This is a genomic window from Gordonia sp. Swx-4 (assembly GCF_030316175.1).
Lineage (GTDB): Bacteria > Actinomycetota > Actinomycetes > Mycobacteriales > Mycobacteriaceae > Gordonia > Gordonia alkanivorans.
In genome coordinates this window covers 572,714-630,384 of the sequence record NZ_CP128197.1, presented here as the reverse complement: position 1 = coordinate 630,384, position 57,671 = coordinate 572,714, and the positions used below count along the sequence as shown (strand labels likewise).

49 protein-coding genes and 1 riboswitch (2 of these 50 running past the window's edge) are annotated in these 57,671 nt (G+C 67.4%); of the genes, 23 read left to right on the top strand and 26 right to left on the bottom strand.

Going from position 1 to position 57,671, the window contains the following annotated elements:
• On the top strand, positions 1-462 hold the 3' portion of the coding sequence (locus tag PWF70_RS02840; RefSeq protein ID WP_006358112.1) for an exodeoxyribonuclease III. Its footprint begins 324 nt before the window's first position; only the last 462 of its 786 coding nucleotides appear in the window; the start codon falls outside the window, past its left edge; it ends in the stop codon at positions 460-462.
• 40 nt (positions 463-502) lie between these two features.
• On the opposite strand, the gene PWF70_RS02835 is transcribed toward PWF70_RS02840, so the two are convergent.
• Together PWF70_RS02835 and mbtM are read right to left on the bottom strand one after the other, a co-directional pair.
• Positions 503-1,258: a siderophore-interacting protein gene (locus tag PWF70_RS02835; protein WP_006358113.1), complete on the bottom strand. Its 756-nt coding sequence runs from the start codon at positions 1,256-1,258 to the stop codon at positions 503-505.
• Positions 1,255-2,919, bottom strand: a complete 1,665-nt coding sequence (gene mbtM, locus PWF70_RS02830) for a long-chain-fatty acid--ACP ligase MbtM (protein WP_006358114.1) — start codon at positions 2,917-2,919, stop codon at positions 1,255-1,257. Before mbtM ends, PWF70_RS02835 begins: the two co-directional genes overlap by 4 nt.
• Positions 2,920-3,252: 333 nt before the next feature.
• Between mbtM and PWF70_RS02825 the strand changes: the two genes are divergently transcribed.
• The 7 genes from PWF70_RS02825 (at position 3,253) to PWF70_RS02795 (ending at position 15,925) form a co-directional block, all read left to right on the top strand.
• Complete coding sequence (locus PWF70_RS02825) at positions 3,253-6,708, top strand: non-ribosomal peptide synthetase (protein ID WP_006358115.1); 3,456 nt, start codon at positions 3,253-3,255, stop codon at positions 6,706-6,708.
• 49 nt (positions 6,709-6,757) lie between these two features.
• Complete coding sequence (locus PWF70_RS02820) at positions 6,758-7,366, top strand: GNAT family N-acetyltransferase (protein ID WP_006358116.1); 609 nt, start codon at positions 6,758-6,760, stop codon at positions 7,364-7,366.
• A 4-nt stretch (positions 7,367-7,370) separates the two neighbouring features.
• Positions 7,371-9,170, top strand: coding sequence for an IucA/IucC family protein (locus PWF70_RS02815; protein ID WP_006358117.1), 1,800 nt, complete (start codon positions 7,371-7,373; stop codon positions 9,168-9,170).
• Positions 9,167-11,527 (top strand): penicillin acylase family protein, encoded by a 2,361-nt coding sequence (locus PWF70_RS02810; protein ID WP_042377714.1) that lies wholly within the window; start codon positions 9,167-9,169, stop codon positions 11,525-11,527. Before PWF70_RS02815 ends, PWF70_RS02810 begins: the two co-directional genes overlap by 4 nt.
• Positions 11,515-12,999, top strand: coding sequence for a condensation domain-containing protein (locus tag PWF70_RS02805; RefSeq protein WP_006358119.1), 1,485 nt, complete (start codon positions 11,515-11,517; stop codon positions 12,997-12,999). Before PWF70_RS02810 ends, PWF70_RS02805 begins: the two co-directional genes overlap by 13 nt.
• 68 nt (positions 13,000-13,067) lie before the next feature.
• Positions 13,068-14,612: a pyridoxal phosphate-dependent decarboxylase family protein gene (locus tag PWF70_RS02800; RefSeq protein ID WP_006358120.1), complete on the top strand. Its 1,545-nt coding sequence runs from the start codon at positions 13,068-13,070 to the stop codon at positions 14,610-14,612.
• Positions 14,609-15,925 (top strand): lysine N(6)-hydroxylase/L-ornithine N(5)-oxygenase family protein, encoded by a 1,317-nt coding sequence (locus PWF70_RS02795; protein WP_006358121.1) that lies wholly within the window; start codon positions 14,609-14,611, stop codon positions 15,923-15,925. The genes PWF70_RS02800 and PWF70_RS02795 overlap by 4 nt, the downstream gene beginning before the upstream one ends.
• 282 nt (positions 15,926-16,207) lie before the next feature.
• On the opposite strand, the gene PWF70_RS02790 is transcribed toward PWF70_RS02795, so the two are convergent.
• The 8 genes from PWF70_RS02790 to PWF70_RS02755 form a co-directional block, all read right to left on the bottom strand.
• On the bottom strand, positions 16,208-17,182 hold the full coding sequence (locus tag PWF70_RS02790) for an oxygenase MpaB family protein (protein ID WP_157139139.1): 975 nt from the start codon (positions 17,180-17,182) through the stop codon (positions 16,208-16,210).
• A gap of 43 nt (positions 17,183-17,225) precedes the next feature.
• On the bottom strand, positions 17,226-17,843 hold the full coding sequence (locus PWF70_RS02785; RefSeq protein WP_035755234.1) for a TetR/AcrR family transcriptional regulator: 618 nt from the start codon (positions 17,841-17,843) through the stop codon (positions 17,226-17,228).
• Positions 17,844-18,151: 308 nt separating this feature from the next.
• The gene (locus PWF70_RS02780) at positions 18,152-19,123 is read right to left on the bottom strand and encodes an ABC transporter substrate-binding protein (protein WP_035755237.1); all 972 of its coding nucleotides are present in this window, start codon (positions 19,121-19,123) and stop codon (positions 18,152-18,154) included.
• Positions 19,124-19,148: 25 nt separating this feature from the next.
• A complete protein-coding gene (locus tag PWF70_RS02775) occupies positions 19,149-19,961 on the bottom strand; it encodes an MTB12 C-terminal domain-containing protein (protein WP_286352827.1) in 813 nt (270 codons plus the stop codon).
• 128 nt (positions 19,962-20,089) lie between these two features.
• Positions 20,090-21,394 carry a wax ester/triacylglycerol synthase domain-containing protein gene (locus PWF70_RS02770; protein ID WP_006356949.1) on the bottom strand — a complete coding sequence of 435 codons (1,305 nt, stop codon included), beginning with the start codon at positions 21,392-21,394 and terminating at the stop codon, positions 20,090-20,092.
• Positions 21,395-21,419: 25 nt separating this feature from the next.
• A complete protein-coding gene (locus PWF70_RS02765) occupies positions 21,420-22,598 on the bottom strand; it encodes an acyl-CoA dehydrogenase family protein (RefSeq protein WP_006356948.1) in 1,179 nt (392 codons plus the stop codon).
• Positions 22,599-22,627: 29 nt separating this feature from the next.
• Complete coding sequence (locus tag PWF70_RS02760) at positions 22,628-22,876, bottom strand: acyl carrier protein (RefSeq protein WP_006356947.1); 249 nt, start codon at positions 22,874-22,876, stop codon at positions 22,628-22,630.
• Positions 22,877-22,923: 47 nt separating this feature from the next.
• On the bottom strand, positions 22,924-24,294 hold the full coding sequence (locus tag PWF70_RS02755) for a salicylate synthase (protein WP_006356946.1): 1,371 nt from the start codon (positions 24,292-24,294) through the stop codon (positions 22,924-22,926).
• 151 nt (positions 24,295-24,445) lie between these two features.
• Between PWF70_RS02755 and PWF70_RS02750 the strand changes: the two genes are divergently transcribed.
• On the top strand, positions 24,446-26,110 hold the full coding sequence (locus PWF70_RS02750) for a (2,3-dihydroxybenzoyl)adenylate synthase (RefSeq protein ID WP_035755295.1): 1,665 nt from the start codon (positions 24,446-24,448) through the stop codon (positions 26,108-26,110).
• A gap of 85 nt (positions 26,111-26,195) precedes the next feature.
• On the top strand, positions 26,196-27,737 hold the full coding sequence (locus tag PWF70_RS02745) for a PucR family transcriptional regulator (RefSeq protein WP_006356944.1): 1,542 nt from the start codon (positions 26,196-26,198) through the stop codon (positions 27,735-27,737).
• 26 nt (positions 27,738-27,763) lie between these two features.
• On the opposite strand, the gene PWF70_RS02740 is transcribed toward PWF70_RS02745, so the two are convergent.
• A complete protein-coding gene (locus PWF70_RS02740) occupies positions 27,764-29,233 on the bottom strand; it encodes an aldehyde dehydrogenase family protein (RefSeq protein ID WP_042378233.1) in 1,470 nt (489 codons plus the stop codon).
• A gap of 181 nt (positions 29,234-29,414) precedes the next feature.
• A complete protein-coding gene (locus PWF70_RS02735) occupies positions 29,415-29,762 on the bottom strand; it encodes a GNAT family N-acetyltransferase (protein WP_006356940.1) in 348 nt (115 codons plus the stop codon).
• A gap of 194 nt (positions 29,763-29,956) precedes the next feature.
• A riboswitch (TPP riboswitch) is annotated at positions 29,957-30,071 on the top strand.
• Here PWF70_RS02735 and thiC point away from each other — a divergent pair.
• Together thiC and thiD are read left to right on the top strand one after the other, a co-directional pair.
• Positions 30,063-31,754 (top strand): phosphomethylpyrimidine synthase ThiC, encoded by a 1,692-nt coding sequence (gene thiC / locus PWF70_RS02730; RefSeq protein WP_006356939.1) that lies wholly within the window; start codon positions 30,063-30,065, stop codon positions 31,752-31,754. Its footprint overlaps the riboswitch before it by 9 nt.
• A complete protein-coding gene (thiD, locus tag PWF70_RS02725) occupies positions 31,751-32,608 on the top strand; it encodes a bifunctional hydroxymethylpyrimidine kinase/phosphomethylpyrimidine kinase (protein WP_006356938.1) in 858 nt (285 codons plus the stop codon). The genes thiC and thiD overlap by 4 nt, the downstream gene beginning before the upstream one ends.
• A 118-nt stretch (positions 32,609-32,726) precedes the next feature.
• On the opposite strand, the gene PWF70_RS02720 is transcribed toward thiD, so the two are convergent.
• From PWF70_RS02720 to PWF70_RS02705, 4 genes are read right to left on the bottom strand one after another with little or no spacing between them, the layout of a single operon-like run.
• The gene (locus PWF70_RS02720) at positions 32,727-34,379 is read right to left on the bottom strand and encodes an ABC transporter family substrate-binding protein (protein WP_035755246.1); all 1,653 of its coding nucleotides are present in this window, start codon (positions 34,377-34,379) and stop codon (positions 32,727-32,729) included.
• A complete protein-coding gene (locus PWF70_RS02715) occupies positions 34,376-37,444 on the bottom strand; it encodes a dipeptide ABC transporter ATP-binding protein (protein ID WP_286352826.1) in 3,069 nt (1,022 codons plus the stop codon). Before PWF70_RS02715 ends, PWF70_RS02720 begins: the two co-directional genes overlap by 4 nt.
• A 1-nt stretch (position 37,445) precedes the next feature.
• Positions 37,446-38,429 (bottom strand): ABC transporter permease, encoded by a 984-nt coding sequence (locus tag PWF70_RS02710; RefSeq protein WP_035755251.1) that lies wholly within the window; start codon positions 38,427-38,429, stop codon positions 37,446-37,448.
• 49 nt (positions 38,430-38,478) lie between these two features.
• Entirely contained in the window at positions 38,479-38,868 is a 390-nt protein-coding gene (locus PWF70_RS02705; RefSeq protein WP_035755254.1) for an SHOCT domain-containing protein, read from the bottom strand.
• Positions 38,869-39,083: 215 nt separating this feature from the next.
• Here PWF70_RS02705 and PWF70_RS02700 point away from each other — a divergent pair, with 215 nt between their 5' ends.
• Positions 39,084-40,139: an LLM class flavin-dependent oxidoreductase gene (locus PWF70_RS02700; protein ID WP_035755256.1), complete on the top strand. Its 1,056-nt coding sequence runs from the start codon at positions 39,084-39,086 to the stop codon at positions 40,137-40,139.
• A 6-nt stretch (positions 40,140-40,145) separates the two neighbouring features.
• On the opposite strand, the gene egtD is transcribed toward PWF70_RS02700, so the two are convergent.
• Positions 40,146-41,081, bottom strand: coding sequence for an L-histidine N(alpha)-methyltransferase (egtD, locus tag PWF70_RS02695; RefSeq protein ID WP_006356911.1), 936 nt, complete (start codon positions 41,079-41,081; stop codon positions 40,146-40,148).
• Positions 41,078-42,379, bottom strand: coding sequence for an ergothioneine biosynthesis protein EgtB (egtB, locus tag PWF70_RS02690; RefSeq protein ID WP_035755258.1), 1,302 nt, complete (start codon positions 42,377-42,379; stop codon positions 41,078-41,080). The genes egtD and egtB overlap by 4 nt, the downstream gene beginning before the upstream one ends.
• Before the next feature lie 178 nt (positions 42,380-42,557).
• Here egtB and PWF70_RS02685 point away from each other — a divergent pair, with 178 nt between their 5' ends.
• A complete protein-coding gene (locus PWF70_RS02685; RefSeq protein ID WP_035755261.1) occupies positions 42,558-43,307 on the top strand; it encodes a Clp protease N-terminal domain-containing protein in 750 nt (249 codons plus the stop codon).
• Here the strand turns inward: PWF70_RS02685 and PWF70_RS02680 are convergent, their stop codons facing one another.
• Positions 43,308-43,802 carry a DUF5709 domain-containing protein gene (locus tag PWF70_RS02680; protein WP_006356908.1) on the bottom strand — a complete coding sequence of 165 codons (495 nt, stop codon included), beginning with the start codon at positions 43,800-43,802 and terminating at the stop codon, positions 43,308-43,310.
• A gap of 109 nt (positions 43,803-43,911) precedes the next feature.
• Here PWF70_RS02680 and PWF70_RS02675 point away from each other — a divergent pair, with 109 nt between their 5' ends.
• Positions 43,912-44,484 (top strand): hypothetical protein, encoded by a 573-nt coding sequence (locus PWF70_RS02675; RefSeq protein WP_035755297.1) that lies wholly within the window; start codon positions 43,912-43,914, stop codon positions 44,482-44,484.
• A gap of 17 nt (positions 44,485-44,501) precedes the next feature.
• Here PWF70_RS02675 and PWF70_RS02670 read toward each other — a convergent pair whose 3' ends face one another.
• Positions 44,502-44,930, bottom strand: coding sequence for a DoxX family protein (locus PWF70_RS02670; protein WP_006356906.1), 429 nt, complete (start codon positions 44,928-44,930; stop codon positions 44,502-44,504).
• A gap of 217 nt (positions 44,931-45,147) precedes the next feature.
• On the opposite strand from PWF70_RS02670, the gene PWF70_RS02665 reads away from it, so the two are divergent.
• Entirely contained in the window at positions 45,148-46,515 is a 1,368-nt protein-coding gene (locus PWF70_RS02665) for a M1 family metallopeptidase (RefSeq protein ID WP_035755263.1), read from the top strand.
• Between the two features lie 8 nt (positions 46,516-46,523).
• Entirely contained in the window at positions 46,524-47,822 is a 1,299-nt protein-coding gene (locus tag PWF70_RS02660) for a polysaccharide biosynthesis protein (RefSeq protein WP_035755265.1), read from the top strand.
• Here PWF70_RS02660 and PWF70_RS02655 read toward each other — a convergent pair.
• On the bottom strand, positions 47,800-48,666 hold the full coding sequence (locus tag PWF70_RS02655; RefSeq protein ID WP_035755267.1) for a glycosyltransferase family 2 protein: 867 nt from the start codon (positions 48,664-48,666) through the stop codon (positions 47,800-47,802). The genes PWF70_RS02660 and PWF70_RS02655 overlap by 23 nt on opposite strands.
• A gap of 67 nt (positions 48,667-48,733) precedes the next feature.
• Here PWF70_RS02655 and ppgS point away from each other — a divergent pair, with 67 nt between their 5' ends.
• Together ppgS and PWF70_RS02645 are read left to right on the top strand one after the other, a co-directional pair.
• Positions 48,734-49,435 (top strand): polyprenyl-phospho-N-acetylgalactosaminyl synthase PpgS, encoded by a 702-nt coding sequence (gene ppgS / locus PWF70_RS02650; RefSeq protein ID WP_006356915.1) that lies wholly within the window; start codon positions 48,734-48,736, stop codon positions 49,433-49,435.
• A gap of 7 nt (positions 49,436-49,442) precedes the next feature.
• Positions 49,443-49,808, top strand: a complete 366-nt coding sequence (locus PWF70_RS02645; protein WP_006356916.1) for a DUF2304 domain-containing protein — start codon at positions 49,443-49,445, stop codon at positions 49,806-49,808.
• Between the two features lie 119 nt (positions 49,809-49,927).
• Here the strand turns inward: PWF70_RS02645 and PWF70_RS02640 are convergent, their stop codons facing one another.
• Together PWF70_RS02640 and PWF70_RS02635 are read right to left on the bottom strand one after the other, a co-directional pair.
• A complete protein-coding gene (locus tag PWF70_RS02640; protein ID WP_006356917.1) occupies positions 49,928-50,578 on the bottom strand; it encodes an MspA family porin in 651 nt (216 codons plus the stop codon).
• Between the two features lie 35 nt (positions 50,579-50,613).
• Positions 50,614-51,222 (bottom strand): MspA family porin, encoded by a 609-nt coding sequence (locus tag PWF70_RS02635; RefSeq protein WP_308218274.1) that lies wholly within the window; start codon positions 51,220-51,222, stop codon positions 50,614-50,616.
• 737 nt (positions 51,223-51,959) lie between these two features.
• On the opposite strand from PWF70_RS02635, the gene PWF70_RS02630 reads away from it, so the two are divergent.
• Positions 51,960-52,739, top strand: coding sequence for a GntR family transcriptional regulator (locus tag PWF70_RS02630; RefSeq protein WP_006356919.1), 780 nt, complete (start codon positions 51,960-51,962; stop codon positions 52,737-52,739).
• A gap of 39 nt (positions 52,740-52,778) precedes the next feature.
• Here PWF70_RS02630 and PWF70_RS02625 read toward each other — a convergent pair whose 3' ends face one another.
• Together PWF70_RS02625 and rfbA are read right to left on the bottom strand one after the other, a co-directional pair.
• Positions 52,779-53,405: a dTDP-4-dehydrorhamnose 3,5-epimerase family protein gene (locus tag PWF70_RS02625; RefSeq protein ID WP_035755269.1), complete on the bottom strand. Its 627-nt coding sequence runs from the start codon at positions 53,403-53,405 to the stop codon at positions 52,779-52,781.
• 28 nt (positions 53,406-53,433) lie between these two features.
• Positions 53,434-54,309, bottom strand: coding sequence for a glucose-1-phosphate thymidylyltransferase RfbA (gene rfbA, locus PWF70_RS02620; RefSeq protein ID WP_035755271.1), 876 nt, complete (start codon positions 54,307-54,309; stop codon positions 53,434-53,436).
• A gap of 97 nt (positions 54,310-54,406) precedes the next feature.
• On the opposite strand from rfbA, the gene rfbB reads away from it, so the two are divergent.
• Together rfbB and galE are read left to right on the top strand one after the other, a co-directional pair.
• On the top strand, positions 54,407-55,411 hold the full coding sequence (gene rfbB / locus PWF70_RS02615) for a dTDP-glucose 4,6-dehydratase (RefSeq protein ID WP_035755273.1): 1,005 nt from the start codon (positions 54,407-54,409) through the stop codon (positions 55,409-55,411).
• Between the two features lie 51 nt (positions 55,412-55,462).
• Positions 55,463-56,482 (top strand): UDP-glucose 4-epimerase GalE, encoded by a 1,020-nt coding sequence (galE, locus tag PWF70_RS02610; RefSeq protein WP_035755276.1) that lies wholly within the window; start codon positions 55,463-55,465, stop codon positions 56,480-56,482.
• A gap of 4 nt (positions 56,483-56,486) precedes the next feature.
• On the opposite strand, the gene PWF70_RS02605 is transcribed toward galE, so the two are convergent.
• Positions 56,487-57,323 carry an MBL fold metallo-hydrolase gene (locus PWF70_RS02605; protein ID WP_286352825.1) on the bottom strand — a complete coding sequence of 279 codons (837 nt, stop codon included), beginning with the start codon at positions 57,321-57,323 and terminating at the stop codon, positions 56,487-56,489.
• Between the two features lie 194 nt (positions 57,324-57,517).
• Here PWF70_RS02605 and PWF70_RS02600 point away from each other — a divergent pair, with 194 nt between their 5' ends.
• A protein-coding gene (locus PWF70_RS02600) for a DUF222 domain-containing protein (RefSeq protein ID WP_286352824.1) crosses the window boundary here: on the top strand, positions 57,518-57,671 show its start. The gene runs 1,436 nt beyond the window's last position; only the first 154 of its 1,590 coding nucleotides appear in the window; its start codon is at positions 57,518-57,520; the stop codon falls past the right edge of the window.

The window sequence follows — 57,671 nt, the reverse complement described above, 5'->3', positions numbered from 1 at the left end:
TGGAGCCTGTACGTGCCCAACGGGCGGACACCCGAGGACCCGCACTACGAGTACAAGCTCCGTTGGCTCGACGCCCTCGGTGACCACATCGCGTTGCGTCTGGCCCACGACCCCGCCGCCGAGATGATGCTGGCCGGCGACTGGAACGTCGCGCAGACCGACGACGACGTCTGGGATCGCACGTACTTCGAGGGACGCACCCACGTCACGCCACCGGAACGCGCTGCGGTGCAGCGGTTCCTGGACGGCGGCCTGGTCGACTCCGCCCTCCCCTATGCCCCGGGCTACACGTTCTGGGATTACACGCAGTTGCGGTTCCCCCGCAACGAGGGCATGCGCATCGACTACGCGTTCTGCTCACCTGCACTCGACACGCGTGTCATGGGCGCGCACATCGACCGCGAGGCGCGGAAACGCAAGGGCGCCAGCGATCACGCGCCGGTCGTCTTCGACCTCGGATAACCCGCTCCCTGAGGAGCGAGCTTGCGAGCGTCTCGAAGGGTCAGGCGAAGGACTTGCCCGGAATCCAGTAGGCCTGTGCCTTCACCGACTTCTTGGGGATGCCGTACTCGTCCTTCAGCGACGCCGCGACCGCACGGGTGCTCACCGAATCGAGTGCGACCCAACCGAAGTGGTCGCCCGCGGCGAATGCCGAGGACCGCACCGCGTCGACGAGGGCGACGCCGTCGTGTTCACGCGCGATCCAGTGGATGGTGTCATGTGCGCGGGCCCGCACCGGCAGGGCCTTGTCGCTCTCGTGCTGGTACTCCAACCACAACGTCGCGGGCGTCTCCGGTCTGCCGGAGGCACCGATCGCGTCGAGCAGCGAGTTGATCGCCGGGAGCGAGGCCGGGTCGCCGGCGATGATCCAGCCGCGGACCTCGTCGCCGGGCATCGTGAACTTGGAACCCATCACGGTGGCGGTGATCGTGTCCCCGACCCGCGCGTGCTGAGCCCAGCGGGCCGCGATGCCGTTGTGGAGGGCGAACTCGATGCCGAAGGTGTCGGCTGCGGGATCGGCGTCGACCAGGGTGTAGCCGCGCTGGTGGAGTTTGCCCGCGTCGTCGAACCACATCCGGATCCACATAGTGGGGTGCAGTGCCCGCTTCGCCAGAAGACCGCCGCCGGTGAACGTCAGGCGCACATAGTGATCGGTGACGACCTGGGTGCCGGTCACGGTCAGCTCGAAGTCGTCGCCGCCGAGGAGTTTGAGGACGGCGCCCTGCCAGCCGCGGCCCTTCGTCGCGACTTGACTCACTTCTGTCCGATGGTTTCGAACGCCCCGTCCTCGACCATCTGCCGGGTCTCGAGGCGACGGATCTTGCCCGACGTGGTGCGCGGAACCGCGTCGGGTGCCACGAAGATCACCTCGGCGGGCATGATCCCGCACGCCGACGCCACCTCCGAGTTGACCTCGGCGCGAGCCTTGTCCGGGTCCGAACCCTTGTACTCGGCGAGGATCACCAGACCCGGGCGCGACGAGCCCTCACCGCGGGCCATCGCGACCACACCGCCCCGGCGCACGCCCGCGACCTCCGCGGCGGCACGCTCGATCTCGATCGGGAACAGGTTGCGGCCGGCGACGATGATGACCTCTTTGGCGCGTCCACAGATGACCAGTCGGTCGTCGATCAGGTAACCGAGGTCTCCGGTGGCGAACCATTCCCCCGCACCGAGGTCGGGGCCGCCGAGATAACCGCGCATCATCGAGGTACCCCGGATCTCAACGTGCCCGACCGAACGCCCGTCGATGACCGGAACGTCCACATTCGGTTCGACGATCCGAACCTGCATGCCGCCCAGCGGCTTTCCGAGGAGCGCGTATCGCCGGCGGATGGGTTCGCCACCGCCGGGCGGGGTCACGGTGACCTCGTCGTAGTGCGCGCCCTCGCCGACCGCGGGCATCGTGACGGCACAGGCGGATTCGGCCATACCGTAGGCGGGTGCGGCGGCCGAAGGCTCGAAGCCGAACGGCGCCGTGGCCTCCAGGAACTTGTCGAAGGCGTCGGCGTCGATGGGTTCGCCGCCGCTGATCGCGACACGGAGGTTCGACAGGTCGATGTCGCGCAGGAGCTTTCCGTAGCGTCCGAGGATGTCGTAGGCGAAGTTCGGGGCGGCGGTGACGGTGGCCTTCGTCTCGGTCAGCCACTGCATCCACTTGAACGGCGCGGCCGCGAAGGCCGTGTTCGGCACCACGTAGGCGGGGATGCCCGTCGTCATTCCGGCGAGGAGGAACATCAGTCCCATGTCGTGGTAGAGCGGCAACCAGGTGAACCCGGTGTCGCGGGTGCGGTGCATACCCAGGCGGCTCACCAATTCGATGGCGTTGGAGTACACCGCCGACGCCGTGAGGACCGCGGTCTTCGGATCACCGGTCGATCCGGCGGTGCCCTGCAGGACCGCGACGCTGTTGGGGTTGACATTGCGGGCGACGAAGCCGCTGGTGTCGGCGGCGATCCCGTATTCGGCGACCCTAGCGATGCGGAGCTGCCCGTCGACCTTGGTGAGCAGATCGAGCTGGGAGCCGCTCCCGAGGACGGTGCCGACGCCGATCGAGACGAATCGCCTGTAGGTGGTCTCCGCCCAGCGGCTCTCGTCGGCTCCGCGGATGGGTCCGGGCAGGATGCTCACCGGAACGCCGGCGAGCCATGCGCCCTGGATCGCAGCGATGAGGTCGACCGTGGGATCGCCGATGAGACCGACGGCGAGCGGCTCGTGCAGGTCACTGTCGGCGAGGAGCTGCACCGCGATCTGTTCGGCGCGCGCGTGAACCTCGCGCCAGGGCGCGATCACCCATTCGCCGGATTCGGAGTCGAGCACGGACAGCGTGGTGTCCCCGGCCAGCATCGCCTCGCGGACGGTCGCCGCGAGGGTGTTGGTCGAGCCTGTTTCCTCCAGAACCACGCTGCTCTGCGACATGTTCGTTCCCCGTTCTCGCCGACCGCGTGTGTCGGCTGTCGTGTTCGTGTGGATGCGTCCGGTTCGCATGTATCGCGCGGGTCGCGGCGCCCGGTGTCGGCCCGCCACCCTTGGATAGGTTAGCCTAAACTTCATAGCGCACAAGAGCCCGTCCACCGTCGATGGCGGCGTGATTCAGATCATCTGGCCAGACGACGGTCCGCAACTTAGGCTTACCTAAGTCTAGTGCCCGGAGCGGGCGTTTCGTACAGCGACTAGTTAGTATAACCTACCCTAAATTGGGCAGAGTGCTCGAGTGAAAGACGTTTCCGACCCGCGAGAGGCAATCGGCTGATGGCCACGAATCCTGAGATGACTCCCCCCATCGCGGACCTCGTCAGCCCCGCCGACATCCGGGCCCAGGTCGCTGCCGCCCTCGGCGTCACACCTGAGTCCCTCGACCCCACCGGAGACCTCATCGCCCAGGGCCTCGACTCCCTGCGCATGATGCGACTGGCCGGCACCTGGCGCAAACGCGGCATCGACATCGACTTCGCCCGCCTCGCCGCCTCCCCCACCCTCGACGCCTGGACCGCGCTCCTCGGCGGACCGTCGACTCCCGCGGAGATGAGCGCATCGCCGGAGAACGTCGATCCCACAGCACCTTTCCCACTGGCGCCGATGCAGCACGCCTATTGGATCGGACGGTCCGACAGCCATGCGTTCGGCAATGTGGCCGCGCACCTCTACATCGAGTTCGACGGCCACGGCCTCGATCCCGACCGCTTCACCACCGCCATGGGTGAGCTGATGGAGCGTCATCCGATGCTGCGGGTCCGTGTGCTCCCCGACGGCACGCAGGTCGTCGGGCCCGCACACCCGGACGCGATCGCCGTTCACGATCTGCGCAGCCAGTCGGCCGAGATGGTCGAGAAGATACTCGCCGAAACGCGTTCCCACGGAACGCATCGCACCCTGCCCGTCGAAGAGGGCGCGGTCATCCGCGCGGAACTGAGTCTGCTGCCCGACGGGTCCACCCGCGTGCACCTCGACGTCGACATGATCGCGGCCGACGCCATGAGCTACCGCGTCCTCGTCGACGACTTCGCTCGCCTCTACCGCGGGGAGACCCTGCCCGAACTGGGTGTCACCTTCGCGACGATCACCGCCGACCGAACCTCCCGCGAGATCCGCGACGAAGACCTCGCCTGGTGGCGGGAGCGCATCCCGCACCTGCCCGGACCGCCGGAACTCCCGCTCGACGACCGCGCCGCCCGCGGCGAGGTGGAGCCGCGCAGCGTCCGCTTGCACCATTCGGTCTCGGCCTCGGAATGGAAGCGTCTCGAGGAGCACGCCCATCGTCGAGGTGTGACCCCCGCGGCCGCGGTGGCGGCGGTCTTCGCCGAGGCGGTCGGCACCCATGCGGCGAATTCCCGTTTCCTGCTGACCGTTCCGCTGTTCGATCGTCCCCGGATCCATGCCGACGTCGAGCGTGTGGTCGGCGACTTCACCTCGTCGATCCTCGTCGAGGCCGACCTGAGCGAATCGGCAACGCTCGCCGAGCGTGCACGCCAGATGCGCTCGGCGATGCACGATGCCGCTGCTCACGGATCGATGAGCGGTCTCGACGTCCTCCGCGAACTCGGCCGAGCCCGAGGCGAATCCGTCATCTCGCCGGTCGTGTTCACCAGCGCGCTCGGGCTCGGCGACCTGTTCTCCCCTCAGGCGACCGACGTCCTCGGCGACCCCGCCTGGATCGTGTCGCAGGGGCCCCAGGTGCTGCTCGACGCCCAGGTCACCGAGATCGCCGGGGGACTGCTCCTGAACTGGGACGTCCGGGTGTCCGACCTCGACGAGTCCACTGCCCGCGCGATGTTCGACTACTACGTCCGGCTTCTCGGTCTCCTCGTCGACGGCGAATGGGATGTCCCGGCACCCGACCCGGTCGCCGATGACGTCCGTGCACAGCGACTTTCGGTCGAGCGACCGCTGCCCGACACCGACACCTTCGACGGGACACTGCACGGCACGATCTTCGGTCGCGCGGCGCAACGGCCGACGACCCCGGCGGTCACCACCGATTCCCGGACGTGGACGCACGGCGAACTCACCGACGAGGCACTTCGGGTGGCGGGCGCACTCGCCGCCGCGGGCGTCTGCACCGGCGACACCGTCGTCGTCAACCTGCCCAAGGGTGGCGACCAGGTCGTCGCCGCGCTCGCCGTCCTGGCCGTGGGCGCCGCCTACGTGCCGATCGCGCCGACGCAGCCCGCGACCCGACGAGACCGCATCGTCTCCATCGCCGGACCACGCGCCGTGCTCACCGCCGATGTCGACGCCTGGACGGAGTCCAACGGCCCCACCGTCATCGACCTCGACGCGGCACGCACCTCAGCACCGGTCGACCCGGTGGAGGTCACCGGCGAGGAGTTGGCCTACATCCTGTTCACGTCCGGATCGACGGGACTGCCCAAGGGCGTCCAGGTCCCCCATCGCGCCGCGGTGGCCACCATCTCCGACCTCGTCGACCGTTACTCGATCGACGCCCGTGACCGCAGCCTGCAGGTCTCCTCGCTCGAGTTCGACCTCTCCGTCTTCGACATCTTCGGTCTCCTCGCGGTCGGCGGCGCCGTCGTCGTACCCGGCGACGACGAACGCACCAAGGTCGATGACTGGGTGCGACTCCTCGCCGAACACTCGGTGTCCGTGCTCAACTGCGTGCCGTCGATCCTCGGGATGATCCTCGACATCGATTCACTGCCGCCATCGATGCGGATGATCATCATGGGCGGCGACAAGGTCGACGTCTCGCTGCTCGAACGAGTCGCCACACAACTGCCCGACTGCCGCGTCGCCGGACTGGGCGGTACCACCGAGACCGCCATCCACTCCACCATCTGCGAGGCGGACGACGTCCCGGCCGGAATGGCGTTCGTGCCCTACGGTGTTCCGCTGCGCGGCGTTCGCTGCCGAGTCGTCGACGAGACCGGCCGCGATCGGCCCGACCTCGTCCCCGGCGAACTGTGGATCGGTGGCGCCGGCGTCGCCGACGGTTATCGTGGCGATCCCGAGCGCACCGCCGATCGTTTCGTTCATCACGACGGCGAGAAGTGGTATCGCACAGGCGATCTCGCCCGGTACCTACCCGGCGGTTTCCTCGACTTCCTCGGCCGCGCCGACCACATGGTGAAGGTCCGCGGCTATCGCGTGGAGCTAGGCGAGGTCGAAGCAGGCCTGCTCGCTCTCGACGAGGTCGCGTCGGCGGTCGCCTGGTCCGACGGCCGGGATCTTCAAGCCGCGGTCGTTGCCGCCGGAACGGTCATCGACGAGAACGCGATCCGGGACCGTCTGTCCGAGTCCCTTCCGCCGCACATGATCCCGCGGACTGTCACCGTCCTCGACGCGTTGCCGTTGACCGCGAACGGGAAGTACGACCGCAAGGCCCTGGCGGCACTCGTCGACACCGCCGAGGGCGGCCCACAGGTCGTCGCACCGCGCACCCCGCTCGAGGAGGCGCTCGTCGTGATCTTCTCCGAGGTGCTGCCCGTCCGGCCGATCGGCGTCACCGAGGACTTCATCTCACTCGGCGGTGACTCGGTGCAGGCCACCCGACTCGTGGCCCTGTCCCGCACCTGGCTCGACGCCCCGCGACTGTCGGTCGCCGACATCTTCGGTCACCGGACGATCGCGGGTCTCGCCGAGCGGCTCACCGCCCTCGAAGGCACCCGGGTCGAGCGGGTCGCCGCGATCCTCCTCGACGTCGTGGCCCTCTCCGACCAACAGGTGGATGCCGAACTCGCCGGCACCTGACGCATCCAGCAGGCCCGCTTCCACCAGACACCCCGACAGCAAAGGCATCATGACCACTTCATCGGCACCCACGTACGACCTGCACTCGGTCGATCTCGACGACGTGTCGCACGCCATCACGGTCCACGGGTGGCTGACCCATCCCAAGGCCAAGTACTGGGACATGCTGGAGAGCTCCGTCGCGGACGTGGAGAAGATGATCCGGGACACCGCGGCGGCAACGGCCGGTACGCCCTACGGCATGCGCCTGGGCTACCACGACGGGCGGCCGCAGTTCCTGTTCGAACTGTACGATCCGCAGACCAGCGAACTCGCCGACCCCGCAAGCGGTTACGTCCACGCCGAGGGCGACATCGGGATGCATCTGCTCGTGGCCCACTCCGAGCAGGCCCTGCCCGGCTTCACCGGCACGGTGATGCTGCACATCATGCGGACGGCGATCCTCGAGGTCGGCGCCGCGCGGGTGGTCGTCGAACCCGACGTCCGCAACACCGCGGTGCACCGCCTCAACGCGAGCGTCGGCTTCCGGGTCGACGGCGACTACCCGGTCGGCAACAAGACCGCACACCTGAGCTACTGCACGCGAGACGACTTCCTCCGCGTCACCGCCGGCGGCACCAGTGTCGGCGCCGTCGAGGTTACGGACCTGGGAGCGTAGCCCGTTGACGATCGAACAGATCCGTCCCGCACGGACCGGGCAGACGGACACCGTGTCGTATCGGCAGGTGTATCACCGCAGGATCGCGCGGAAGATCCTGGCCGAGTTCTCCCACGAACGCGCCTTGAGTCCGGTCGAGACCGGCCCGGGTCGCTACGTGGTCGGTTCCGCCGACGGCCGCACCGACTATCACTTCCGTGCCGAGGTCCTGTCCCTGGAGAACTGGGCGATCGAGGAGTCCTCGTTGCGCCGGGTGCGCGATGGGGAGGAACTGCCCGTCGACGCCGTCGCGCTGGTCGTCGACCTCGCCCCGATGCTCGGCATCGGCCCGCAGGCGCTGCCGGAGTACCTCGAGGAGTTCATCAGCACTCTCGCGATCAGTGCCGACCGGCCTGACGAACGACGCATCACCGCAGCCGATCTCGCGCACGCGGACTTCCAGACCATCGAGAGGACGATGACCGAGGGTCACCCGTGCATCGTGGCGAACGCCGGGCGCCTCGGCTTCAGCGCCGACGACATCGACCGTTACGCACCGGAGGTCGGCAACCACTTCCGGCTCGTCTGGGTCGCCGCCCGCCGTGAGGACTGCGACGTGGCGACGGTGAGCGGCGTCGACTACGACGCCATGCTCGTCGACGAACTCGGCGCCGACACCCTGGCGGAGTTCGATACAGTGCTTCGCGAATCCGGTTGTGATCCCGACGATTACCGCTATCTGCCCGTTCATCCGTGGCAGTGGACGGAGAAGGTCCGGAAGCTCTACTCGGCCGATCTCGCCGACCGCCGCATCGTGTTCGTGGGCGAGAGCCCCGATCTGTACCAGGCGCAGCAGTCGATCCGCACGGTCTTCAACGCGACTACGCCCACCCGTCACTACGTGAAGGGCGCCCTGTCGATCGTGAACATGGGCTTCACCCGGGGCATGTCGGCGGACTACATGCGCACCACCCCGCTGATCAACAACTGGGTCCGCGGACTCGTCGCCGACGACCCGTATCTCGCCGCAATCGGCTTCGAGATGATCTTCGAGGTCGCCGCCATCGGTTACCGCAGTCCCACCTTCACCCCGATCACCCAGCCGGGGTCGGAGTACCGCAAGATCCTCTCGGCGCTGTGGCGCCAGAGTCCGGTCACACTGGTGCGTGGCGGCGAGCAGCTCTCCACCATGGCCGCGCTCCTGCACGTCGACCACCACGGCGACCCACTGGTGGGCGCATTCATCGCGCGGTCGGGGATACCGGCCGCCGAATGGATCCGGCGCTACCTGCGCACATACCTCCACCCGATCGCCTACCTGCTGTACCGGTACGAGCTGAAGTTCTCCCCCCACGGCGAGAACCTGATCCTCGTTCTCGACGAAGGGGTTCCGGTCCGCGCGATCCTCAAGGACATCGGCGAGGAGGTGTCGGTCTTCGGCGAGCCGGAGGATTTGCCGGAGAGCTGCGCTCGCGTCCTCACCACCGAGCCCGACGAGATCCGCAACCTCGGCGTGCTCTCGGACGTCTTCGACGACTACCTGCGTCCGCTGGCGGATGTCCTCCACACCCACCGACTCGTGACCGACGAGGAGTTGTGGGACCTGGTGGCCGACAGTCTGCGCGAGTTCGTCGACACGCATCCCGATCTTGCCGACCAGTTCGCGAAATGGGATCTCTTCGCACCGGAGTTCGGCGCGGTACACATGAACGGCCTGCAGCTGCGGAACAACAAGCGCATGGTCGACATCGAGGACTCCTACGCATCCCTCGTCGACGCCGGACACCGGCTCGTCAATCCCGTCGCCGAACGGGGACGCCAGTGACCGTCACGACCCCGGCACCCGACACGTCCCCCGCGGAGATCCTGCGCGACGCGCACGGCATCCCGCATGTTCTGGCCGTCACACCGGCCGACGCGCTGTACGGACAGGGCCGCGCCTGCGGGCAGGACCGCCGCTGGCAGATCGAGTTCATGCGTCTGCGCGCCGAGGGGCGTACCGCCGAGGTGTTCGGCGAATCCTGCGTCGAATGGGACACCTTCGCGCGGCGCGCCCGGCTCGACGCGGTTGCCGAGCAGATGTACCACGCGTCGTCCGACCGCACCCGACGCCTGCTACGCGCCTATGCCGACGGCGTGAACAGCACCCTTGCCGAGACCGCGCCGCCCGCACCGGAACTCGCCGCACTCGACCACGAGCCGGAACCGTGGCGGCCGTGGACCCCGATCTCGGTCTTCATCATGCACCACGTTCTGTTCGGCCGGTTCACGACGAAACTGTTCCGGCTGCACGCCTGCCGCGCGACCGGGTCGGATGCGCTGCGGTTCTGGGCATTCGAGGGCAGCGAGCACGATCCGACCGTGCCGCCGATGCCGGACCAACAGTTCTTGCGCGAGATCCTCGACCTCACGCGGCCCACGCCTGCCGCGGGTTCCCCCGTCGGTGAGACCGTCAACCTGGGTGATCCGATGTCGGGCAGCAACGCATGGGGGGTGTCCGCCGCCCGCAGCACGACCGGGTCCCCGATCGTGGCCGGCGATCCCCACAGGTTCCTCGAGCTGCCCGGCATCTACGAGCAGTTCCATCTCGCCTCGACCGATCCGGCACAGTCCTTCGACGTGGTGGGCTTCGCCTTCGCCGGTGTCCCCGGCGTTCCACACTTCGCGCAGGGCCCCGAGATCGCCTGGGGCATCACGAATGCGATGGCCGACTACCAGGACCTCTACGTCGAGCGGTTGACCCGCGACGAGGACGGGACACTTCTCGTCGAGGTGCCCGGCGGACACCGCGTCCCGGCGACCGTCCACACCGAGCAGATCGCCGTCCGCGACTCCGCATTTGTTGCCGTCGAGGTGATCACCACCCACAACGGTGCCGTCGTCTTCGGCGGTCCGGACGAGCCGTTCGCGATGAGCCTGCGGTCGCCGCTGCTCTCCGAGGACGTCACCTTCGACGCCCCACTCGACCTCCTGTTCGCCCGCTCGGTCTCCGACGTCGAAGCCGCACTGTCGTCGTGGGTCGAACCGGTGAACCGCGCCGTCATCGCGCACCGCGACGGGACCACGGTCACCCACGTGGCCGGCCGCGTTCCCGTCCGCGCCCCGGAGAACTACTGGCTCCCTGTTCCCGGCTGGGACGAGCGCTACCAGTGGAAGGGCTACGAAGCCGGTTCGCTCGGCGACCCGGGCTTCGATCCGAAAGTCGCCGACGGCGGTGTGAGTGTGACCGCGAACCAACGGATTTCCGCGGTTCCTGCGCTGCAACCGATCACGACGGAGTGTGTGGAGGCGTTCCGCGCCGATCGGATCACCACCCGCCTCGATGCTCTCGACACTGTCGATCCCGAGGATTGCGCCGACATCCACCGCGACGTCGTCCTCGACCAGGCCGCGGTGGTCCAGCAACTCCTCGCCCGGGTCGTGGGCAATTCCCCGGCCGCCGAGGGCATCCGGCAGCGCATCCTGGCCTGGGACCGCACCATGGCTGCCGACAGCACCGACGCCTTCCTGTTCGCCGAGTTCCGCAGCCAGCTCGTACTCGGCGTCGCGCGCACCGATGCCCTTGCGCCACTGCGCGGTCCGCACGGCTTCCCCGCCGTGTTCCAGCCGTGGTTCGTCCCGGAACCCCGCCTCGCGACCGCGATCACGACGATGATCGCCAACTGCACACTGATCGGGATCGACATCGACGAGGTCGCAGCCGCCGCGCTCGACGCCGTCGTCGCCCGCACCGAGACGATCGGACACGTCCCCGACTGGGGCACCGTGCATGTGCTCGCCCCGATCCACGGGTTCGATCTCGTCGGCGCGTCGCCTCGCCATCCGGAGCTGTTCGCGACGCTGCGACCCACCCCCCTGCCCCTTGCCGGGGATTCGGAGTGCGTGTTCGCCAACGCATCTGCGGTCGGCACCCACGTGTGCATCACCGGCTCCGCTGCCCGCTATGTCTGGGATCTCGCCGATCCGCACGCGAGCCGTTGGGTGGTGCCGCTCGGCGCTTCCGGCGACCCGGACTCCGAACACTTCCAGGACCAGGCCCGGTTGTGGGCCGACGGCCGGCTGATCCCTGTCGCCCGCGACTGGGCGGCCCTGCGCGCACAGGACGCCGAAGCCACCCACCAGACCACTTCGACCGCCACTCCCACTGCCACTCCGACGAAGGGGGAATCGTGCCCACGTTGACCGAAGCGCGACTCACACTGCTGCGCCGACGGATCGCGGAGTCCGGCGGGGCGCTGTCGGGTCCGGCCGATGAAACCCGGCCCGACACGCGCACCGAGACCCCGGCCTTGTTCGGACAGTTCGGGATCGCCGAGCGCCGGATGTGGAAGATCTACGAGCTCGACCCGGAATCGGTGTCCCACAACATCGGTCTCGTCCTGGAGTTCGGTGGCAGTCGCACCGTCGAATCCGTGGTCGCCGCGGCGGAACTGCTCGTCGAGCGTTTCGAGGTGCTGCGGTCGGTCGTCGAGGTCGACGACGCGGATGTGCCCCATCGTGTTCAGGTGCAGCGAGAAGGCCAGTGGGACACCGAGCATTCGGTATGGTCCTGGGGCTTCGAGGATGTCGCGGACGAGTCGGCCGACACCGACCCGGCAGAAATCGACCCAGCAGAAATCGACACCGTGGCAACGCGGATGACGCGTACACCATTCGACCTGTTCTCCGAGGTGCCGTTGCGCCTGCGTGTGTCGGGACGGGACGGAGAGGTGACGATGATCCTGGTCGTCCATCACCTCGCGGTCGACGACACCTCCTGGCCACTGCTGCTGGGCACGCTCGTGTCGGGCGAATGGGCGGGGGACGCCGACGCCGATTCCCGCCCGGCAACCCCGGATGCCGCCGCCGCGACCGAGGCTGCCGAGTCCGCTGTGCGGCATGCGCTGTCGACCTGGGCCGCCGAGGACGTGCGTCACCCGCTCTCCGGCGAACTGCCCGCCGAGAGCGCCGCGGAGAGCTGGCTCTCCCCCATGGACGATCGTGCGGGCCTCAAAGTCGCCGCCCCGGTCGCCGACGAATCGCTGACCGCCTTCGACCGGGTCGCGCAGACGGTCGGCGCGACGCCGAATGCGCTGCTCATCGGCGTGTGCTCGCTGGCCGCCTACGCGCTGACCGGCGCATCCGACCATGTGCTCGTCGTCCCGGCCGACAATCGACGACGCTCGCAGTCGCCGCATCACATCGGCTACTGCGGCAACATCATCCCGATGCGTTTCCGCGTCGATCCGACCGCGACCGTCGAGCAGACCCTGCGCACCGCGGCCGCGGTGATCTACCGGGCGATGGAGCACTCCGGCACCGACTTCGGGCCGATCCTGACCGCACTCCGTCAGCAGGGCGGACGGTTCCCGATCATGGAGATCATGGCCTCGGTGCGGCCCGCTCCGCTGCGCGGCATCCCGCAACCCGACCACGCGCCGGTCACCTGTCGATCGGTGTTTAACGGCATCGCGAACTATCCGTTGTCGATCGCCTTCGAAGCCGACGACCACTCCACCCATGTGGAGGTCGACCACCAGCCCGGAATAGTTCCGGACCACATCGCCGTACGCTCCACCGGGGTGTTGACCGCACTCGTCGATCTCATCCCCGCCGCGCTGGACGGCACCGTCGCCGAACTCCTCGCGAACCTCGAGAGACGAGTCCCGGCGTGACGGAACGACACTCGCACAGCAACTCAGCACAGAACCGGACAACCACCGAAGATCCAGGGGGGAACTCAGTGACCGAAGACCGCGAGTCTACGTGGGGGGCTTCCCGTTTCGCCCGACCGGGACAGGGCTGGGCGAACATCGGTCGCGGTCTGACCGAAGCAGCGGAATCGGTCACCGACCACCACCACGGAGCGCCACTGCCCGCCGGGGATCCGGTGTCGGTACTCGCCGCGGTCAACGGCTCGCTGGGTGCACCCGGAATCCCCGAATCCGGGATCGGTGAGTCCGCGGCCCTGTCGCGGCTGGCGCGGCTCGTCGCCGAGTTCGGTCTCGACCTCACCCATCCGCTGACCACAGCTCATCTGCAGCCGGCACCCCTGTCGGTCGCGGTCGCCGCGGACGCGCTCGCGAGCGCCACCAACGCCTCGCTGGACACATACGATTCGGGGCCGGCGACCCTCGCCCTGGAGACCTGGACCGTGCAGTCGCTCGCCCGCATGGCCGGTTTCGGCGAACAGGCCGGCGGCGTCTTCAGTCCCGGCGGTTCCATCTCGAACATGCTTGCGCTCATGATCGCCCGCGATCACACCGCGGCCCGTCGTGGCGTCGACGTCCGCCAGGACGGTGTGGGCGCGCTGCGCCGGCCAGTGGTCTTCTGTTCGCGCGTCGCCCACTTCTCGGTGCACCGAGCGTGTGCCGCACTGGGTCTCGGCGAGTCCGCGGTCATCCCTGTTGAGGTCGACGCGCACCACCGGATGATCCCCGAGGCCTTGGAAAGGGCGATCCGACAGGCCGGCGAGGTCACCCCGCTCGCCATCGTCGCCACGGCCGGAACCACCGACTTCGGTACCGTCGACCCGCTGCCCGAGATCGCTGACATCGCCGAACGACACGAGATCTGGCTGCACGTCGACGCCGCCTACGGCTTCGGCACCCTGTTCTCCGATCGCCTGTCCGGACTCCTGAGAGGCGTCGACCGCGCGGACTCGGTGACCCTCGACCTGCACAAGGTCGGCTGGCAGCCGGCCGCCGCCAGCCTCATGCTGCTGTCCGATGCCGACCGCTTCGTGTCACTGAACCGTTCGGTCGCCTACCTCAACCCGGACGACGACGTCGAGGCAGGCTACAGCGGTCTGCTCGGCCAGACCCTGCAGACGACTCGTCGTCCCGACGTGCTCAAGGTCGCGGCCACGCTCTTGGCGTACGGACGCCGCGAACTCGGCGGGATGCTCGAGCGGTGCAACGACCTCGCGGTGTACGCCGAACAGCGCGTCGCCACCGAACTGCAACTCGAACTGATCGCCCCGGTCACGTTGACCACCATCGTCTTCCGCTACCGCTGCGCCGACCTCGACGCCGTCAACGGCGAATTGCGACGCCGTCTCATCACCGACGGCAAGGCCCTGATAGGGCGCACCCAGGTGCGGGTGCCCGGCCAGGACGAACCCCAGACCTGCCTGAAGCTGACCCTTCTGAATCCGGAGACCTCCGAGAGTGACATCGACGAGCTGTTCGACGAACTCCTGCGTCTCGCAATCGAAGTGGAGTCCGAGAGCACCTCGGTCGCCGGCGACCAGGCCCGCAGTGAAGAAATGGTGAGGGTATCGGAATGACCCGTGTAGAGAACGTGGATGTCCTGGCGATCGGCTGCGGTCCGTTCAACCTGGGGCTCGCCGCGCTGGCATCGACCGTCGATGACCTCGACGTGCTCGTCGTGGACTCCCGTGACGAGTTCCGCTGGCATCCGGGCCTCATGTTCGACGAGGCCCGACTCCAGGTGGGATTCTTGTCGGACCTGGTGACCCTGGTCGACCCGACGCATCCGATGTCGTTCCTGAACTACATGGCCGACACCGACCGAATGTACCGGTTCCTGGTGCGGGAGAACTTCTATCCCACCCGCATCGAGTACGAGGCGTACCTGCACTGGTGTATCGGTCGACTCGACACCCTGCGCTGGGGCACCACCGTCACCGAGGTCACATGGGACGACGAGGCCGACGCCTTCGCCGTCACGATCGTCTCCGGCGGCACCACCACGACCGTGATCGCGCGCCACGTCGTCGTCGGCGTCGGCACCGAACCGTTTGTGCCGCAGGCGTTGTCGTCGGGCTCCCCGGCGGTCGTCCACAGTTCCGACTACCTGTACCACCAGGACAAGGCCCATGCCGCGGACTCGGTGACCGTCATCGGTTCGGGACAGTCGGGCGCCGAGATCGTCATCGACCTGCTCGAGGCCAATCTCCGCGGCGGCCCGTCCGTCCGCTGGTGGACCCGTACGCCGTGGTTCGCCCCGCTCGACTTCACCAAGATGTCGCTCGAGATGACCACCCCGGCGTACATGGACTACTTCCAGAGTCTGCCGGAGGCGGCCCGCGATCGGATCCGCCCGCAACACTGGCAGTTCCACAAGGGCGTCTCCAGCGACACCCTCGAACGGGTGCACGAGCTGATGTACCAGCGGCAGCTGCGGGAGAAGCTCAACCCGGTCCAGTTGCGCATCTCCACCGAGGTCGACGGCATCGACACCCTTGCCGACGGCAAGCTCAGGGTCCGTGGGCGTCACCTCGACACCGGTACCCAACTCGCACACACCACCGACATGGTCATCGCGTGCACCGGCTACCAGCCCCGCCAGACCCCGTTCCTGGCCCCCATCGAGCCGCAGCTGCACCGTGATTCGCGCGGCCGCCTCGTCGTGGGCGCCGCGCATCAGGTGGAAACCGAGCCCGCGCTGACCAATCGGTTGTTCGTGGCGAACGCCGAGGAGCACGCCGTCGGCGTCTCGGCCCCCAACCTCGACATCGGCGCGGTCCGCAACGCCCGAATTCTCAACGCCGTCATGGGCCGCGAGGTGTATCGACTGCCGAAGGACACCGCTTTCACCAGCTTCGGGATCGACGACTCCGACGGCGTCGTCGGCTGAGGAGTTCCGCGAGCAACGACGGCCCGGCCCGCAGTGCGGGTCGGGCCGTTCTCCCGTTGAGGGTTGATCGGGTGCCCGGGTCGCTCCGAACGCGGACGGGCCGCAGGTGCCGACTCAACTCTTATCGTGCGGCCTCCGGGAGGCATCGCGATCAGCGGCACAGATCACACACACCAAGGTTCGTACCAGGATCTCCCAGCGCGAGCTGCGACCGTGATCTCGCGGCGACGGGGGTGACAGGGACCTCATCGCCCGAGGCGGCGCGGGGACTGCCGCCCGAGGTTATGCACCTGCGGGCGCCGGATGTTGTGGTGCAAGTTCAGGATCGGGACGGAACGAAGTGAGCTGTGTTCCCTCGAGATCGCTGACGAGCTGCTCGTACTGCCAGCGGTTGTATGCCAAGGGAGCCATGCTGATCCGCTTCGGGAGGCGGTGATAGAGGACGGGAAGTACGCGACAGATGATCGCGTACTCGATCCGGCGGACCTTGTTGAACGGAAAGCCGAAGACGTCGCGCACCTTGGGTCGACTGATGGCCATCCCGCACGTGATGGCCACCTCTCCTGCCACGCGTGAGATCAGCGGCCAGACGGGTCGCAGTGCGGTCGGCAGGTCCTCGGGGGCCGGCGGCGTCGCGAACAGCTTCCGCCCGACTTCGAGCATGTAGGTGTCCGTCAACTCGTTGTCCAGCAGGTCCTGGTAGTACTCCATCGCCTCGGCGTATGAGCGCGGCAGCCCGGATGACCTGCCAGAGAACGACAACGACCCCATCTTGTCCCAGACCACTCGGTAGAAGATCTCGTTGTCCTCATCGGTGAGGGGATCACCGGTGATAGGAGTGTACGAGTTCCGATACAGCAGAAACATGCTGAGGTACACCAGGTTCCAGGCTCGAGGCGAGTAGGCGCTGTACGGCCTGCCATCGCGGCCCTTTCCCTTGACCTCGCGATGAAGTGTCTTGAGGCGATCGAGGTGCCGGGCGTTGACCTCCGCGTCGCCCCACATTACGAGCTGCCCGGCCGCCAAGGTGCGCATGTTGCGCTCGAGTGGCCGGTTCTCGTACCGGCCGGTGGCCCACGTCGCGTCCGATACATCGTGCTGCATGCCCTGGTCGACGTATGCAGCCGCGAACAGTCCCACCAGCCGTGACCCGCAGAACCACCGAAACTGTTCATACCGTTTCTGTGCGTGTCCCTCGAGCGGCGGTCCGTCGACGGTGATATCGGTGGGAGACGCTGTGGAAATTGATTGTGCCATCTTCATTCTCCTCGGGAGCGGTGCCTGGTTGTCAGGTGGGCGTTCAGGGGATGAGCGGGTGCAGAATCACACGGACCATCCGTCGGATCGCATCGTCGTCCGTGGTCGGTAGGCCGATGTCGGGCGTCAACCAGACGCTGCCGATGAAGCGCAGCAAGACCTCGGCCGTGCCCGTCGTGTCGACGTCGACAGCGAGTTGTTCGGCGCAGTCGGAAATCCGATCGGTCAGCATGAGTAGCTGCAGTTGGGCGAGGTCGGGATCGCGATGGATTGCGACAGCCGTCCCGTCCTCCACGAGCCGGGTCCCGATCGGATGGGTCCGCGCAGTACGAACGGCAGCGACGATGATCTCCACCAAATGCTCACCCGGATGAGAGACAGCAGCGACAGTCTCCGCGAATCCCTCGACGATGCGAGCCAACTCGAACGAGAACGCCCGTCTGATCAGTTCGTCCTTGGACTCGAATCGACGGAATACCGTCGCTCGTCCCACCCCCGCACTTCGGGCGACGTCGGCCATCGTCAGTCGCGCGGTTCCGTAGAGCGCGATGCACCGAAGGGTCGACTCCAGGATGGCGCTGTCCACTGCGTCGCTTGTGGAGGGTGCGCTGGTCAGGCCCTCGATCACGAGTCGGGCATGTGGTGGGGTCGTGATACTCATGGTACGAGAAGAGTATCGTGCGTCTCATCGATCGCGCAGGTGTTTACGGAACCGGGTTTGCACACGAGATACCGCGGACGGGTGAGCCACCCTTCTCGCCGGCACGTGAACGCGTGAGGGCATCCGGGCCTCGTTCAGGCCACCTCCAACGTGGAGGCGACAGTCTCACGGTGACGTCGTCCGCCCCGAGGCCGGTCGGCGAGACGACACGGCCCGTCCCCGCATGGAGGGGACGGGCCGTCGTGTGTGTTGAGACCGGTTTCGATGGGACTCGTCGCAGGCTCTCGCCCACTCGGCCAGCGGAGGGATCAGCTCGTCGCAGCCTCGAAGCTCGGCTTGAGCAGGTCCAGCACGTACGGCACCGAGTTCGGCGTCGGTGCGTTGAGGCCGGTGATCTGCGACTGCGTCATGAACGTGACGGCACCGTTCTTGACGGCCTTCAGGTTCTTGTAACCCGGTAGCTTCTTGAGGGTTTCGGCCTGTTCCGGTGTCGCGGTGGCGACGACCAGTACGTCGGCGTCGAGCATCGGGATGTTCTCGGTGCTCAGTCCGAAGCGGGGGTTGCGGGTGCGCTGGTACTCGGCGACCAGCTTGGGCGCCATCTGCATCTTCAACTCGCTGAACAGCTTTGCCGCGCCGTCGTTCGGGTCGCCGAGGACCGACAGCTGGTCGTTGCCGTACATGAAGGCCAGCGCGTAGGTCTTGCCGGCGAGATCCGGGAACTCCTTGCCGACGGCGGCGACCTTCGCGTCGGTCTGGTCGATGATCTCGGTCGCCTTGTCCGGCTGGTGCAGCACGGTGCCCATGACGGTGACCATGTCCTGCCAGGGATCGATCTCCTGGCCGCTGATCGCGTTGACCGTCGGCGCGAGCTTGGCGATCTGCTCGAATTCCGGGCTGCCGGAGGCGAATCCGGGAGCGAAGATCAAGTCGGGGTCGAGCTTGGCGATCGTCGTCGCATCGTCGCCCTTGGTGGGGTCGATGAACGTCGAGTCGGCGAGCTTCTGGCCGTACCAGGGTTGCAGTTCGCCGGTCGCCGACTTGGAGTAGTCGTAGTAGCCGACCGGGGTCACGCCGAACGAGAGCGCCACGTCGGTCCACTGGTCACCCAGGGTCACGATGCGCTTCGGTGTCTCCGGGATCGTCACCGAGCGGCCGTCGGGCAGGTTCAGCTGCACCGATCCACCGGTCGAGTCATCCGAACTCGAACATCCGGCGAGGAGGCCGGCGGACATGAGCGCACCCGCGAGAAGCGCACCAAGACGAAGTCGTGTTTTCACGTCAGTTCTCCAGAACGGTCGGGGGTCAGAGCGAGCAGGGCAGCAGGACGAAGCTGGCGATGAGGCAGACGCTGCTGTTCGACAGCTTCCACTTGTCGCCGCTCCACACCCAGGTCATCGCACGATTCTGGCTGCCCCGGCCGACGACGCTGATCTGCAGCGGGGCGGTCATCGTGGTGCCGCTGACCTGCACCGGACCGACCATCTGGTAGCTGAGTCCGACGTTGCCGTAGGTGGTGATCGCCTGGGCGACGGCGTCGAGCTGACGCAGGGCGCGCTCGCCGCCCTGGAGTTCGGCGGCCCGTGCGGCGCGATTGCCGCGCGAGTTCATGACCGTCTTGACCTTCGTGTTGAGCTGACCGGGCGTCAGCGCGGTCGGGGCTGCGACAGCCTGCTGCTGGGACGGCGCGGCCGAGGTACCCGGCGCGGGAGCCGGTGCGGGCGCGGCGTCGGGGCCGGCGCCGACCGTGCCGCCGCTCTCGGGCACGTTCTCGGTCACCGCGGGTGCGGGCGCCACGGCCGGGGCGGGCTCACCGGGCGCGGCAGCCGGCGGCTGGTTGGCGGCCGGACCCACCAAGCCCTGCTGCTGTTGCGGTGTCTGCGCGGAACCGAGGTTCACGACGGTCGGCTGGGCCGCGTTCGCCGAGTCGTTGCGGTCGCCGACCATCAGACCGACCACACCGATGGTGACGATGATCGCCGAGATCACCGCCGCAACACCTGCCGATGCCAGCACGGTCGGGATGTTGATCCCACCCGAGCGCTTCTCCGGACCCGCCACCGGTTCGTGGGTCTCATCCACGTAAGCCGGGTCCTGGTAGCCGACATCGTTCTGCATGGTGTTCTCCGTGTTTTCTGCTGTATGTCGTTCACTTGTGCCGTGCAACGCCTGGTTGCGCGTCTCCACGGTCTGGATCGTCCCCGTCGGGGAACGACTGCCTAGGCAAGCCTAAGCTCGCCTCTTCTTCACGCCGACGGTAGGGCCTCGGTGAGGACCTTGTCGAACGTCTCCACGAACTTCTGCGCGTAGCCGGGGAGTGCCTGGGCGTCGGTGACGATGCCGAAGGACGTCGTGTTGCCGAGGATCAGCACGGTCACCGAGAAGGAGTAACCGGCCAGCGGCGACAGCGGCGTCAAGCTCACGATGGACCTGCCCAGGACCGACCGAACCCGGGAGAAGCCGGGATTGATCCCGATGTGGATGTCCGGATGCATGTGACCCATCGAGGCGTTCACGATCGCCCGCTGCAGGCCCCAGAGCGGCGCCCGCGGCAGGTCATCGGCCGCGGCGAGGTAGAGCTCGGGCCGACGCTCGGCGATCGTCGCCAGCTCACTGCGTGCCCGGCCGATCTGCTGCGACAGGTCGGTTTCGTTGCCGGGCAGGTTGAGCAGTGCCACCGAGACCGCATTGCCGGTGTGCCGGAACTCCTGGTCGAGGGTCACCGGCAGGGTCACGCGGAGGACCTCGGCCTGCGGCGACGCGGGCGGGTCGATGCTCAGCGCGCGGCCGATGGCCCCGAGGACGAACTCGTGCACGGTGGAGTCGTTGGCCTTGGCCGCCTTGCGCAGGGCGCGGGTGGACGTGCTGAACAGCGCATGTTCACGACGCCCCGACTTCGTCAGGCTCGGCCAGGCGCGCTTCTTGCCCCCGCCGGCCGCATGCTGGTCGTTGAACGCCGCCTTGGCCTCACCCAGCTTCTCCGGGTCGATGCCGCTGATGTGGAATCGCGGGCTGGTGGCGAAGCGCTCGAACTCGGCGAGGTCCTCGGGCTCACCGTCGGCGAGCAGTGCCGCGAAGGCCGCGCCGGCGATGCCGTCGGAGATGCTGTGGTGCACGCGAAGCAGGACCCACTGACCGACCCCCTCGGCGCCCGCGGAGGGCGTGAACAGTGTGATGTCCCAGAACGGGCGCGGACGCGGCAACGGCGTCTCCAGGAGTTTGGAGACACGTCGCTGCAGGTGCTCGCGGTCGGTGAAGCCGAGTTCCGAGACGTGGGCGCCCGCATCCCACTTCTCGTCGGCGAGCACCACCTCGGGTTTCCGCCATCGGCCGTTCTTGACGCCCAGCCGGAAGATCTCGAACAGCCGGCCCCGGTCACGGACGCGCGCACGGACCTCGTCGATGCCGAGAAGCGTTCCACCCGTGTCGAGTTGGAGGAACATCGACCAGTGCATGGGCCGACTGTCGGTGTCCATGTGCAGGTAGGTGTGGTCCGGGGGTGCCAGCTCGGTGACGCGAGCGTCGGCCGGAGCAGTGACAGTGTTGTTCATCGATGACCGCCTGGATGAAGGACGCTCAGGGCGCCTGGGTGGAAGAACCGGAGAAGAGTAGCTGGTAACGCTCGGTGTCGGGTTTCATGGCCGCCGCGACCAGTTCCCACAACACCTCGTCGGTGCCGCCGCCGACGCGCGCGAGTTTCATGTCGCGCCACCAGCGTCCGATCGGCGTCTCGGCCTCGAGATAGCCGATCCCGCCGAAGATGTGCAGGCATTCCGAGGCGACCTCTTCGCCCAGGTTGGCCGCGGTGGCCTTGAGCGCAGCCGCGGTGCGCAGGTTGATCTTTCCCCCGGCGGCGACGCCGTCGAGCGAGTAGCTCAGCACGTCGACGCGGGATTGCAGACCGGCGATCCGCAGGCGGAGTGCCTGATGGTCGTAGAGCTTCTTGCCGAACTGGGTGCGGTCCATCATGCGGGCGAGCGTCACACCGAGCATCACGTCGCATGCGGCCGCGATCTGCGCGGCGACCGAATAGCGTTCGTGCGCGAGGCCCCAGCTGATAATCGCCAGACCCGTTCCCGGGCGGGCGATCAGCGCCTCCTCGGGGATCCAGGTGTCGATGGTGACCGGCGCGGTGTCGAGGGGACCGGCGCCCAGCTTCGTGTAGGGCGCGCCGACCCGGACCTGGTCGATCGGCACGGCGGCCAGCGCCACGTTGCCCCCGGTGTCGGCGCCGTTCTCGTCGCCGTCCTCGATGCTGCGGCAGACGACCAGCATGTAGTCGGCGATGGGCGAGAGCGAGACGAACTTCTTGGCTCCGACGACCCGGTATCCGCCACCCTCGGCGAAGATGCGTGTCTCCGAGTTCTGGAGATCCGAGCCGCCCTGTTCCTCGGAGGCGCCGATGCACAGGACGGCATCGGTGGTCATCGCCCGCTGCGCGAGGTCTTTCAGGAAGTCGTTGCGGCCGAAGCGGCGGAGGATGGCGATCGCCGAATCGTGCAGGCTGACGCCGACACCGATCGCAGCCGAACCGAGCGATCCGAGATGACGGCCGAGCGCGAAGTGGTCGTGCAGGTCGGTGAGTTTGCGATCCTCCCACTTGCGGGTGAAAACCCCGGCCTCGCCGAGGTGTTCGAGGAGCGGCCGAGGGAATCGATGATCGTTCTCGGCCTGTGCCGTCCACGCGGTGACCTTCTCGTCGAACGCGTCGTCGAGCAGTTCGGCGTACGACTGCACTCCGGTGTCCACACTCATCCCCCGCCCCGACTCGCGTCCCACCCGGTTCAGGCCGGTGTCCCGGCCTTCGCGCGGACCAGGTCTTCGAGATCGCCGACCGTCTTCGACTCGAAGAGCTCGCGTTCGGAGAGCTTCACACCCAGACGCTCCTCGATCGCGACGACGCCGATGGCGAACGCCACCGAGTCCAGGCCCAGGTCGTCGATGAGCCGCGAGTCGCGGGTGACGTGGCCGAGCGCGAGGTCGAGGTCCTCGGTGAGGATGCCGTGCAGCGCTTCGGTGATGTTGTCGGACATGTGATGGCTCCTGATGGGATCGGTGGTGGTTCGAACGTAACGGCCGGTCAGCGCGGGATGACGTACGGGGCGACGCTGCCCAGCTTCTCGCAGGTCTCCTCGAACTCACGCTCCGGCGTCGACTGCGCGACGATGCCGGCGCCCGCCCGCAACCATGCCGCGCCCCCGGACGAGAAGACGGTGCGCAACGCGAGGGTTGCCTCGAGTTCCCCCGACGACGACGCGACGAGGACCGCACCGGAGTACGGCCCGCGACGCCGGGACTCGAGCCGGTCGATGGCGTCGACGGCCGCGGTCTTGGGTACTCCCGAAGCGGTGATCGACGGGAAGACGACTTCGAGTGCACGCCAGGGAGATTCCCCCTCCGCGAGGGTTCCCTTCACGGTCGACGCCAGGTGCTGGACGCTGCCGCGCTCACGCACCTCCATGAACGTGCTGACCGCGGTCGTCTCGGCGGCCGAGATCGAGGCGATCTCGTCATAGCAGGCGCGCACCGACATCGCATGTTCGGCAACCTCTTTGGCGTCGCCGAGAAGTTCGGCCCGAGCGGCCGCGTCGTCGTCGGCGGACACCCCGAAAGCCCTTGTCCCGGCGAGGGGTTCGGTGACCACGGTGCGGTCGGAGTGCACCGCGACCACGAGTTCGGGACTGAACCCGGCGGCCGCGAGATCGCCGAGCGACAGCAGATAGGAGCGAGCCGGCGTGTTGTCCGCACGGCCGCGGGCATAGGTGGCGGGGATGTCGACCGCGAAGGGGATGTCCACCGCGCGGGAGAGGATGACCTTCTGGTAGCGACCGGCCGCGATCTCGGAGACGGCGGCCGCGACGCGGCCGCGGTAGTCCTCGGTGTCAACCCGCACGTCGACGGGGCGCGACGCCCCGGGATCACCTGCCGTGGCGGCGATCTCGAGGAGACGACGAGCTCGGTCGGAATCGGCGGTGCCGGTGTCCACCCCGTCCGCGTCGACGAACGCCTCGAACTCGGGAACGATCAGATGCGCGAGCACCGTGTCGTCGGGAACGCGGTCGAGGATGCCGTGGTACGGCGCGCAGAAGTCGAAACCGACCCACCCGTAGAGGCGCCAGTCGGGGATCGACAGCGACTCCGTCGCCGCGGCCAGTGCGTCGGCCGGGTCACCGTGCCATGCGGTGGTCGACCGGCGCCCATGGTCGTCGACGATGACCTCACCACGTGTGACCACCACTCGCACGTGAACGCCGGCAGCGAAGGTCCAGCGACCGCTGCGCTCGTAGACGACATGGTCGCCGAACTCGCCGGAACCCGCCCAGGCCGCCGAGATCCGGGCGGCGTCCGCGTCGGCGAACCGCGTCGTCGGAGCGTTCAGGCCGGCGGCGCCCTCGAGGCCGAGGTCCGCGGCATCGAGCCTCGATGTCGGCGAGTCGGTCGTCAGCGACATGTCCTTGTCCTCCGGTCGTGGGCGGCAGCACCAGTAATCCTAGGGATTTTAGGACAGCCTAAGCAAATGTTTTGGCGAGTCGATGGCGTGGATCACACCACCAGACCGACCGGTAAGGATACCCTACCCTGCCTGTGTTTGAATGGGTCCCATGCCGACGCCTCTGGACCACGCGACCGACCTGCTCGACGGTTTCACCCCGTACGCCGACGCCCAGGCAGCCCGCTACCGCGACGCCGAACTGTTCCGCGGACTCCCACTGTTCGCCGGCTTCGACGCCAGTGCCGAGAGCACCCCCGATGCCCCGGCCGTCACCGATGCCTCGATCGACGGGCCGCGGACGCTCACCTACTCCGAACTGCGCGAGGCCTCGCTGCGTCGAGCGGCCGGATTCGTCGCGGCCGGACTCCGCCCCGGAGAGCGCGTCGTCCTCCAGCAGAACAACTCGCTCGAGTTCGTCGTGAATCTGCTCGGCCTGCTCCGCGCGCGCGTCGCCCCCGTCATGACCCTGCCCGCACACCGGATCACCGAGATCGCACATCTCGCCGCCGGTGCCGGGGCCGTCGCCTACATCGGTGAGGACGGGCGACGCGGCTTCGACTTCCGGGACCTCGCCACCGAGCTGCAGTCCCGCGTCCCGGCCGTCACGCAAGTGTTCGTCTCCGGCGATCCCGGTCCGTTCGCGACCGCACCCGACGCGGATCCCGCATCGGTCGACCTCCCGGCCTCGCCGAACTCCGACCTCCCGGCCCTTTTCCTGGTCTCGGGCGGCACCACCGGCCTGCCCAAACTGATCGCGCGCACGCACGACGACTACGACCTGAACGCACGACTGTCGGCCGAGGTCGCGAAGCTGACCGCCGACGACACCTATCTCGTCGCATTGCCGGCGGCCCACAACTTCCCGCTGTGCTGCCCGGGCATCCTCGGCGTCTTCGGGGTAGGCGGCCACGTCGTCTTCACCGACAACCCGAGCCCCGACAACACCTTCGACCTCATCGAACGTCACCGCGTGACGGTGACCGCCCTGGTCCCCGCCCTCGCACAGCTGTGGTGCGCGGCGACCGAGTGGGAGCCCGCGGACATCAGCTCGCTGCGACTCCTGCAGGTCGGCGGCGCCAAGCTCGCCCACCCGGACGCCGTCGCCCTCGACGAAGCGCTCGGCGACGTGGTTCAGCAGGTGTTCGGCATGGCCGAGGGCCTCATCTGCTACACCAGGCCCGACGAGCCGCGGAACCTCGTCCACGAGGTCCAGGGCTCGCCGATGTCGGAGTTCGACGAGGTGCGCGTCGTCGACGAGGAGGGCGTGGACGTTCCCGACGGCGAAGAAGGCGAGCTGCTGGTGCGCGGCCCGTACACGATCCGCGGGTACTACCGGGCCGACGCGCACAACGAGAAGTCCTTCACCCCCGACGGCTTCTACCGGTCGGGCGACAAGGTGACCCGGCTGCCGTCGGGGCATCTCTCCGTGACCGGTCGCATCAAGGACACCATCGTCCGGGCGGGCGAGAACGTGGCCGCCGACGACGTCGAGGAGAACCTGCTCGCGCACCCATCGGTACGCCAGGTCGCGGTGGTCGGGCTTCCCGACGACGCACTGGGCGAGAAGATCTGCGCCGCGGTCGTGCTCTCCCATGACCATCCGCCGGCCCAACCGCTCGAACTGGCCACGCTGCGCATGTTCCTCGCGGACCGCGGCCTCGCATCGTTCAAACTGCCCGACGTGGTCCGCGTCATCCGGACCCTCCCCGTCACCGCCGTCGGCAAGATCGACAAGAAGGTCTTACGAGAGCAGCTGGTGTCCACAGCGGGATGACCTCGACACCCGGCACCCTCGCTATGCTTTGACGCACCTGCGGACGGGTGTCGAACGTCCGCTGACCTGTGAGGAGTGAGTCGCCGTGGCGCTGACCGTGCAGCGCCTGTCCCAGAACGCCGACCTGGGCCTGACGCTGGTGGCAGGTCACTCTGGCGCCGATCGGGTCATCGAGTGGGCACACGCCATCGAACTCGCCGATCCCGCTCCCTGGATCACCGGCGGTGAACTGGTGATGACCACGGGCCTGGCGATCGGACCTTCCGACTCCGAACAGTTCGACTACGTGACCCGCCTGGTGCGGGCGCGGGCGGCGGCACTCGCCGTCGACACCGGCATGACCTTCGACGCGGTCCCTGACGGCATCCGGGCCGCCGGCGACGCACTGGGTCTGCCTGTCCTCGCAGTGCCACCGCACACTCCGTTCATCGCGGTCACCCGCGCCGTGATCGACGATCTGACCGCCGACCGGGTGCGCGCGGTGCAGCAGGTCGTCGACCAGCAGGACAAGTTCGCCCGCGATCTTCTCCGCGGCGGCATACCGCATCTGGTCACCGCCCTCGGGCGTGCCCTCTCGTGCTCGGTCGTCCTCGTCGACGCCGAGGGCGGGGCACTCTCGGTCCACGGTCCTGACGCGGGGCGAGCACTCGAACATGCGCGTTCGGTGTCACGCGGTTCGGGACGCCGCCGACAGGCCGGCTCTGCCTTCGCCGACGAACACGCCACGTACCTCGTGCAGAGCGTGTCCGTCGCCCGGGAGCCGCATGGATATCTGGCGGTGGCGTCGCCGGCGGCGTTGCAGCCGGAGGAACGACTCCTCGTGGCCCACGCGATGGCCTTGCTGTCGATCGAACTGGGCAAGCCGGCGAAGGTGCTCGACGCCGAACAGCGGCTCCGGACGGTCGTGACGCAAGCACTCGTGAACCTCGGTCCCGAACTCGACGCGGGCCTGCTGCGGTACTTCGGCTTCGACGAGGACACCCGCGTCGTCGCAATCACGGTGACGAACGTCGGGCCGGCGTTGCCGGCTCTTCGGGAAACGGCCGATGTGATCACACGGCAATCAGTTCCGTACCTCTTGTCGCCGATACGGGAGGGTCTGCTGCTCGTCGTGTCCGACGACCGCGGACGGGACTGGGTTGTCGAACTCGTCGCGCGGCTCGGCGCCCGGCTGGAACGGACGCTGCGGGCCGGGCGAGGCGGGACCGCCGTGATCGCCGAAACCGCCGTGAGCCTCCGCCAGGCCAGGGCCGCCCTCCACCTCGGCCCGACGCAGGAGACGGTCGTCGACTTCTCGGACACGGGTACCTTCTCGATGTTGTTCGGTGGACGGTCACCCGGCGAACTGTCCGCGATGTCGCGAATCGTCCTGGGACCACTCGAGGATTACGACGCCGCACACGGTTCGTCGGTGGATCTCGTCACCGCGCTACGGACCTGGCTCCGGAACGACGCACACATCGAGAGCGCCGCAAGGGAATTGGGCGTACACCGACACACCATGCGGAGTCGGATGGCCAAGGTCGGCCAACTCCTCGGCCGCGACCTCGACTCGGCCGAGGTCCGGGTCGAGCTGTGGATAGCGGTCAAAGCGCGCGAACTCCTCGACGTCCTCGAGACCGATTGACGCACGGTCGTCGGTGTCGACGGCCGTCAGATGCGCGGCGCGCCACCACGGAGGTAGACCGTGGTGGTGTGGGTGAAGAACTCGCGCGCCGAACGTCCCTGCTCTTTGGGCCCGTACCCGCTTTTCTTGGCTCCGCCGAACGGTACATGGGGATCGGCGCCCGCCGACTCCGAATTGACGTGCAGGATACCGACGTCGAGGTCGTCGACCGCCTCCAGTGCACGGGTGAGATCCTGCGTGAAAAGTGCAGCGGACAACCCGTACTCGCCGTCGCCGGCCACCCGGAACGCCTCGGAGACCGAGGGCACACGGACCACCGCCAGGACCGGACCGAAGAGCTCGTCGCGCCACACGTCGAGGTCCGTGGACGGTAGTTCCAGGATCGTCGGGGACAAGAAGTATCCGTCTTCGGGGATACCTACGGGCGGCTGGTCACCTCCGGTGAGCACGGTCGCACCCTGCTCGACTGCGCGAAGGATGCCGGCCCTGATGGTGTCACGAGCAGGGGCCGTGATCACCGGACCCATCTCGGTGGAGGGGTCCAAGGGATCACCGACGACCAGGTCGGCGGCGGCCGTGCTCAGTGCGGCGAGGAGTTCGTCGGCCACGGCCTCGGTGACGACGAGTCGCGATGTGGCCGTGCACTTCTGGCCCGAGGAGCGGAACGCTCCCAACAGGATCTGCTGGACCGCCAGGTCCAGGTCGGCGTCACCGAGGACGATCGCGGCGTTCTTGCCACCCATCTCGGCCTGCACCAGCACGCCGCGCGCGGCGCCGGCGGCCGCGATACCGCGTCCGACCCCCGTCGACCCGGTGAAGGTGATGGCGTCGATGCCGGTGTGATGGACGATGGCGTCGCCGATCTCACGGTCGCCGAACGTCAGGTTCACTACGCCGGCGGGGAGCCCGGCTTCGGTCAGGGCCTTCGCCAAACGGAACGCGAGCAGCGGAACGGTGCCGGCCGGCTTCCATACCACGGTGTTGCCGTAGACGAGGGCCGGCGCGATCTTCCACGCCGGGATCGCGATCGGGAAGTTGAACGGAGTGATGACACCGATGGTGCCGATCGGTTTGCGCGTCACCAGGATTCGCTCACCCTTGCGCGGTGACGAGTACACCTCGCCGGCCTCGCGGTCGCCGTCGGCGCCGTAGTAGCGGAGGATCTGCGCGGCGCGCCGCACCTCGCCGATACCCTCGGCGAGCGTCTTGCCCTCCTCGCGGGCGAGTTCCGCGCCCCATTCCTCGGCATTGCGCTCCAGGACGCCGGCAGCCTGCACGAGTACCCCACCGCGTTCGTGCGTGGACAGGCGTGACCACTCGGCCAGGCTGCGTCCGGCCGCGGTGACCGCGGCGTCGAGTTGGCGGATGCTCGCCCGACGCCCCACGGCCACGACGACGTTCGGGTCACCGGGACTGTCGCTGGTAAAGGGCGCGTCCTCGCCGTCGACCCATTGTCCGTCGATGAGGTTGTACAGGGACTCGACCGTCTCGGTCATCGTTCTCGCTTCCGTGGCAGCAGTCGGCCCGACAACCGGGCGGGATCACCGCCGAACAATACGTCCGCATCGGCACGCAAGGTCGTCGCCCGAGGGTACAAAACCTCGACCGCGGGTCACCCTGGCGTACAAGAACGCCAACGCCGGCAAGCGGCACCGCGGGCGCGCGGAAGCCGCCTGGTCACACCGGCGCGAGCTCGACGATCCCCGGGTGATGGTCGAGATAGTTCTTGGTGAACGAGCACACCGGCCGAAGCCGCGCGTTGCGCTCCCGGGCGAAGTGGATGACCGTCCGGGTGAGACGGGTGGCGAGCCCGTGACCGCTGTATTCGTCGTAGAGAACCGTGTGCAGAACGGTGATGGTGGTCTGACCGTCGACAGTCTCGATCGAGTAGCCGAGCACCCCGACGAGATCCCCCGCGACCCAGAGTTCGAACCTCTCGCGGTCGGGATTGTGCACCACCTGAGCGATCTGCTGCAGAATGGATCGCGCCGACTGCGGCGGCCGATGCCGGTTCTTGCGTAACACCTACATCTCCTCACGTGATCACTGTGGCGGGTCACCGGCAGGACGTCGCGGCTCGACGCAAGGGCCCCTGTGACTAGGGTCACACCCTACCTTACGGTTCCGTAACTGCCGAGACCTCCCGGTGATCCGGTGCAGTGAGCATCTGGGCGCATCGTCAGGTGTTGACCGACGTTGTAGGGTGGCGAACGCAACACAATCACACACGCGGGGGCTCTCACGATGACCGAGGGCTGAGATGGCGACGGGCGGTCGCCGACCGCTCGAACCTGTCCGGGTAATGCCGGCGTAGGGAGAACCATCATGGGCACACGTGTATCCACCGCACCCACCACTGCGACATTCACAGACGGCGGTCTGACCACCGGGCCGATCGAGGGCAGCTCCAAGCACTACCTCTCCGTCGATCACCTCCGTGTACCGCAGCGCCGAATCCACCTGACGAACGGTGAGCACCTCGACGTCTACGACACCTCCGGGCCGTACACCGACCCCGATGCCGTGATCGACGTGGAGCGCGGCCTGCCACCGACCCGGGACGCGTGGCACCGCCCGGAACCCGTCGACGGCGCGAGCACCCAACTCGCCTGGGCGCGAGCGGGGATCGTCACCGATGAGATGCGGTTCATCGCGGCACGGGAGGGCGTCGACCCCGACCTGGTCCGCTCCGAGGTGGCCATCGGCCGCGCCGTCATCCCGGCCAACCATCGTCATCCGGAGTCGGAGCCGATGATCATCGGCAAGCGGTTCGCGGTGAAGATCAATGCGAACATCGGCAATTCTGCGGTGCGCAGTTCGATCGCGGACGAGGTCGAGAAGATGGTGTGGGCCACCCGATGGGGCGCCGACACCATCATGGACCTGTCCACCGGCGCCGACATCCACACCACCCGGGAGTGGATTCTGCGCAACTCCCCCGTCCCCGTCGGGACCGTGCCGATCTACCAGGCCCTCGAGAAGGTGAACGGCGATCCCGTCGCTCTCACGTGGGAGATATACCGCGACACCGTGATCGAGCAGGCCGAGCAGGGTGTCGACTACATGACGGTGCATGCCGGAGTGCTTCTCCGCTATGTGCCGCTGACCGCCCGGCGGGTCACCGGCATCGTCTCGCGGGGCGGATCGATCATGGCCGCCTGGTGCCTGGCGCACCACGAAGAATCGTTCCTGTACACGCACTTCGACGAACTGTGCGAGATCTTCCGCCGCTACGACATCACCTTCTCCCTCGGCGACGGACTGCGTCCGGGGTCGATCGCCGACGCCAACGACGAGGCCCAGTTCGCCGAACTGCGCACCCTCGGCGAACTGACCTCCATCGCGAAATCCCATGGCGTGCAGGTGATGATCGAGGGCCCGGGACACATCCCGATGCACAAGATCGTCGAGAACGTGCGTCTCGAAGAAGAACTCTGCGAGGAGGCGCCGTTCTATACGCTCGGCCCCCTCGCCACCGACATCGCACCCGCCTACGACCACATCACCTCCGCGATCGGCGCGGCGATGATCGCCCAGGCGGGCACGGCCATGCTCTGCTACGTGACACCCAAGGAGCACCTCGGGCTGCCCGACCGGGACGACGTGAAGGTCGGCGTCATCACCTACAAGATCGCGGCCCACTCGGCGGATCTCGCGAAGGGACATCCGCGGGCGCAGGAACGTGATGACGCATTGAGCAAGGCGCGCTTCGAGTTCCGCTGGGTCGACCAGTTCAACCTCGCCCTCGACCCGGACACCGCCCGCGAGTATCACGATGAGACCCTGCCGGCCGAGCCTGCGAAGACCGCGCACTTCTGCTCGATGTGCGGTCCCAAGTTCTGCTCGATGCGGATCTCCGCCGACGTGCGCGCCTACGCGGAGGAGAACAACCTGGTGACCGCCGAAGACATCGACCGCAAGATCGCCGAAGGGATGGCGGCGAAGTCGGCCGAGTTCGCCGAGGCGGGCAACCGTGTGTACCTGCCGCTCGAAACCGGTCCCGGAGGTTCTGCGTGACCGACGTCGAGTTGCTGCCCGTCGCAGCACCGGGAGAGACCCCGGTCCGCGTGATGACCATCGCCGGATCGGATTCCGGCGGTGGTGCCGGCATCCAGGCCGACATGCGCACCTTCGCGCTGCTCGGCCTGCACGGCTGTGTCGCGGTCACCGCGGTCACCGTGCAGAACTCGCTGGGCGTCACCGGTTTCCAGGAGATCGCACCGGAGACCGTCGCCGCCCAGATCGCCACGGTCGCCGACGACATCGGCGTAGGCGCCGCCAAGACCGGCATGCTGGCGTCTGCACCGATCATCGACGCCGTCGTCGCGCAGTGCTCGGCGAGCGGTATCGGTCGCGACGGTTCCTCGCCGCTGGTCGTCGACCCGGTGTGCGCCTCGATGCACGGGAATCAACTACTCGCCGACTCCGCCCTGGACACCCTGCGCGACAACCTCTTCCCGCTGGCGACGGTGGTGACACCCAACCTCGACGAGGTGCGCCTCATCACCGGCATCGACGTCGTCGACACCGGCTCCCAGCGCGACGCAGCGAAGGCGCTGTTCGATCTCGGACCCGCGTGGGCGCTCGTCAAGGGAGGCCACCTGCGGTCGAGCGACCACTCCCCCGACCTGCTCTACGACGGCGCGGAGTTCATCGAGCTCAACCACGAGCGCATCGACACCGCCCACGACCACGGCGCGGGTGACACCCTCGCCGCGGCGATCACCTGCGCCCTGGCACACGGCTATTCGGTGCCCGACGCAGTCTGCTTCGCGAAGAAGTGGGTCACCCGCGGCCTGGCCGCCGCCTATCCGCTCGGCGCCGGCCACGGCCCGGTGAACCCGCTGTGGCGGGTGAGCGGCCCCTACTGACGCACCGCCGAGCGAACGATCTCGCCGATACGCACTTCGGTCCCGCGGTGCCGTTTCCTTCCCGCGTGCCGGCTAGCGCCCGCGGGAAGGAAACGGCACCGCGAGAGTAGGCGCAGACCTACTTCTCCCAGCCGATGTCCTCGATGGGACCGACGTAGAACTGTCCCGCTCCGTAATTGGCGAGCCCTTCCTTCACCGCGACCATGGACGGACCGTTGAAGAGGGGAAGGTTGGAGAACTGCGCGAAGGCCTCGCGCTCGAGTTCGTTCCCCGCCTTGATCTGGGCCATCGGGTCGCCGATCCTCGACATCGCACGGATCTGTGCGTCGAGTTCCGGGGACCCGGCACCGGCGGGGTTCAGCTGGGACCCCATGCACCACACCTGACAGAAGTAGGCCATGCCGAAGGGGTCGCTCGACGAGAAGCCGAGCAGGAGCACGTCGAACTCCTTGTTGACCACCACCTGTGAGAAGTCGGCCGACGGGCGTTGGCGGACAGCGAGGTCGACGCCCACCTTCTTCAGGATCGCCTGGAGCGCGCGTGACAGGTTCTGGGTCGTGGTGTCGTCGCCGATGTTGGGCAACTCCAGCGACAGCCGTCTCCCGTCCTTGCTGCGGATGCCGTCCCCACCCTCGGTCCACCCCGACCGGTCGAGCAGTTCCTCGGCTTTCGCCGGGTCGTAGGACAACACGTCCGACAGGTTGTCCTCGTATCCCGGTTGGAACGGGTACAGCGACAACGAACCGGGGAGTTCCTCCGTGTAGTTGAGGCCGGTGAACCTGATGCGCGACAGCGTCTCCCGGTCGACGGCGGAGAGCACGGCCTCACGGACGCGCCGATCGGACAGGATCGGGGTGTCGAGGTTGAGCACCAGCAACGACTGCTGCGGTGCGGCCGCGGTGCGAATGTCGATGCCGTTCATCGTGAGTGCCCGCGCGCGCGCGTCTTTGGCGGCCACCCCGGTCGCGTCGATCTCGCCGTTCTGGAAGGCGTTGAGCGCCGCCTGGGACTCCATCTGCCGGAAGATCCGTCGGTCGAGTTTGCCGGGTTTTCCCCACCACTTGGGATTTCGTTCGAAGACGACGGTCCCGTTGTCGGCGTCGTAGGAGGCGATCGTGAACGGTCCGGCGCCCCATTCGGGATGCGGCTTCCGGACATAGCCCTCGTTGTAGACGTCGGGATCGGCGGCCTTCGGGTGGAGCACGACGTTGAACAGGCCGTCGGGCCAGGCGTAGACGCCGTCGAAGCGCACGACGACCTCACGGTCGTCGGCGCCGCGGGTGACCGAGGCGATCTGGCTGTACCCGTCGGTGGAGCTGACGATGTAGCGATCGTCGATGCCCCGGCTCGTGCGCCAGGTCTCGACGAAGGCGCGGTAGTCGATCGGTGTGCCGTCGTTGAAGAAGGCCTTCGGGTTGATGGTGTAGGTGACCACGGTGTCCCGGCCGACGACCTCGGTACGGACGTCGGTGAGGTAGTCGGGATTCGGCGCGTACTGCCCGTCCGGCGAGAAGTAGGCGAGCACCGGGTTGTACCAGCGCCACAAGGCCAGGGTGTAGGCGTTGCCGTCGGCGTGGAAGGTGTTCCACTGGGCCGATACCTCCGCGAGCACGGTCGTGAGACTGCCGCCGTCCTCGAGATTCTCCCGGGGTTGCAGGTTGAGCGAGGCTCCTTCGGTCTTCACCGCCCCGGTGTCGATCGCGGCACCGCAACCGGTGATGCAGGCGATGGTCACGGCCATCGCGGCGATGATCACCGACCAGCGCTTCACCGGTCCACCTCCAGGAAATGGCATGCCGCTCTGTGGTCGACAGCAGGAGCACCGTGCTGATCCGTCGGCCGCAGTAGGGGTACGACCGTCCGACACCGCTCGCGACGCTCCTCGCCGAGCCGGGCGTGCAACGGGCACCTGGTGGTGAAACTGCATCCGACGATCTCGTCTGTCGCACTGGGCTGTTCGCCGGTCAGGACGATGCGCTGCCGCTCGCGTTCGACGCGCGGGTCCGGAATGGGCACTGCCGACAAGAGTGCCCGGGTGTAGGGATGCGCGGGTTCGGCGAAGACCGCCTCGGTGGGCCCTGACTCCACGATCGAACCCAGATACATCACCGCGACGCGGTCGGCGAGATGTCGGACCACGGAGAGATCGTGGGCGACAACCAGATACGCCACGTCGCCGTCGGCTTGGAGGTGACGGATCAGGTTGACGACGTCCGCCTGCACGGAGACGTCGAGGGCCGACAGCGGCTCGTCGAGGACGATCAGATCGGGGTCGGTGGCGAGTGCCCGCGCGATGGCGAGACGTTGTCGCTGGCCGCCGGAGAAGGCGGCGGGGAAACGGTCGGCGTGAACGGGATCCAGCCCGACGCGCCGCATGAGACCCGTGACCCTCTCCTCCGTCTCCGCTCTCGGAACCCCCAGCGCGCGAAGCGGTTCGGCGATGATGTCGAAGGCGGTGAACCGAGGGTCGAGCGCATCCGACGGGTCCTGGAAGACGATCGACGTCTTCTGGCGCAACGCGCGGGCCTCGCGTGAACGGACCGCCGCCGGGTCCACCCCGCCGATCCGGACGACGCCCTCGGGCTGCGCGAAGTCCATGATCTCCAGCAGAGTCGTCGACTTGCCGCTGCCCGACTCTCCGACGAGGGCCATCGACTCACCGCTCCGGATGTCGAAGCTGATCCCGTTGACGGCCCGCACCGAACCCACCCGACGCTTGAGGAAACCGCTCGTCAGCGGGAAGACCTTGGTCATGTCCACCACATCGAGGACGGTCGCACGTTCCTGCCGGTCGGTCACTGCCGGCGACGCCGCCGGCACATCGGGCGGCGGGAACACCGGCTCACCACTGATCCGGCCGTCGCCGTCGATCTCCTCCACGCGGATACACGCCGCCCGGTGGCCGCCGGCCACCTCCGCCAGCGCCGGTTCGCTACCGCGGCAGTCATCGATCGCGACGGGACACCGTGGCGCGAACTGACATCGGTCTGCCACGTCGATGAGAAGCGGAGGCGTCCCCGGGATGGGGATGAGCGCATCGGTCCGATGGTCCACCCGCGGCACCGCTCCCAGCAATCCGATCGTGTACGGCATCCGCGGTCCGCCGAAGAGCGTGTCGACGTCGGCGGTCTCCACCGCCCGCCCGGCGTACATCACCACTACATCGTCGGCATGACCCGCGACGACGCCGAGATCGTGCGTGATCAACAGCATCGCGGCGCCGCTCTCCCGTCGCGCCGTGGCCAGCACATCGAGGATCTGTGCCTGGATGGTCACGTCGAGCGCGGTGGTCGGTTCGTCGGCGATGATCACCGACGGGTCGTTGGCGATCGCCATCGCGATCATCACACGCTGCCGCATCCCGCCGGACAACTCGTGCGGAAAAGCCCTGGCGCGTCGCTGCGGATCGCCGATCCCGACCAGGTCGAGCAGTTCGACCGAGCGCGACCAGGCCTGTTTGGCGGTGATGGACTGATGGGCCCGCAGCGCCTCGGAGATCTGCGCTCCCACGGTGAACACCGGGGTCAGCGACGACAGCGGGTCCTGGAAGACCATCGCGATCTCCGAACCCCGGACCGCGGACATCTTCTTGTCCGACAACCCGATCAGTTCTCGACCCCGCAGTGCGACCGATCCGCTGATGTGCGCACTGTCCGGTAGCAGTCCCGAAACCGCCAGTGCCGAAACCGATTTCCCTGATCCGGATTCGCCGACGATGGCGGTGGTCCGGCCGGCCCGCAGGTCGAAGTCGAGACCGCGGACGGCGGCGACGACGCCTGCCTCGCTGCCGAAATCCACTGTCAGGTCCCGGACCGTCAGCACCGCATCGGGATTCGTCATCGACGGGCACCTCCACTCGACGAAGGGTCGAAGGCGTCGCGCAGGCCATCGGCGATGAGCGCCATCGAGACCGTGAGGAGCGCCAGCGCGGCCGCGGGGAACCAGAACAGCCACGGCGACGCGGCCAGCGTCCCGGCACCCGCCTGCAGCAGTGAGCCGAGGGTGACGTCGGGGATCTTCACACCGAACCCGAGGAACGACAGCCCGGTCTCGGCGAGCACCGCGGCCACCACGCCGAGGGCGAAGTTGATGACCAGCAACGACGCGATGTTGGGGCAGGATGTGCCGGAGGATGATGGTCACCGGGGACACGCCCAGATACTTTGCGGCGGCGACATAGTCGCGCTCGCGGACGGTCAGCGCCAGGGAATGGATCACGCGCGCCAGCATCATCCAGCCGAACGCGATGAGCACGACGATCAACCACCGCCAGTCACCACCGGTGCTGTTGGAGACCAGGGCGAGGATGAGGAACGTCGGCACCACGAGGAGCAGGTAGACGACGCCCAGCACGACGCGCTGCACCCAACCGCCGAAGTAGGCGGCGAGCCCGCCGAGGAACGCGGCGATCGCGGTCGTCCCGATCGACACGGCCAGGGCGATCGTCAGCGAACGTTGGAGTCCGTGCACCACCTGCGCGTACAGATCGTTGCCGGCGTCGTTGGTACCGAACCAGTGGGCGCCATCCGACCCGTGCGTCGACGGCGGGAAGCCGATCGCCAGGAAATCGGTGTCGGTGTAGGAGTACGCGGTGAACAGTCCGCCGAAGACGCCGAACAGCACGAGCAGGACGAAGATGGCCAGGCCCAGCAGCGCGGACCGGTTGCGCGCGTACCGTCTGGCGAAGATCTTGACCCGGCCGCTGCGCCGCCGGGCCAGTGGCGCCGACGCGGTGTCCGATTCGTCGAGGACACCGCCTGTCTCACCCATGATCGGGGCGGTCGCGTCGAGGTGACCGGACTGCGGCCCGCGCGGTTCCGGCGGCATCATCGCCATCTCAGCTCACCCGGACTCTCGGATCGAGGTAGACCACGGCGAGGTCGGCGAGGATCGCACCGACCGCGGTGGCCAGGGCACCGAATGCGGCGACGGCGACGACGCCGTGGATGTCGTTGGTGTTGATCGAGGTGACGAAGTACCGGCCCATCCCCTCCCAGCCGAAGATGGTCTCGGTGAGGACCGCGCCGGTGAACACCGCGGGGATCGCGAAGGCGATACCGACCGCAACCGGGATGATGGCCGTGCGCAACGCATGTCGTCGAACAGCCACCCCACGGGTGAGTCCCTTCGCACGTGCCGTGCGGACATAGTCGGCGTTGATGGTGTCGAGCACCATCGAACGCTGGAGCAGATGCAGTCCGGCGTACTGGATCACGACCAGGGTGATGTTCGGGAGGATGAGGTGCTGGATGCGGTCCAGCAGCACCGGGAAAAATCCCTCGACCCCCACGCTGGCGGCCCCGGAGACGTAGACGACGCTGTGGCCGAGGGACTGATTGAGCGAGATGGCGGCGAGCACGATGCCCAGGCCGACGACGGGAACCGGCAGGTTGATCATCGCTATCGAGATGAACTGCCACGCACGGTCGGCGAGCTTGTACTGGCGGAGGGCCGTGTAGACGCCCAGGGCGATACCCAGCAGGGTGGAGATGACGGTGGCGGCGGCGAGCAGCTGCACCGAGGAGACCAGCCGGAAACCGATCTCGCTGTTGACGCTCTCACCGACCGGCGTCGACCCCCAATCCCAGTGCAACACCACGCCGGTCAGCCAGTTCCACCAACGCTCGACCAGCGGGGTCTTGTCGTTGAGGTTGTGGGAGGACAGCGTGGCGTCGACGACGCTCTCCGGCAACGGGGGTCGCCGGACGGCGTAATTGGATCGGGGGTCGAGGAACCAGGTGGCCAGGAAATAGGTCAGATTGGTTGCGAGGAAGACGAGGACAGCCCAGGCCGCGATGCGTTTACACAGGTATCCGATCACCGCGGCTCCAGGTCGTCGTCAGGTCGGTGTCACCCGACCGTAGCGTGACTCAAGCCGCTCCGCCGAGAGCCTTCGCCTTGAGGTGCTCGAACTCTTCGGGGGTGATGGCACCGGAGTCGAGGAGAGCCTTCGCCTCGGTGATCTGCTGGGTCGGAGAGGTTCCCGCCACCGACTTGATGTACTCGTCCGACGCCTGCTTGGCCTCGGTGAAGGCCTCGCGCTGACGTTCGGCCATACCCTTGCCCTTCGCCAGCAGGTACACGATCGCAGTGATGTACGGGAAGATGATCAGGAAGATCACCCAGACCGCCTTCTGCCACCCCGACGCCTTCTTGTCACGGAACAGGTCGGTGATGATGTGCCACAGGACGATCAGGTACGCGACGAACGCGAAGATGACGATGGTGTACCAGATGAAGTCCCAGAATGAGTCCCACATGAAGGTCTCCTCTTTCTAGAAGAAAAGGACCACTTCACAATGGCCCCCTGACGGATAGAAGCATGGCACAGCAATACCCTCGGTACTGCTCTGTCAGGCCAAAGTGGCCGTGAGAACTATTAGCACGAGTCAGCGGTGCACCATTTGCCGCATATGAGAATGTGTCCCATAAGCAGTTCCGGCTCGAAGCAGAACCGGACGAACAGAGAGACGCGATGGAATCACACACGGCCAGGCATGAACTCGAGTTGGGCTTGGACACCTTCGGTGACATCACCGCGGCACCCGATGGCAGCCCGCTTTCCGACGCGCAGACCCTGCGCGACGTGCTCGACCAGGCGGTCCTGGCCGACGAGGTCGGCGTCGACTTCCTCGGCGTCGGCGAACATCACCGCGCTGACTACTCCGTGTCCGCACCCGAGGTGGTCCTCGGCGCCATCGCCGCGCGCACCAGCCGGATGCGCCTGGGATCGGCGGTGACCGTCCTGAGCTCCGACGACCCGATCCGTGTGTTCCAGCGGTTCTCGACCGTCGATGCCCTCTCCTCGGGCCGCGCCGAGGTGATCCTCGGCCGCGGCTCGTTCACCGAGTCGTTCCCTCTTTTCGGCTACGACCTCTCCGATTACGAAGAGCTGTTCGCCGACAAACTCTCTCTCTTCACCGAACTGCGCACCGGCAACCCCGTCACCTGGTCCGGCTCGACGCGCGGCCCGCTACGCGCTCAGCCCGTGTTCCCCCAGCTCGAGAATCCCCCGCTGCCCACGTGGATCGCAGTGGGCGGCAGCCCCGAATCCGTGGTGCGCGCAGCGTCGTACGGGCTTCCGCTGATGCTGGCCATCATCGGCGGCGACCCGCTCCGCTTCCGCCCCTATGTCGACCTCTACCACCGCGCTCTCGCCGACTTGGAGAAGGACGCCCTCCCGGTCGGCGTGCACTGCCCGGGACACGTCGCCGACACCGACGAGCAGGCACGCGAGGAGTTGTGGCCGCACTATCGGGGATACGTGGCGCGGATCGGGCGCGAACGAGGGTGGCCACCGCCCAGCCGTTTCGAGTTCGAGCGGTCCACCGGGCCCGACGGTGCACTGTTCGTCGGATCGCCGGAGACCGTCGCCCGCAAGATCGCCTCGACATCGAAGGCTCTCGGGCTGAGTCGCTTCGACATGAAGTACTCCCACGGCACCCTGGGCCATACACAGCTGATGCGCAGCGTCGAGCTGTACGGCACGAAGGTCATCCCGCGGGTGCGCGAGCTGCTCGCCGAGGGGTGAGCGGTCTCAGCGCCGACTGAGCGTGAGCGCGAAATCCCCGGCCGGGTCGGTCCACACGGTGACCACCTGGAGTCCGGCGGATTCCAGTTCGTCGCGCAGTGCGTCGGGCTCGAACTTCGTGCTGATCTCGGTGTGGATCTCGGTGCCGGCCGGCAGCCGCCACGCCCGGCCCAGGACCTCGAAGTAGGCGTCGATGTCCCGGCGGGCGCGCAGCCACATCTCGATGCGGTGTTCGCGCGGGTTCCATCGCGCGATGTGTTCGAAGTCGTCGGCGTACAGGCCGCGGGCGTCGAGCCCGGTCCGCAGGACCTCGATGAGGTTGCGGTTGAAATCGGCTGTGACACCGGCCCTGTCGTCGTAGGCGGCGACGAGCCGGCCGGTGTCTTTGACGAGGTCGGTGCCGAGCAGGAAGAAGTCGCCGGGCGAGAGCGCCTTCGCCAGGCCTTGATAGAACGCGCGCCGCGCGTCGGGGTCGAAGTTCCCGATGGTGCCGCCGAGGAACACGGCGAGGCGGGGGCCGTCGGCGTCGGGCAGACGCAGATCGGGTTCGGTGAAGTCCGCGACCACCGGGACGACGTCGATCCCCGGGTAGTCCGCGGACAGCACGTCGGCCGTGGTCGTGAGCATCTCGGTGCTGACATCGACCGGTACGTAGGTGAATCGCTCGGCGTCAGGGGTGGCGGCGCTGAAGGCATCGAGCAACAGCCGGGTCTTGGTGGAGGTGCCCGAACCCAGTTCGACCATCACCTGTGCCTGTGTGGCATCGGCGATCTCGGCCGCACGCGCGCGCAGGATCGCGGTCTCACGACGCGTCGGGTAGTACTCGGGCAGCCGGGTGATCTCGTCGAAGAGCTTGCTCCCGCGCTCGTCGTAGAGCCATTTGGTGGGCAGCGTCGGCGGGTCCTGCCACAACCCCGAAAGTGCATCCGCGGCAAGAGTCATCGGGCGAGCCGCAGTCCCGAGAACACCCACCGCGACGCAGCGGGGAAGAAGTTCCGGTAGGTGATCCGCTCGTGGCCGGCCGGGGTCACCGCGCTCGCGCCGCGCAGGACGTGCTGGTCGGACATGAACTTGCCGTTGTACTCGCCCACCGCCCCGTTCGCCGGGACGAATCCCGGGTAGGGCAGGTACGCGCTGGCCGTCCACTCCCAGACGTCACCGACCATCGCCGAACCGGCCCGACCGGGATGACATCGGCCAGGGTCGAGGAGCCGGCCACGCGCGTCGCCGAGTGTTCCCGCGGCGACCTCCCATTCGAATTCGGTGGGGAGGCGCGCGCCGGCCCAGCGGGCGTAGGCGTCGGCCTCGTAGAAGGACACATGGGTCACCGGCTCGTCGGGCACGACCGGGCGGCGCCCGGACAAGGTGAAAGTGGTCCAGCCACCGTCCTCTTCGCGCCAGTAACCCGGTGCATGCCAGCCTGTTTGGTTGACCGTGCCCCACCCGTCGGAGAGCCAGAACTCGTGGCGTCGGTATCCGTCGTCGGCCATGAACTCCAGCCAGTCGGCGTTGGTCACGAGCCGGTCGGACACCGCGAAGTCCTCGAGATACACACGGTGCCGGGGCCCCTCGTTGTCGTAGGCGAATCCGCTTCCGACAGCACCGACCTCGTGCACACCGCCGGCGAACTCACGCCAGCCCATCGGCGCGACCTCCCCGGGCACATCGGGTTCACGGTCGACGTACACCGGCCCGAACGCGTGCGTCGAGAACAGGTGCTTGATGTCCATGAGCAGCAGTTCCTGGTGCTGTTGTTCGTGATTGCAGCCCAGTTCGACGAGGTCGAGTGCGGCGTCGTCGAGTCGGCCGGACTCGAGGGCCGCGACCATCGCCGCGTCCACGTGTTCGCGATACCGCGTCACGTCGCGCACGCCCGGTCGGGTCACCAGGCCGCGATCGGAACGAGGATGCCGTTCTCCCACCGTCTCGTAGTAGCTGTTGAACAGGTACCGGAACGTCTCGTCGTAGACCGTGTAGCCCGGGTCCCGGCGGAGGATGAACTCCTCGAAGAACCAGGTGACATGCGCCCGATGCCATTTCGCGGGACTCGCCTCGGTCATCGACTGCGGCGTCTGGTCTTCCGGCGAGAGCCGTTCGGCGAGAGCATCGGTCCGCGATCGCACGTCGAGGAAGCGGCGGACGGTGTCGGAACCGCCCGCGTCCACTCCAGGGGGTTCGACATCCGGGGACCCCGCTCCCGATCGCGGATCGGGGCGGACGGTGGGTTCGGTGATGCTCACTGGAAAGCCTCCCGTGGCAAACGAAGGAGTGTGCGGCGGCGTCTTGGGCGAATCTCCGCATCCATCGTCACGACGGTTTCCATCTCTGTCAACGATGGTCGTCTTGCGTCCGGCCCCCTAAAACACCAATCGTCAACCGAGGGTTGACGGCCGAGTCTCGTCAATCTACGGTTGACGCATGGCAAAGAACCGCATTCCCGTTCGCCTCGACGACCTGATCGCCGCGATCCGCAAGGTGCACGACGACCCGCTCGACCAACTGTCCGATGCGGTCCTCGCCGCGGCCCACCTCGACGAGGTCGCCGACAGCCTGATCGGCCATTTCGTCGACCAGGCTCGCCGCTCCGGGGCCTCGTGGACCGCGATCGGAACCAGCATGGGCGTCAGCAAACAGGCAGCTCAGAAGCGATTCGTCGACCGGGTGTCGACGACCGGCGATGCCGGGGCCGGACCGGCCGACGCGTCGGACCCGTTCTCGAGGTTCACGCCCCGCGCGGCGAATGTCCTGATGGCGGCCAACGGTGCGGCGGCCGCGGATCGGGCCGAATTCGTGACCCCCGCCCACGTGGCCGCGTCGATGAGCGTCGATCCGCAGGCCCTGGTCTTCGTGGTGCTGCGGGAGTTCGGCGTCGACGTCGAGGCGTTCTCGGAGGCCATGGCGCCCCTCGTCCCGGCGCCGCGGGACATCCCGGATTCCGAGGCGTCGACCGTCGTGCCCTATGACGACGCGGCCAAGGCCGTCCTGGAGGCGACCGTCGGCGTCGCCGTCGACCTCGGGCACAACTACGTCGGCACCGAACACCTGCTGCTCGGGCTGTTCGCCGACGACTCGGTGGCCGCCGCGCTCACGGACCTCGGGCTCGACAAGCCCGCGATCCGCGACACGATCATCACGACGCTCGCGCAGTTCACCCCGCCGGCCGAGTAGCTACTCCTGGTCAGAGATGTAGTGCACCGCGGCTTCTTCGGCCGAGGCGCCCGCGCCGTCGATACCCGCGTCGGCGGCGATGGCCTCGGGTTCGGTGTCGATGCCCGAACCCTCGTCCGGCGCGATCAGCCGACCGGCTCGTCGGTCACCGACCTCGTGGTCTTCGTCGAACTCCTCGCTCCGGTCGGAATCATGTGCGCGCCAATCCTTTTTGGCGCGCTCGTCGGCTGTGATCTCGTCGAGCGGATCGACCGCCCCGACGTCGGGCTCCTCCTCGGCCAGCCGCTCGTCGAGGCTCTCGCCCTCGCGTTGCTCCTGGGCCGTCAGCCCGTGGACAGCACCTTTGGGCCGGTAGTCGGGTGGTGAGAATCCCTCGTCGAGGACGTCGTCGACGCCGCGGTCGACCAGGGTGTCCTCCGGCTGGAGTTGATCGTCCTCGTCAAGGCTGTACTCGCCGTCGGAGCCTTCGGGGGTGCTGCCGATGTCGTCCTTCATCCTTGTCACGATGCCAGCCCGTCGTGGCCTGTGCCAGAGATCGGCGCGGGTTGTCCCAGTTCGGTCAATACGCCGGTAACCGTCAGCGGAATCGACCAGAATGACGAAGATGATCGAGGAATTGCAGGTCGAGGCCGAAGCTCTCCTCTCCGCGGGCGAATACGAGCATGCGCTCGCCGCATTCTCGGTCCTCCGCGAGGTCAGGGCACGACGCGAGGGACCGTACTCGACGAAGTATCTGTCCAACCTGCACGACTGCGTCCGATGCATGTCGCACCTGCAGCTGTGGACCGACGCCAACTACCTCTGCAGCGAGCTGCACGGCAAGTACGTGCGCACCCACGGCCGCGGGGAAGCCGACACCGTCGACGTCGCCAAACACTGGGCCTGGGCGCTCGTCAACCTCCACGACTACCCGACGGCCATCCGCCTCTACCTCATGACCGCCGACGCTCTCTGGGACATCGACCCCGGTCAGGCACAGCGCCTTCTCGGTGCCGCCGTGATCCACCGGCACGACACCGATCCCCTGGAGATCCTCACCCCGGGCGAGATCGACGGAGTGGGCCTGCACCACGCCGACGAGGAACGCACGGTGATCGCTCGCCTGGTGGCTCAGCTCGCCGACAACGACACCGCCTCGCGGAGTTCGGCCACCATCGACGGCCTCGCGTTCGCCTGACCCGACGAGAGTCGAGGTCAGACCACGTCGGTTCGGCGCCGCCGTCGCATGATGTAGCTGTCCGCGGCCGCTCGTCCCGCCGAGGTGAAGCCGACGGCCAGGAGACCGGCGATCAGTGCCAGCGGCCATTCGTAGCCGCTGTCGGCGTTCCAGAATCCCGCATCCCAGTGCACGAACACGATCGCGCCGATCATGTCCGCGATCAGCAGCGTGGCGACGATGGGAAGCAGCAGGCCGAGGATCAGCAGGATGCCGCCGACCAGTTCCACCCAGGTCGCGTAGTACGCGGCGAGATCGGGGTACGGCACGTCCATGCCGGCCGGACCGAAGGCCACCTTCGTGGCGTCCATCCCCTGCGTCACCAGCTTCTGCCAGCCGTGGGCGATGAAGATGATGCCGAGTATCAATCGCGCGAGAAACTGCGCGACACTGCCGAATCCGCTCATAACCCTGCTCCTCGCATCATCGGGCGGGCCCGGATCCCCGCCGCCAGGTACTCTCACAGTGTCCGCGACGACATCACCTCGTCGCGGGTGTTACGCCGAAATCGAGTCATCAAACGCAACCGCGTCGTGACCAAAGGCACCGTACCGGCGCCCGGGGGCCACGGCCATCCGACCGCCGGCGAACATGCCATACGGCAGAACGGAGTAGGAGTCGAGAGTGCCGGGAAAGTCTGGCCTGGGGTCGCGAGCAAATACCGGGCAGCCCGTCCTGGGCGCACCGTCCGATGTCCTCGATCCGTACGTGCCGGACAACGGGAATCTCGGTTTCCGGATCTCGCGCTACGACCTCGAACTCGAGTACAAGGTCGCGAGCAATCGCCTCGACGGCACCGCGGTCCTGACCGCGACGTCGTTGCGCGAGCTCAAGCGCTTCACCCTCGATCTCGCGGGCACGATGTCCGTGCAGCGGGTCTCGGTCAACGCCAAGCGCGCCCGCTTCAGCCATCGCCGCAACAAACTCACCATCACCCCCGACACCCCGGTGCCGCCCGGCGGCGCGATGACGATCACCGTCCGCTACCACGGCAGCCCCCGTCCGATTCGAGGCCCGTGGGGCGAGGTGGGCTGGGAGGAACTGACCGACGGCTCGCTGTGCGCCAACCAGCCCAACGGCGCCGCATCGTGGTTCCCGTGTGACGATCACCCGAGTGCCAAAGCGCCGTACCGGATCTCGATCACCACCGACAGTCCGTACCACGCGCTCGCCAACGGCGTGCTGGAGTCCAAGCGGGTCCGCGCCGCACAGACCACCTGGGTTTACCAGCAGGTGGAGCCGATGCCCACCTACCTGGCCTCCATCCAGATCGGCCAGTACAAGCAGATCCCGTTGGCCGACAAGCCTTTTCCGGTTACCGGGCTCATCCCGTCCCGTCTCGAGGAGAACTTCGGGATCGATTTCGGACCACAGATGGACATGATCTCGGCGTTCATCGAGATGTTCGGGCCCTATCCGTTCCCGCAGTACACCGTCGTCGTCACCGACGACGAACTCGAGATCCCCATCGAGGCACAGAGTTTCTCGACCTTCGGTGCCAATCACTGCGACGGCAGCCGCGACGCCGACCGCCTCATCGCCCATGAGCTCGCACATCAGTGGTTCGGCAACTCGGTGACCGCCGCGCGCTGGCGGGACATCTGGCTGCACGAGGGATTCGCCTGCTACGCCGAGTGGTTGTGGAGCCAGCGATCCGGTGGCCGAAGCGCCGACGAGTGGGCCCGCCACTACTACGAGAAGCTCGACGCCGCGCCGGTGAAGGTGCCGCTGGCCGATCCCACCCCGCGCAAGATGTTCGACGACTGGGTCTACAAACGCGGTGCGCTGACGCTGCACGCCCTACGTCTGCGGATCGGCGACGGCGACTTCTTTGCCCTGCTTCGCCGCTGGACCGAGAAGTACCGCTACGGGTCGGTGACCACCGAGGACTTCATGTCGCTCGCCGCCAACCACTCGTCGAAGCCGCTCAAGGACCTGTGGGACGCCTGGCTGTTCACCCCCGAGCTACCGCCGTTCCCCACTCCGTCCTGAGGCACCTCATGACGACGGACACGCCGGCACCGACGCCGGACTCCCCTTCCGGCGCGGCCGAGGGAACCGACACCGACGCGCGGTCGCTGGGACGCGTCACGATCGCGACGCTCATCGCCGCCGCGTCGGGCTATGTCGTGCTGCTCTTGGCCGCACGACATCTCGGCGCGATCGGGTACGGAGTCTTCGCGGTGTTCTGGGCGGCCTACGGCCTCGTCACCGGTGCGCAGAACGGTCAGCTGCAGGAGACGACGCGTGCCGTGCGCGCGGCCTCCGACGATGCCGTCCGGTCGCGACCGTTGCCCGTGAACGTCGGGATCGGAGTCGGCCTGGCCGCGCTCGTGGCCGCGACCTCGCCGCTGTGGAGCGGTCAGGTGTTCACCGATCAGCGTTGGCTGTCGGTGGCGTTGCTGTCGGTCGGGGTGGCGAGCTTCGCGGTGTACGCACACCTGTGCGGCGCCCTGTCCGGGATGCTGAGCTGGTCGTCGTTCGCGGTGTTGCTGTCTGTCGACGCGCTGATCCGTCTCGCCGGTGCCGTCGTCGCGGTGGCCGCCGGCTGGGGCACCACAGCATTCCTGGTCATCACCGTCATCGGTTCCGCGTCGTGGGGCCTGCTGCTGCTCGGTTCATCGGCGGCCCGCCGGGCGGTCGGGATCGGCGGGGACGTGTCGCCGCGTCGACTCACCACCAACACCCTGACCGCGATGGCCGCCGCCGCGGCGAGTGCCGTTCTCGTCATGGGCTTCCCGGTGCTGATCAACCTGACTGCCAACCTGCGCGGCACCCCCGACGCCGACGAGGCCCGGATCATCGGCGCACTCATCCTGGCGGTGACACTCACGCGTGCCCCGCTGCTGGTGCCGCTCAACAGCTTCCAGGGCGTGCTGATCTCGCGATTCGTGGACGGCCGCGATCGGCGGATCGCCGCGCTGGCCGCTCCGCTCGGCATCGTCGGCATCGTCGGCGGGGTCGGGGTCGCGGCCGCGTGGCTGGTCGGGCCCTGGCTGCTCCGGTCGGTCTTCGGCGCCGACTTCGACCTCGACGGCTACGTCGTCGCACTCCTCACCGCAGGTGCCACGTGCCTGGCCCTGCTGACCGTCACCGGTGCCGCCGCGATCGCCGCCGGCGCGCACCGCTGGTATGCGGCCGGGTGGTGGGTCGCGACCGTGGTCGCGGTCGGGATGCTGCTGATCCCGGCCGACGTCGAGGTCCGGACCTGCGTCGCCCTCGTCGTCGGACCACTCGTGGGCCTCGGCGTGCACATGGTCGGGGTGCTGCGGCGGCCTAGTGCCCCTGTCGCCGGGTGAGCCCCGTCGAAACCTTGCCGACCTGCGCACCAACCCGCGCCTGCAGGTGGTTCATCCTCGAGGTCACATGCAGCCGGGCCGCCCGCGCCGCCTTGGGCCAGCCGCGTTCCGCGCACCGCTGCGCCTCCTCCGCGAAGAAGCGGTTCTCCTCGTCGAAGCGCCGTCCGTCGACGGCCTGCACCGAACTCACTGACGCGCTGTGGCGGCGGTAGGAGAACACGACCTCGGGGTCGTAGACCAGTGAGCCGTCGGCGGCGGCAAGGTCGACGAGGAGCGCAAGGTCGAGGACGATCTCCAGTCCCGGCCGGAAACCCACCTCACGCACCGCGGCGGTCCGCCACAGCAACGACGGGAAGTACGTCCAGTTGCCGTGGTAGAGGCTGGTCGCGAGGCGTTCACCGGACAGCACGGTCGCCCGGGAGGGCGCCAGCACGTTCTTCATCCGGTCCCCCAGCGGACGCACCGCACGGCCGTTCTCGTCGATGACGTCGACTCCGGGCGCGATGACCGACGCGTCCGGGTGGTGCCCGGCCAGGGTGCGGACCGTCGCCAGGTAGTCGGCGTGCATCACGTCGTCGCAGCCCATGACGACGAACCAGTCGGCGGTCACGAGGTCGACGCAGCGCCGGAAGTTGCCGTTGACGCCGAGGTTGGTGTGGTTGCGCACGTAGCGGACGCGGGCGTCGTTCAGCGAGGCGAGCCATTCGCGGGGCGTGGGGTCGGGATAGCAGTCGTCGACCACCACGAGCCGCAGATCCGGGTCACCCTGGTCGAGGACGCTGGTCACCGCCTCGCGGAACTGCGCGACGTCGCCGTAGAAGGGCATCATCACGTCGATCGGCACCCGACAAGACTAGCCGGGCCGTGCCGGGCGATGAGTACCGCGACCGGCCGGGTTAGGGTTGTTCACCATGGCCGACCCCATCACCAATGCCGACGTCTGGCTGGTGGTACCCGTCTTCAATGAGGGACAGGTGATCCGGGGGGTCGCCGCCAAGGCGCGCGAGACATTTCCCAACATCGTCTGCGTCGACGACGGCTCGTCGGACAACTCGGCCGAGGAGATCAGGGCCGCCGGCGTCCATCTCGTGCGGCACCCGGTGAACCTCGGGCAGGGCGCCGCCATCCAGACCGGCGTCGAGTACGCCCGCAAGCAGCCCGGCGCGCGCTTCTTCGTCACCTTCGACGCCGATGGCCAGCATCAGGTCGACGACGTGTCGGCGATGGTCGCCCGCCTGCGAACCGAACCGGTCGACATCATCGTCGGCACCCGCTTCGCCGAGGGCCGCAGCGAGTCCGTCCCGGTGTTGCGTCGAATGGCCCTGCGCACCATCGTCTTCCTCAGCCCGCGCACGCGGCGGCTCGGATTGTCCGATGCGCACAACGGACTTCGTGTCTTCAACAAAAAGGTCGCCGACGACCTCGACCTCCTCATGAGCGGGATGAGTCACGCATCGGAGTTCATCGCGCTGATCGACCACCACAAGTGGCGGGTCGCCGAGCAACCGGTCACGATCCTCTACACCGAATACTCACGCGCGAAGGGACAATCGCTGATCAACGGCGTCAACATCGTCGCCGACGGCCTGTTCCACACCCGGATGAGGAAGTGAACAACGCATGATCTGGTTCCAGATCCTCGCGATCATCGGCCTGCTCGCGCTCGTCGGCTTCTTTGTCGTCAACCGCGGCACCGCCCGGTCGTCGGCCGGTGTGAAGATCCTGTTCGTCGCCTTCGTCGGCTTCGGCCTCTACGCGATGCTGCGCCAGGACGACGTCACCTGGGTCGCGAACAAGATCGGAATCCAACGCGGCCTCGACCTCGTGCTGTTCCTACTGGTCATCGCGTTCGCGTTCACCACGGTGTCCACATACCTGCGGTTCCGCGACCTCGAGGTCAAGTACGCCCGCCTCGCCCGCGCCATCGCGTTGCAGAATGCCGAGAAGCCGCACCGACCGGGAGAGACCGACGGCGTTCAGGACTGAGGGCTCGTATAGTGCGGCGCCTCGGCTCTCGACCACGGCTCTCGACCACGGCGAGCGGTCCCCACTCCGACGCACCTGTCCGAAGTGGGAACCGCCTCACCCGTGAGAGGGAACCTTGATCAGCCCAAGCTGAACGGCTTGCCCCACAGGACGGTCTCGCTCTTGAGCCCGCCCGCCGTGACCTGGATGGACATCCGCGCCCGCGCCTGGGCGTACCCGGCGCATCCGTTGACCCGCAACGGTTCCTGGCTGTAGGCGACGGATGCGCTCGTGCCGGCGAACTTGTACCCGTTGATCCGGTACAGCTCGTTGTCGGCATCGACCAGCGAATTGGTCTGGTTGATGATCGGCACATACGCCGCCTGACCGGGTCCCAGGGACAGCGTGGAACCGGCGCCGGCCGACGCCATGCCGGACTGGTTCGCCGTCGAATTGCCCGAGAATCCGACACCCGCCAGATTGACCTGGCAGCCCACCACGTAGCCGCCCTTGATGATGCCACCGGTCGCCTTGCCCGTCAGGGACACGCGCACCTTGCCACTGACCCAGACCTCGCGGCTGGTCGGCACCGCGGCCACACCCGATCGCTGGTAGGAGACCCGCTCCTCGGCCAGCTTCGCGGTCATCGACGTGCCGCCGCCGAGGTCTTCGTATGCCGAACCGCCCGGCAGTGGTCCCGCGACGGCCGAACCCGCCCCCAGGGCAGAACCTGCCCCGGCTACGACGGCCAGGGCGACTACTCCGCGAACGGCCAGACTCTTGTTATTCATCCGCTGTGTTCTTCTCTCTCGCTGGGTAATTCGGCTCAGTTGAGGCTGAACGGCTTGCCGTAGAGGGTCGACTGCACGTAGGCACCCTCGCCGCCGATGTTGTTCGCCGTGGTGCCTGCATCGACGGCGTATCCCTCGACTGCCTCCACCTTCGCGAAGGAACGGGCCTGCGCGAATCCACCACAACCCTGCACTTCGACCTCCAGCCCGGAATACTGATACCGAGCCAGTCCGTCGACGATGGGTTGCACGGACAACTGGACGGCCTTGATCTCGCCCGGCGCCAGCGGGAACGAGATACTGCCAGAGACCGTCGGGGCCGCGGACAGCGTCCCGGACACCCCGGCGGTCAGGTTGCCGACCGAGACCTGGCAGCCGACGAGGTACCCGACCCTCAGCCGGCCCTCCCCCTTCGACACCCGCGTCGTGACCTCGCCCGATAGCACCGCTGAACGCCCGATGCCGTTGGCGGCCATCGACGTCGCGGGCATCGCGGTTTCGCCCGTACGCCAGGTCTGCACCGTCACGGCACCCTCGGACACCTTCTTGTACCCGTTCGGCAGCGGAGCCGCCGAAGCCGGTGAGGTTCCCGATGCCAGCAGCACCAACGCCGCCGCCGCTACCGCCATACCTACTTGTTTCACTCCTAGAACCCTTCTTCGCAGGACATTTGTTCGGACATCACCGGGCACGGACGCACGCCGAAGAGACCGACGGCCCACAAGCCACGGTTGTCGAACGCACGCAGCAGCCCGACTTCTCGTCGAGGCCGACGTGTTCAGTGATGAAGTCGCTACCCGGACAGCATCTTTCGACCTCACTTGCACGGATCGGAGAACTCGCCGCACGCACCTCCACGCGATGCTCTGGACGGCCGACTCAGGTGCGTGGCGAGTCCGGCTTCGGCCGGCACCGCACGCGCGAGCGCGCACTGCCTTTCGTGATGCCGTTCATTTGTACGGACAATGTATAGCCCAGAGACCCAGATCTCCACAAGGGTCGTCCAGTGACGCATCCCACCTTCTACCACCAGGCACGGCGATCGGCCCGCGCGTACGATCATCAAAAGGCGAGGTCGCCGGGATGCCACCGATGCCGGCAGGCTACTGGGAGACAGACAGGAAATGTTGTCTCACTGGGCTTTCGTACCATCGTCGGGCGTGCTCGGCGGTTTGCACGGCGACGAACTCGGACGCCGACGCGACCCATTTGGCGTGCGTGCACGAGAACGCTCAACCCGTCCACTGCGGCGCCGCTGGTCCTCATCCAAGTCCGGACATTGCGGGAGACGCACGTCCGAAACCAGCGCCACACACCCCAACGGGGACGACTTCTGATAGGACGGTACGCAGTCGACCGACGCTCTACATCAAGGAACTCCGTGACCGAATCCGAGAACTCAGACAGCGAGCCGAACAGTCCACGCGACAGGCGCGGCGGCCCGCTCCATCGCGAGCTCTCGCGAACGCTTCGGGCAGAGATCGCGGCAGGCGAATACGACATCGGCAGCAAGTTCCCGACCGAGATGGAACTGTGCGCCCGATTCGGCGTCTCGCGCCACACGGTCCGTGCCGCGATGGCAGATCTGCGACAGAGCGGACTGATCTCCCGCCAGCGGGGCGTCGGAACCACGGTGCTGTCGTACGTCTCGCAGGCACGCTACATCCTGCGGGCATCGGACGAGGACAATGCTGTGCGGCAGTACACCGAGAGCACCCGGTTCGAATTGATCGATGAGCCGGGACCGGCCGCGGTGTTCGACAGTCGTCGTCTCCTCCTCGGCGACGCGCGCGACTGGCTCAAGTGGACGGGGCTGAGACGAACCGTCGACAATCCCCTGCCCATGGGTTTCAACACCTACTACATTCCCACCAAATACGCCGTCGCGGTCCGAGACCGTGTTGCAGATGCGCAAACTGCCGTGTTCCCTCGCATCACCCGCCAGTTCGGCTTGACCCTGCAGAGTCTGGAACAGTCCATCGCGGTCACCCTGTTGGACGACCATGAAGCCGAGCATCTTCGGGCGGCAGCCGGCAGCCCGGCACTCGCGATAACGCGGCGATTCATCACCGAGGACGGGCTCATCGGGGTCTTCGAGGGAATTCACCCCGCCGACCGTTACGCCACGACCATGCGTTTCGATGTCGAGATCAGTGAGTGACCGAGCGGCATACGGCGGCTGACGACACGCGTCAGGTCACTACAGCTGATCGCCGGCGAGCCCCCGCAGGAATGCGGTTACGTCGTCGCGATCCGGAAGCAGCCCCGACTCGCGTGCCTCGGTGAGACCCGGTGCGGCAGTGTCCTTCTCGGACAGTTCGTACTCCAGCGGCGACCCGTCGCGGGCGTGCGTCGGCCACTCGATGCCGAGTTCGGGGTCGAGCGGATTGATGCCGTGTTCACCGGACGGGTTGTACCCGGTGGAGCAGAGGTAGGTGACGGTCGAGTTGTCGGCCAGCGCGCAGAACGCATGTCCGAGCCCCTCCGACAGATAAACAGCACGGCGGTCGACGTCGTCGAGCAGGACGGTGTCGTAGGTGCCGAAGGTCGGGGACCCCACGCGGATGTCGACGATGACGTCGAGGATGGCGCCCGACGCACAGGTGACGTACTTCGCCTGTCCGGGAGGCACATCGGCGAAGTGCACACCGCGCAGCACACCCGCCGCCGACACCGACAGGTTGACCTGGGCAAGGTCGAAGCGATGGCCGATCACCTCGGCGAGCAGGTCCCCTTTGAAGGCCTCGGCGAACAGGCCGCGTGCGTCACCGTGCTGGACCGGCGTGAGTTCCCACGCGCCGTCGATCGTGAGCGGTCGCACCTTCATGGATAAGCCTTTCGCGTCGGATGTGTACTCAAAACCCCTTGCCTCGCTGGAGGATTTCGAGCAGGTAGTCACCGTAGCCGGACTTGCGCAGCTTCTCCGCGCGGGACCGGAGCCCGTCGTCGTCGAGAAAGCCCCGACGCCACGCGATCTCTTCCGGCACAGCGATCTTGAGACCCTGGCGTTGTTCGACGGTACGCACGAAGTTACCGGCGTCGAGAAGGCTGTCGAAGGTTCCGGTGTCGAGCCAGGCGGTGCCACGCGGCAGGACCGTCACCGACAGTTTGCCGCGTTCGAGATAGTGGGCGTTGATGTCGGTGATCTCGTACTCACCGCGGGCGCTGGGCTCGAGACCTCGGGCGATCTCGACCACGTCGTTGTCGTAGAAGTACAGACCGGGCACGGCGAAGCTCGACTTCGGTTGTGCCGGCTTCTCTTCCAGCGAGATCGCGGTACCGTTCGCGTCGAAGTCGACCACCCCATAGGCCTCTGGATTGGACACCCAGTAGGCGAAGACCGCACCGCCGTCGACGTTCTCGAAGCCCTGCAACTGACTGCCGAGACCGGGACCGTAGAAAATGTTGTCGCCCAGCACGAGTGCCACCGACTCGTCGCCGATGTGGTCGGCGCCGAGCGTGAAGGCCTGCGCGAGTCCGTCGGGTGAGGGTTGGGTCTTGTAGGTGAGGTTGATGCCGAACTGGTCACCGTTGCCGAGCAACCCCTGGAAGGCCGGCGCGTCGTGCGGAGTGGTGATGATGAGGATGTCGCGGATACCGGCGAGCATCAGCGTCGAGAGCGGGTAATAGATCATCGGCTTGTCGTAGACCGGGACGAGCTGCTTGCTCACACCCTGCGTGATCGGGTGCAGGCGCGTGCCCGTACCACCGGCCAGAATGATCCCTCGCATGCGCTTCAGCCTAGTGCCCGACGATCCGGCTCACCGAGTGCACACCCGGCGCCTCGGTAGAGTGACGTCCACGAATACCTCTGGCGGAAGGAACGACGTGCGTGTTCTCGTGACCGGTGGTGCCGGTTTCATCGGCGCCAACTTCGTGCTGCGCACCCTGGCCACCCGCCCCGACGTCTCAATTCGGGTCCTGGACAAACTCACCTACGCCGCCAACCCCGAAACCCTCGCCCCGGTCGCCGACCGCGTCGAACTGATCGAAGGCGACATCGCCGACGCCGCCCTGGTCCACAGGTTGGTGAGCGAGGCCGATCTGGTGGTGCACTTCGCCGCCGAATCCCACAACGACAACTCCCTGGCCGACCCCTCGGCCTTCGTACACACCAACCTGGTGGGCACCTACACGCTGCTCGAAGCCGTGCGCGCCCATCAGGTGCGCTACCACCACATCAGCACCGACGAGGTCTACGGCGACCTCGACCTCGACGACCCGGCCCGCTTCACCGAGCACACGGCCTACAACCCGTCGAGCCCGTATTCCTCGACCAAAGCCGGTTCCGACCTTCTCGTTCGGGCGTGGGTGCGGTCCTTCGGCGTCGCCGCGACCATCTCCAACTGCTCGAACAACTACGGCCCGTATCAGCACATCGAGAAGTTCATCCCCCGCCAGATCACCAACGTCCTCTCCGGTGAGCGCCCCAAGCTCTACGGCGACGGCCGCAACGTCCGCGACTGGATCCACGTCGACGACCACAACGACGCGGTGTGGACCATCATCGACCAGGGCCGGATCGGCGAGACCTACTTGATCGGCGCCGACGGCGAGGTCGACAACCGCACCGTCGTCGAAACCATCCTCGAACTCCTCGACCAACCCACCGACGCGTTCGACTTCGTCACCGACCGCCCCGGCCACGACCGCCGCTACGCCATCGACTCCACCCGCCTACGCACCGAACTCGGCTGGCAACCCAACTACAACGACTTCCGCGCCGGCCTGGCCGCCACCATCGACTGGTACCGCGACAACACCGACTGGTGGCAGCCCGCCAAGGACGCCGTCGAACAGAAATACGCCGCCACCGAGCGGGTGACGGGCTGACCGCTGCCGGTCGTTTGGCGTTCTCCCAGGTCCGCCGCCTACGGTGGTTTCATGCGCGTACTCGTCAGCGGCGGCGCGGGCTACATCGGCTCGCACACCGTGATCCAGCTGGTCTCCGCCGGTCATGACGTCGTCATCGTCGACGACTTCAGCAACGCCAAGCCCACCGTGGTCGGTCGGCTCGAGGCGTTGAGCGGTCGTTCCATCCCGGTGCACGCCTTCGACCTCGCGGACGTGGACAAGACCGAACACTTCTTCGCTCACGAGGACGTCGACGCGGTCATCCATTTCGCCGGGTACAAGGCGGTCGGCGAATCGGTGGCCAAGCCGCTGGACTACTACCAGAACAACCTCGGCACCACGTTCTCGCTGTTGCGGGCGATGGAACGCCACGACGTCCACACGCTGGTGTTCTCGTCGTCGGCGACCGTCTACGGTGCGGACCCCGAGCTACCGATGACCGAGGACCTCCCGACGTCGGCCACCAATCCGTACGGCTGGACGAAGGTGATGATCGAGCAAGTGCTGCGCGACGTCGCCGCCAGTTCCGACGCCTGGCGGATCGCCGCGCTGCGCTACTTCAACCCGGTGGGCGCGCACCCGAGCGGTCAGATCGGCGAAGACCCGTCGGGCATCCCGAACAATCTGATGCCGTTCGTCGCGCAGGTCGCGGTGGGCCGGCGCGAGAAGCTGTCGGTCTTCGGCGACGACTACGACACCCCTGACGGCACCGGCGTCCGCGACTACATCCACGTCGACGACCTCGCCGCCGGACACGTCGCCGCTCTGGACCGGATCAGCACCGGCGACACCGGCATGTCGACGTGGAACCTCGGTACCGGGCAGGGTGTCTCGGTCCTCGAGGTCGTCCACGCCTTCGAGAAGGCCAGCGGCAAGCCGATCCCGTACGAGATCGCACCCCGCCGACCCGGTGACATCGCCGCGTCGTATGCCGATCCCACCCGGGCGAACGCCGATCTGAACTGGCACGCCACCAAGACAATCGACGACATGTGCGTCGACACGTGGCGATGGCAGTCCGAGAACCCGACGGGCTACCCCGACGCCTGAACCGTCACCGAGCCGCGTACGAATCGTCGGGATCGATGATCTCGTCGGTGGCCCACCCGATGTAGCGCCGGGCCGACGTCTCGACGACCTCGCGTGCGTCCTTGTCCACGACGACGCCGAATGCGTCGTACAGCCGGTCGAACGGCAGGGCCGTGACCCGGTCGACGATCTGACGAATGAGCCTGGGCGACAACGGGATCATGTTCGGATAGCTGCGCATGAACGTCACCATTCCCGGCTGCATGACACCTTTGACGGTGTCGCCGGTCAGCAGCGCTCCCCGACCGTCGGCGGCGTCCGGTAGGTGCAGCACAGCGCTGCCGGGAAAATGTCCGCCGCACTGGATGAGTCGCACTCCGCCGAGAACCTCGGCTTCGCCGGACCAGAACTCGACCACGGGGTCCGGCCGGGTCAGCCATCGACGATCGAGATCGTTGTAGAAGACCGGGACCCCGCCGAACCGATGACTGAGCGAGACACTCGCGCCGTAGAGGTGCGGGTGGCTGGCGGCGATGGCCTCGACACCGCCGTGCTCTTCCAGCCAGCCGACGAGGGACGGACCGATGAACCCCGGCGGCTCCCAGAGGATATTGCCGTTCAGGGTGGCCACCAGGAATCCTCGTTGCCCGATGCCGACCGCCGGTCGCAGCGACAGCCGGATGAGACCCGGCTCCTCTTCGGCAACATCGAGCGCGTTGTCGGCGTTCTCGTCAAGCCGGGTCCACTGCTGCCCGCTCGTCGGGATCCATTGCCGGTCGTCGTCACAGATCGGGCAGACCTCGGGTAGGTCGGCGTCGGGAGCGAACTCGTTTGCGCAGAAAACGCACATCCACGGCTGCATGGTTCGACGCTAACGCGGGCCCGGTCAACAGGTCAGTGGTTCCGCACAGATTCGGACGGCGAACCGACGAGATGTGGACAATACCAGGCGACACCGACAAAACCCTTGCGACGTATTTCTGGCGACAATCGTTGCAGCACTGGCTAATCGGGTGTACTGTCGAACATATATTCGCACGATGTTTCCGGGGGGGGGTGACCGTCTTGACCGAGATCTCTCAGGCTGATGGTCCCACTTCGCGCGCAGAAGAACTTCTGAGTGAACTGCACCGGATCACCACCGAGCTGCAGACTGTTGATCTGACACAGTGTTCGGATGCCGAGCTCGTCGACGTCGCTGCCGAGACCG

Bases quoted from the DNA above. Each gene is read 5' to 3' on its own strand.
- mbtM (WP_006358114.1), bottom strand. From the start codon at position 2,919: ATGTCGCAGAGCAGCGTGGTTCTGGAGGAAACAGGCTCGACCAACACC.
- PWF70_RS02825 (WP_006358115.1), top strand. From the start codon at position 3,253: ATGGCCACGAATCCTGAGATGACTCCCCCCATCGCGGACCTCGTCAGC.
- PWF70_RS02820 (WP_006358116.1), top strand. From the start codon at position 6,758: ATGACCACTTCATCGGCACCCACGTACGACCTGCACTCGGTCGATCTC.
- PWF70_RS02795 (WP_006358121.1), top strand. From the start codon at position 14,609: ATGACCCGTGTAGAGAACGTGGATGTCCTGGCGATCGGCTGCGGTCCG.
- PWF70_RS02790 (WP_157139139.1), bottom strand. From the start codon at position 17,182: ATGGCACAATCAATTTCCACAGCGTCTCCCACCGATATCACCGTCGAC.
- PWF70_RS02785 (WP_035755234.1), bottom strand. From the start codon at position 17,843: ATGAGTATCACGACCCCACCACATGCCCGACTCGTGATCGAGGGCCTG.
- PWF70_RS02775 (WP_286352827.1), bottom strand. From the start codon at position 19,961: ATGCAGAACGATGTCGGCTACCAGGACCCGGCTTACGTGGATGAGACC.
- PWF70_RS02770 (WP_006356949.1), bottom strand. From the start codon at position 21,394: ATGAACAACACTGTCACTGCTCCGGCCGACGCTCGCGTCACCGAGCTG.
- PWF70_RS02765 (WP_006356948.1), bottom strand. From the start codon at position 22,598: ATGAGTGTGGACACCGGAGTGCAGTCGTACGCCGAACTGCTCGACGAC.
- PWF70_RS02760 (WP_006356947.1), bottom strand. From the start codon at position 22,876: ATGTCCGACAACATCACCGAAGCGCTGCACGGCATCCTCACCGAGGAC.
- PWF70_RS02755 (WP_006356946.1), bottom strand. From the start codon at position 24,294: ATGTCGCTGACGACCGACTCGCCGACATCGAGGCTCGATGCCGCGGAC.
- PWF70_RS02750 (WP_035755295.1), top strand. From the start codon at position 24,446: ATGCCGACGCCTCTGGACCACGCGACCGACCTGCTCGACGGTTTCACC.
- PWF70_RS02740 (WP_042378233.1), bottom strand. From the start codon at position 29,233: ATGACCGAGACGGTCGAGTCCCTGTACAACCTCATCGACGGACAATGG.
- thiC (WP_006356939.1), top strand. From the start codon at position 30,063: ATGGGCACACGTGTATCCACCGCACCCACCACTGCGACATTCACAGAC.
- PWF70_RS02715 (WP_286352826.1), bottom strand. From the start codon at position 37,444: ATGGCGATGATGCCGCCGGAACCGCGCGGGCCGCAGTCCGGTCACCTC.
- PWF70_RS02705 (WP_035755254.1), bottom strand. From the start codon at position 38,868: ATGTGGGACTCATTCTGGGACTTCATCTGGTACACCATCGTCATCTTC.
- PWF70_RS02700 (WP_035755256.1), top strand. From the start codon at position 39,084: ATGGAATCACACACGGCCAGGCATGAACTCGAGTTGGGCTTGGACACC.
- egtD (WP_006356911.1), bottom strand. From the start codon at position 41,081: ATGACTCTTGCCGCGGATGCACTTTCGGGGTTGTGGCAGGACCCGCCG.
- PWF70_RS02685 (WP_035755261.1), top strand. From the start codon at position 42,558: ATGGCAAAGAACCGCATTCCCGTTCGCCTCGACGACCTGATCGCCGCG.
- PWF70_RS02680 (WP_006356908.1), bottom strand. From the start codon at position 43,802: ATGAAGGACGACATCGGCAGCACCCCCGAAGGCTCCGACGGCGAGTAC.
- PWF70_RS02675 (WP_035755297.1), top strand. From the start codon at position 43,912: ATGATCGAGGAATTGCAGGTCGAGGCCGAAGCTCTCCTCTCCGCGGGC.
- PWF70_RS02670 (WP_006356906.1), bottom strand. From the start codon at position 44,930: ATGAGCGGATTCGGCAGTGTCGCGCAGTTTCTCGCGCGATTGATACTC.
- PWF70_RS02660 (WP_035755265.1), top strand. From the start codon at position 46,524: ATGACGACGGACACGCCGGCACCGACGCCGGACTCCCCTTCCGGCGCG.
- ppgS (WP_006356915.1), top strand. From the start codon at position 48,734: ATGGCCGACCCCATCACCAATGCCGACGTCTGGCTGGTGGTACCCGTC.
- PWF70_RS02645 (WP_006356916.1), top strand. From the start codon at position 49,443: ATGATCTGGTTCCAGATCCTCGCGATCATCGGCCTGCTCGCGCTCGTC.
- PWF70_RS02640 (WP_006356917.1), bottom strand. From the start codon at position 50,578: ATGAATAACAAGAGTCTGGCCGTTCGCGGAGTAGTCGCCCTGGCCGTC.
- PWF70_RS02625 (WP_035755269.1), bottom strand. From the start codon at position 53,405: ATGAAGGTGCGACCGCTCACGATCGACGGCGCGTGGGAACTCACGCCG.
- rfbA (WP_035755271.1), bottom strand. From the start codon at position 54,309: ATGCGAGGGATCATTCTGGCCGGTGGTACGGGCACGCGCCTGCACCCG.
- galE (WP_035755276.1), top strand. From the start codon at position 55,463: ATGCGCGTACTCGTCAGCGGCGGCGCGGGCTACATCGGCTCGCACACC.
- PWF70_RS02605 (WP_286352825.1), bottom strand. From the start codon at position 57,323: ATGCAGCCGTGGATGTGCGTTTTCTGCGCAAACGAGTTCGCTCCCGAC.